This is a genomic window from Actinomadura miaoliensis (genome assembly GCF_039536785.1).
Classification (GTDB): domain Bacteria; phylum Actinomycetota; class Actinomycetes; order Streptosporangiales; family Streptosporangiaceae; genus Spirillospora; species Spirillospora miaoliensis.
On the sequence record NZ_BAAAZG010000042.1, the window covers coordinates 1 to 56,137 of the forward strand.

The 56,137-nt window shown below is 72.2% G+C and carries 54 protein-coding genes and 3 pseudogenes; 33 read left to right on the forward strand and 24 right to left on the reverse strand.

The window, feature by feature from the left end:
- Positions 1 to 365 (reverse strand): annotated as a pseudogene (locus ABD811_RS27005) (hypothetical protein); the annotation flags it as partial.
- A gap of 503 nt (positions 366 to 868) precedes the next feature.
- Between ABD811_RS27005 and ABD811_RS27010 the strand changes: the two are divergent.
- The 8 genes from ABD811_RS27010 to bsaP all read left to right on the forward strand — a co-directional run bounded on the left by ABD811_RS27010 (position 869) and on the right by bsaP (position 7,944).
- The gene (locus ABD811_RS27010) at positions 869 to 1,444 is read left to right on the forward strand and encodes a sigma-70 family RNA polymerase sigma factor (protein ID WP_344953494.1); all 576 of its coding nucleotides are present in this window, start codon (positions 869 to 871) and stop codon (positions 1,442 to 1,444) included.
- Entirely contained in the window at positions 1,441 to 1,791 is a 351-nt protein-coding gene (gene rsrA, locus ABD811_RS27015; protein WP_344953106.1) for a mycothiol system anti-sigma-R factor, read from the forward strand. The genes ABD811_RS27010 and rsrA overlap by 4 nt, the downstream gene beginning before the upstream one ends.
- A gap of 15 nt (positions 1,792 to 1,806) precedes the next feature.
- The gene (locus ABD811_RS27020; RefSeq protein WP_344953108.1) at positions 1,807 to 2,736 is read left to right on the forward strand and encodes an NAD-dependent epimerase/dehydratase family protein; all 930 of its coding nucleotides are present in this window, start codon (positions 1,807 to 1,809) and stop codon (positions 2,734 to 2,736) included.
- A gap of 342 nt (positions 2,737 to 3,078) precedes the next feature.
- Positions 3,079 to 4,425: an HD-GYP domain-containing protein gene (locus tag ABD811_RS27025; protein ID WP_344953110.1), complete on the forward strand. Its 1,347-nt coding sequence runs from the start codon at positions 3,079 to 3,081 to the stop codon at positions 4,423 to 4,425.
- A gap of 6 nt (positions 4,426 to 4,431) precedes the next feature.
- The gene (locus ABD811_RS27030) at positions 4,432 to 5,805 is read left to right on the forward strand and encodes an HD-GYP domain-containing protein (protein WP_344953112.1); all 1,374 of its coding nucleotides are present in this window, start codon (positions 4,432 to 4,434) and stop codon (positions 5,803 to 5,805) included.
- A 262-nt stretch (positions 5,806 to 6,067) separates the two neighbouring features.
- Positions 6,068 to 7,405 carry an acetyl-CoA carboxylase biotin carboxylase subunit gene (locus ABD811_RS27035; RefSeq protein WP_344953114.1) on the forward strand — a complete coding sequence of 446 codons (1,338 nt, stop codon included), beginning with the start codon at positions 6,068 to 6,070 and terminating at the stop codon, positions 7,403 to 7,405.
- Between the two features lie 128 nt (positions 7,406 to 7,533).
- The gene (locus ABD811_RS27040) at positions 7,534 to 7,746 is read left to right on the forward strand and encodes a biotin/lipoyl-binding carrier protein (RefSeq protein ID WP_344953116.1); all 213 of its coding nucleotides are present in this window, start codon (positions 7,534 to 7,536) and stop codon (positions 7,744 to 7,746) included.
- Positions 7,747 to 7,758: 12 nt separating this feature from the next.
- Complete coding sequence (gene bsaP, locus ABD811_RS27045) at positions 7,759 to 7,944, forward strand: biotin synthase auxiliary protein BsaP (protein WP_344953118.1); 186 nt, start codon at positions 7,759 to 7,761, stop codon at positions 7,942 to 7,944.
- 47 nt (positions 7,945 to 7,991) lie between these two features.
- On the opposite strand, the gene ABD811_RS27050 is transcribed toward bsaP, so the two are convergent.
- Together ABD811_RS27050 and ABD811_RS27055 are read right to left on the reverse strand one after the other, a co-directional pair.
- Complete coding sequence (locus ABD811_RS27050) at positions 7,992 to 8,474, reverse strand: GNAT family N-acetyltransferase (RefSeq protein ID WP_344953120.1); 483 nt, start codon at positions 8,472 to 8,474, stop codon at positions 7,992 to 7,994.
- Positions 8,475 to 8,555: 81 nt separating this feature from the next.
- Positions 8,556 to 9,380 carry a hypothetical protein gene (locus ABD811_RS27055; RefSeq protein ID WP_344953122.1) on the reverse strand — a complete coding sequence of 275 codons (825 nt, stop codon included), beginning with the start codon at positions 9,378 to 9,380 and terminating at the stop codon, positions 8,556 to 8,558.
- Positions 9,381 to 9,531: 151 nt separating this feature from the next.
- On the opposite strand from ABD811_RS27055, the gene bioD reads away from it, so the two are divergent.
- Both bioD and bioB read left to right on the forward strand, forming a co-directional pair.
- Positions 9,532 to 10,257 (forward strand): dethiobiotin synthase, encoded by a 726-nt coding sequence (gene bioD, locus ABD811_RS27060; RefSeq protein WP_344953124.1) that lies wholly within the window; start codon positions 9,532 to 9,534, stop codon positions 10,255 to 10,257.
- An 80-nt stretch (positions 10,258 to 10,337) separates the two neighbouring features.
- The gene (gene bioB, locus ABD811_RS27065) at positions 10,338 to 11,333 is read left to right on the forward strand and encodes a biotin synthase BioB (protein WP_344953126.1); all 996 of its coding nucleotides are present in this window, start codon (positions 10,338 to 10,340) and stop codon (positions 11,331 to 11,333) included.
- Positions 11,334 to 11,464: 131 nt separating this feature from the next.
- Here the strand turns inward: bioB and ABD811_RS27070 are convergent, their stop codons facing one another.
- Positions 11,465 to 12,265: a GntR family transcriptional regulator gene (locus ABD811_RS27070; protein ID WP_344953128.1), complete on the reverse strand. Its 801-nt coding sequence runs from the start codon at positions 12,263 to 12,265 to the stop codon at positions 11,465 to 11,467.
- A gap of 36 nt (positions 12,266 to 12,301) precedes the next feature.
- Complete coding sequence (locus ABD811_RS27075) at positions 12,302 to 13,471, reverse strand: 8-amino-7-oxononanoate synthase (RefSeq protein ID WP_344953130.1); 1,170 nt, start codon at positions 13,469 to 13,471, stop codon at positions 12,302 to 12,304.
- Between the two features lie 96 nt (positions 13,472 to 13,567).
- On the opposite strand from ABD811_RS27075, the gene ABD811_RS27080 reads away from it, so the two are divergent.
- Complete coding sequence (locus ABD811_RS27080) at positions 13,568 to 15,190, forward strand: histidine kinase N-terminal domain-containing protein (protein WP_344953132.1); 1,623 nt, start codon at positions 13,568 to 13,570, stop codon at positions 15,188 to 15,190.
- A gap of 137 nt (positions 15,191 to 15,327) precedes the next feature.
- On the opposite strand, the gene ABD811_RS27085 is transcribed toward ABD811_RS27080, so the two are convergent.
- Together ABD811_RS27085 and ABD811_RS27090 are read right to left on the reverse strand one after the other, a co-directional pair.
- A complete protein-coding gene (locus ABD811_RS27085) occupies positions 15,328 to 15,588 on the reverse strand; it encodes a WhiB family transcriptional regulator (RefSeq protein ID WP_344953134.1) in 261 nt (86 codons plus the stop codon).
- A 302-nt stretch (positions 15,589 to 15,890) separates the two neighbouring features.
- Positions 15,891 to 16,823 (reverse strand): diacylglycerol/lipid kinase family protein, encoded by a 933-nt coding sequence (locus ABD811_RS27090; protein ID WP_344953496.1) that lies wholly within the window; start codon positions 16,821 to 16,823, stop codon positions 15,891 to 15,893.
- Positions 16,824 to 16,873: 50 nt separating this feature from the next.
- On the opposite strand from ABD811_RS27090, the gene ABD811_RS27095 reads away from it, so the two are divergent.
- A complete protein-coding gene (locus tag ABD811_RS27095) occupies positions 16,874 to 17,431 on the forward strand; it encodes a hypothetical protein (protein WP_344953136.1) in 558 nt (185 codons plus the stop codon).
- Between the two features lie 61 nt (positions 17,432 to 17,492).
- Here ABD811_RS27095 and ABD811_RS27100 read toward each other — a convergent pair whose 3' ends face one another.
- From ABD811_RS27100 to sodN, 4 genes are all read right to left on the reverse strand, one after another.
- On the reverse strand, positions 17,493 to 18,320 hold the full coding sequence (locus tag ABD811_RS27100) for an RNA polymerase sigma factor SigF (protein ID WP_425549465.1): 828 nt from the start codon (positions 18,318 to 18,320) through the stop codon (positions 17,493 to 17,495).
- Positions 18,317 to 18,745, reverse strand: a complete 429-nt coding sequence (locus tag ABD811_RS27105; protein ID WP_344953138.1) for an ATP-binding protein — start codon at positions 18,743 to 18,745, stop codon at positions 18,317 to 18,319. Before ABD811_RS27105 ends, ABD811_RS27100 begins: the two co-directional genes overlap by 4 nt.
- Before the next feature lie 105 nt (positions 18,746 to 18,850).
- Positions 18,851 to 19,360 (reverse strand): GNAT family N-acetyltransferase, encoded by a 510-nt coding sequence (locus ABD811_RS27110; protein WP_344953140.1) that lies wholly within the window; start codon positions 19,358 to 19,360, stop codon positions 18,851 to 18,853.
- Positions 19,361 to 19,567: 207 nt separating this feature from the next.
- Positions 19,568 to 19,969, reverse strand: coding sequence for a superoxide dismutase, Ni (gene sodN, locus ABD811_RS27115; protein WP_344953142.1), 402 nt, complete (start codon positions 19,967 to 19,969; stop codon positions 19,568 to 19,570).
- A 145-nt stretch (positions 19,970 to 20,114) separates the two neighbouring features.
- Between sodN and sodX the strand changes: the two genes are divergently transcribed.
- Positions 20,115 to 20,480 carry a nickel-type superoxide dismutase maturation protease gene (gene sodX / locus ABD811_RS27120; protein WP_344953144.1) on the forward strand — a complete coding sequence of 122 codons (366 nt, stop codon included), beginning with the start codon at positions 20,115 to 20,117 and terminating at the stop codon, positions 20,478 to 20,480.
- Positions 20,481 to 21,824: 1,344 nt separating this feature from the next.
- Positions 21,825 to 24,200 (forward strand): hypothetical protein, encoded by a 2,376-nt coding sequence (locus tag ABD811_RS27125; protein ID WP_344953146.1) that lies wholly within the window; start codon positions 21,825 to 21,827, stop codon positions 24,198 to 24,200.
- 31 nt (positions 24,201 to 24,231) lie between these two features.
- Here the strand turns inward: ABD811_RS27125 and ABD811_RS27130 are convergent, their stop codons facing one another.
- Positions 24,232 to 25,338, reverse strand: coding sequence for a hypothetical protein (locus ABD811_RS27130; protein WP_344953148.1), 1,107 nt, complete (start codon positions 25,336 to 25,338; stop codon positions 24,232 to 24,234).
- A 139-nt stretch (positions 25,339 to 25,477) separates the two neighbouring features.
- Here ABD811_RS27130 and ABD811_RS44045 point away from each other — a divergent pair.
- Positions 25,478 to 25,634 (forward strand): annotated as a pseudogene (locus ABD811_RS44045) (IS982 family transposase); the annotation flags it as partial.
- A gap of 144 nt (positions 25,635 to 25,778) precedes the next feature.
- Here ABD811_RS44045 and ABD811_RS27135 read toward each other — a convergent pair.
- Complete coding sequence (locus ABD811_RS27135; protein ID WP_344953150.1) at positions 25,779 to 26,336, reverse strand: CGNR zinc finger domain-containing protein; 558 nt, start codon at positions 26,334 to 26,336, stop codon at positions 25,779 to 25,781.
- A gap of 275 nt (positions 26,337 to 26,611) precedes the next feature.
- A complete protein-coding gene (locus ABD811_RS27140) occupies positions 26,612 to 27,718 on the reverse strand; it encodes an NAD(P)-dependent malic enzyme (RefSeq protein ID WP_344953152.1) in 1,107 nt (368 codons plus the stop codon).
- A 498-nt stretch (positions 27,719 to 28,216) separates the two neighbouring features.
- Here ABD811_RS27140 and ABD811_RS27145 point away from each other — a divergent pair, with 498 nt between their 5' ends.
- From ABD811_RS27145 to ABD811_RS27180, 8 genes are all read left to right on the forward strand, one after another.
- Positions 28,217 to 29,065, forward strand: a complete 849-nt coding sequence (locus tag ABD811_RS27145) for an ABC transporter substrate-binding protein (protein WP_344953154.1) — start codon at positions 28,217 to 28,219, stop codon at positions 29,063 to 29,065.
- 15 nt (positions 29,066 to 29,080) lie between these two features.
- Positions 29,081 to 29,920: an amino acid ABC transporter permease gene (locus tag ABD811_RS27150; RefSeq protein ID WP_425549466.1), complete on the forward strand. Its 840-nt coding sequence runs from the start codon at positions 29,081 to 29,083 to the stop codon at positions 29,918 to 29,920.
- Positions 29,921 to 29,934: 14 nt separating this feature from the next.
- Positions 29,935 to 30,756 (forward strand): amino acid ABC transporter ATP-binding protein, encoded by an 822-nt coding sequence (locus ABD811_RS27155; RefSeq protein ID WP_425549469.1) that lies wholly within the window; start codon positions 29,935 to 29,937, stop codon positions 30,754 to 30,756.
- A 512-nt stretch (positions 30,757 to 31,268) separates the two neighbouring features.
- Positions 31,269 to 31,859: a MauE/DoxX family redox-associated membrane protein gene (locus ABD811_RS27160; protein WP_344953158.1), complete on the forward strand. Its 591-nt coding sequence runs from the start codon at positions 31,269 to 31,271 to the stop codon at positions 31,857 to 31,859.
- The gene (locus ABD811_RS27165) at positions 31,856 to 32,434 is read left to right on the forward strand and encodes a hypothetical protein (RefSeq protein ID WP_344953160.1); all 579 of its coding nucleotides are present in this window, start codon (positions 31,856 to 31,858) and stop codon (positions 32,432 to 32,434) included. The genes ABD811_RS27160 and ABD811_RS27165 overlap by 4 nt, the downstream gene beginning before the upstream one ends.
- Before the next feature lie 43 nt (positions 32,435 to 32,477).
- Positions 32,478 to 32,882 (forward strand): hypothetical protein, encoded by a 405-nt coding sequence (locus ABD811_RS27170; protein ID WP_344953162.1) that lies wholly within the window; start codon positions 32,478 to 32,480, stop codon positions 32,880 to 32,882.
- Between the two features lie 94 nt (positions 32,883 to 32,976).
- The gene (locus ABD811_RS27175; RefSeq protein WP_344953164.1) at positions 32,977 to 33,588 is read left to right on the forward strand and encodes a hypothetical protein; all 612 of its coding nucleotides are present in this window, start codon (positions 32,977 to 32,979) and stop codon (positions 33,586 to 33,588) included.
- A gap of 126 nt (positions 33,589 to 33,714) precedes the next feature.
- Complete coding sequence (locus ABD811_RS27180) at positions 33,715 to 34,683, forward strand: zinc-binding dehydrogenase (RefSeq protein WP_344953166.1); 969 nt, start codon at positions 33,715 to 33,717, stop codon at positions 34,681 to 34,683.
- A 69-nt stretch (positions 34,684 to 34,752) separates the two neighbouring features.
- Here ABD811_RS27180 and ABD811_RS27185 read toward each other — a convergent pair whose 3' ends face one another.
- From ABD811_RS27185 to ABD811_RS27210, 6 genes are all read right to left on the reverse strand, one after another.
- Positions 34,753 to 35,463 (reverse strand): helix-turn-helix transcriptional regulator, encoded by a 711-nt coding sequence (locus ABD811_RS27185; RefSeq protein ID WP_344953168.1) that lies wholly within the window; start codon positions 35,461 to 35,463, stop codon positions 34,753 to 34,755.
- A 1-nt stretch (position 35,464) separates the two neighbouring features.
- The gene (locus ABD811_RS27190; protein ID WP_344953170.1) at positions 35,465 to 36,292 is read right to left on the reverse strand and encodes a DUF4097 family beta strand repeat-containing protein; all 828 of its coding nucleotides are present in this window, start codon (positions 36,290 to 36,292) and stop codon (positions 35,465 to 35,467) included.
- 94 nt (positions 36,293 to 36,386) lie between these two features.
- Positions 36,387 to 36,566, reverse strand: coding sequence for a DUF6104 family protein (locus ABD811_RS27195; protein WP_344953172.1), 180 nt, complete (start codon positions 36,564 to 36,566; stop codon positions 36,387 to 36,389).
- 95 nt (positions 36,567 to 36,661) lie between these two features.
- Entirely contained in the window at positions 36,662 to 40,372 is a 3,711-nt protein-coding gene (locus ABD811_RS27200) for a multifunctional oxoglutarate decarboxylase/oxoglutarate dehydrogenase thiamine pyrophosphate-binding subunit/dihydrolipoyllysine-residue succinyltransferase subunit (protein ID WP_344953174.1), read from the reverse strand.
- Positions 40,373 to 40,569: 197 nt separating this feature from the next.
- A complete protein-coding gene (locus ABD811_RS27205; RefSeq protein ID WP_344953176.1) occupies positions 40,570 to 41,241 on the reverse strand; it encodes an AIM24 family protein in 672 nt (223 codons plus the stop codon).
- Positions 41,242 to 41,428: 187 nt separating this feature from the next.
- Positions 41,429 to 42,358 carry a glutathione S-transferase family protein gene (locus ABD811_RS27210; RefSeq protein ID WP_344953178.1) on the reverse strand — a complete coding sequence of 310 codons (930 nt, stop codon included), beginning with the start codon at positions 42,356 to 42,358 and terminating at the stop codon, positions 41,429 to 41,431.
- Positions 42,359 to 42,450: 92 nt separating this feature from the next.
- On the opposite strand from ABD811_RS27210, the gene ABD811_RS27215 reads away from it, so the two are divergent.
- From ABD811_RS27215 to ABD811_RS27225, 3 genes are all read left to right on the forward strand, one after another.
- Positions 42,451 to 43,176, forward strand: a complete 726-nt coding sequence (locus ABD811_RS27215; RefSeq protein ID WP_344953180.1) for a DedA family protein — start codon at positions 42,451 to 42,453, stop codon at positions 43,174 to 43,176.
- A gap of 166 nt (positions 43,177 to 43,342) precedes the next feature.
- A complete protein-coding gene (locus ABD811_RS27220) occupies positions 43,343 to 44,245 on the forward strand; it encodes an SDR family oxidoreductase (protein ID WP_344953182.1) in 903 nt (300 codons plus the stop codon).
- Positions 44,246 to 44,258: 13 nt separating this feature from the next.
- Positions 44,259 to 45,065 (forward strand): enoyl-CoA hydratase/isomerase family protein, encoded by an 807-nt coding sequence (locus ABD811_RS27225; protein WP_344953184.1) that lies wholly within the window; start codon positions 44,259 to 44,261, stop codon positions 45,063 to 45,065.
- A gap of 202 nt (positions 45,066 to 45,267) precedes the next feature.
- Here ABD811_RS27225 and ABD811_RS27230 read toward each other — a convergent pair whose 3' ends face one another.
- On the reverse strand, positions 45,268 to 46,035 hold the full coding sequence (locus ABD811_RS27230) for a sirohydrochlorin chelatase (protein ID WP_344953186.1): 768 nt from the start codon (positions 46,033 to 46,035) through the stop codon (positions 45,268 to 45,270).
- 411 nt (positions 46,036 to 46,446) lie between these two features.
- Between ABD811_RS27230 and ABD811_RS27235 the strand changes: the two genes are divergently transcribed.
- From ABD811_RS27235 to ABD811_RS27255, 5 genes are all read left to right on the forward strand, one after another.
- Positions 46,447 to 46,845, forward strand: a complete 399-nt coding sequence (locus ABD811_RS27235; RefSeq protein WP_344953188.1) for a roadblock/LC7 domain-containing protein — start codon at positions 46,447 to 46,449, stop codon at positions 46,843 to 46,845.
- A 311-nt stretch (positions 46,846 to 47,156) separates the two neighbouring features.
- The gene (locus ABD811_RS27240) at positions 47,157 to 49,880 is read left to right on the forward strand and encodes a sensor histidine kinase (protein WP_344953190.1); all 2,724 of its coding nucleotides are present in this window, start codon (positions 47,157 to 47,159) and stop codon (positions 49,878 to 49,880) included.
- Positions 49,877 to 50,314: a roadblock/LC7 domain-containing protein gene (locus ABD811_RS27245; RefSeq protein ID WP_344953192.1), complete on the forward strand. Its 438-nt coding sequence runs from the start codon at positions 49,877 to 49,879 to the stop codon at positions 50,312 to 50,314. Before ABD811_RS27240 ends, ABD811_RS27245 begins: the two co-directional genes overlap by 4 nt.
- A gap of 1 nt (position 50,315) precedes the next feature.
- Positions 50,316 to 50,783 carry a DUF742 domain-containing protein gene (locus ABD811_RS27250; protein WP_344953194.1) on the forward strand — a complete coding sequence of 156 codons (468 nt, stop codon included), beginning with the start codon at positions 50,316 to 50,318 and terminating at the stop codon, positions 50,781 to 50,783.
- A complete protein-coding gene (locus ABD811_RS27255; protein ID WP_344953196.1) occupies positions 50,764 to 51,378 on the forward strand; it encodes a GTP-binding protein in 615 nt (204 codons plus the stop codon). Before ABD811_RS27250 ends, ABD811_RS27255 begins: the two co-directional genes overlap by 20 nt.
- 46 nt (positions 51,379 to 51,424) lie before the next feature.
- On the opposite strand, the gene ABD811_RS27260 is transcribed toward ABD811_RS27255, so the two are convergent.
- The 3 genes from ABD811_RS27260 to ABD811_RS27270 form a co-directional block, all read right to left on the reverse strand.
- A complete protein-coding gene (locus ABD811_RS27260; RefSeq protein ID WP_344953506.1) occupies positions 51,425 to 52,111 on the reverse strand; it encodes a cupin domain-containing protein in 687 nt (228 codons plus the stop codon).
- A gap of 29 nt (positions 52,112 to 52,140) precedes the next feature.
- On the reverse strand, positions 52,141 to 53,085 hold the full coding sequence (locus ABD811_RS27265) for an NADP-dependent oxidoreductase (protein ID WP_344953197.1): 945 nt from the start codon (positions 53,083 to 53,085) through the stop codon (positions 52,141 to 52,143).
- 178 nt (positions 53,086 to 53,263) lie between these two features.
- Positions 53,264 to 53,866, reverse strand: a complete 603-nt coding sequence (locus tag ABD811_RS27270) for a Uma2 family endonuclease (protein WP_344953199.1) — start codon at positions 53,864 to 53,866, stop codon at positions 53,264 to 53,266.
- Positions 53,867 to 54,149: 283 nt separating this feature from the next.
- On the opposite strand from ABD811_RS27270, the gene ABD811_RS27275 reads away from it, so the two are divergent.
- A complete protein-coding gene (locus ABD811_RS27275) occupies positions 54,150 to 54,770 on the forward strand; it encodes a DUF1707 SHOCT-like domain-containing protein (protein ID WP_344953201.1) in 621 nt (206 codons plus the stop codon).
- A gap of 146 nt (positions 54,771 to 54,916) precedes the next feature.
- A pseudogene (locus ABD811_RS27280) lies at positions 54,917 to 56,137 on the forward strand (hypothetical protein); the annotation flags it as partial.

A 56,137-nucleotide genomic window follows, 5' to 3' on the forward strand; every position in this document is an offset into this window, starting at 1 on the left:
GCGGCGGCCATGGCGGGCGGCGGGCCCGCCAGGTCGGGAGCCGGGGGCGGGCGCAGCCGCGGCGCCGCCGTGCCGTTCGCCCGGCCGTCGGCGGTGTCCCCGCCGTCCCCGCCCGGCGGGGTGACCAGCGGGTCGAGCATCTCCAGGACGGTGTGGCCGGCGGCGGCCGCCTGCGCCGCGCTGCCCGTGCGTCCCCCCGAGATGTCCAGGACCAGCGACGGCCGGCGCGGCAGCCAGCGGGCCAGCTGCGCCGCCGCGACCGCCCAGTAGAACGTCCAGTACAGCGCCAGGGACCGGCCGTCGCCCGGCGCGGCACGCAGATCCGCGACGCTGGGTTCGGGAGGTTGCGCCGGCAGCGGTAGCAACGGTTTGCTCCTGTTCTCGCCCTCTATGTGGACTTCTTCCCCGTGGGTGCCGCGCGTCACCCTCCGTGGTCCCCGGGATTCGTCCTACCCGGGAATCGACGCGCCGGTCCGTGCGTTGCACCGTCTCACAACCGTCCGCGTACGGGCGTCCTCCGACCCGCGAGACGACCGAAACCGTCGCGAAAAGGGCCACTGGGCGTGCCGTACGGGACCGACAACGATCCGTACAGCGGAGGTGCTGCTCGATGACCACGGCCGTTGCCGAGCATCCGGGGGACGCCGCGGTGCAGCCGCCGCGGAACGCCCCCTATGGTCCGGTCCGGCTGCGCGGCCCTATATCGTCTGTGGCGTACGGCGCCGCCAAAGGCGCCATCACGGACGAAGGGGGTGGTCAGGTGGCCGCAGCGGAGCGACAGCGGAGCGAGGAGCGCCTGAGCCGCCCGTCACAGGGGAACGGGGCGCAGGAGACGCAGGCCCCGGCGCGTTCGAACGCCACCGAGACCGTGGAGCAGCGGCAGGAGCGCTTCCAGCGCGACGTGCTCCCGTTCCTGGACCAGCTCTACTCGGCCGCGTTGCGCATGACGCGCAACCCCGCCGACGCGGAGGATCTCGTCCAGGAGACCTTCGCCAAGGCGTTCGCGTCCTTCCACCAGTTCCGGGAGGGCACCAACCTCAAGGCGTGGCTGTACCGGATCCTCACCAATACCTTCATCAACTCCTACCGCAAGCGGCAGCGGCAGCCGCAGCAGTCGGCCACCGAGGAGATCGAGGACTGGCAGCTGGCGCGGGCCGAGTCGCACACCTCCAGCGGCCTGAAGTCGGCCGAGGCCGAGGCGCTGGAGCACCTGCCCGACACCGACGTCAAGCGGGCCCTGCAGGACCTCCCCGAGGAGTTCCGCATCGCGGTGTACCTCGCCGACGTCGAGGGCTTCGCCTACAAGGAGATCGCCGAGATCATGGGCACGCCCATCGGCACGGTGATGTCCCGGTTGCACCGCGGGCGGCGGCAGCTGCGCGGCATGCTGGAGGACTACGCCCGGGAGCGCGGGCTGACCCGGGCGGGGGAGGGATCGTCATGAGCTGTGGCGACCACCACGACACGCCGTGCAGCGAAGTGCTGGCCAGGGTCTACACCTATCTGGACGGCGAGCTCGACCAGAGGGGCTGCGGCGAGGTGCAGCAGCATCTGGACGAGTGCGGGCCGTGCCTGCGCGAGTTCGGCCTGGAGGAGGCCGTCAAGAAGCTGGTCGGCAAGTCGTGCGGGTGCGAGCCGGTGCCCGGCGACCTGCGGGCCAAGGTGATGGGACGCATCGAGCAGCTGTGCGGCGAGCTCAAGGAGGCCGAGGGAGCCGGGGAGGCCGGCGAGGCCCGGGCCGCCGGGGCCGCCGGGGCCGCCGGCAAAGCCGAGAAACAGGCCGCCGACTGATCTAGGGTTTCCGGCGTGCTCGTACTCGTCACCGGCGCTGCCGGATTCATCGGCTCCCACCTGGTCGACCGGCTGCTCGCCGACGGCCACCAGGTCATCGGCGTCGACGACTTCTCCTCGGGCCGCAACGCGCGCCCGGACGTGGAGATCTGGCGCATGGACGTGGCCGACCCGGCGCTCGCCGGCCGGGTCGCCGCCCGCCGGCCCGAGGTGATCTGCCATCTGGCGGCGCAGGTCAGCGTGCGCGCCAGCGTCGCCGACCCGCTGCACGACGCGCGCACCAACGCGCTGGGCACCGCCAACGTGCTGGAGGCCGCGCGCGCGGGCGGCGCCCGCAAGGTGGTGTTCGCCTCCAGCTGCGCGGTGTACGGGGTGCCGGACGCGCTGCCCGTCCCGCCCGACGCCGAGCTGCGGCCCGCCTCGCCGTACGCCGCGTCCAAGGTCTCCGGCGAGGTGTACCTGCGCACGTACCGGGCGCTGCACGACCTGGACTTCACCATCCTGACGCTGGCCAACGTCTACGGGCCGCGGCAGACCCCCGAGGGCGAGGCCGGGGTGGTCTCGATCTTCACCGACGCGCTGCTGGCGGGCCGGCCGACCCGGGTGTTCGGTAACGGCACCCAGACCCGCGACTACGTGTACGTGCTCGACGTGGTCGACGCGTTCGCCCGCGCCACCGGGGACGCGGGCGGCGGCGGCCGGTTCAACGTCGGCACCGGCCTGCAGACCACCGACCGCGAGCTGCACACCCTGGTCGCCGAGGCGGTGGGCGCGCCGGACGACCCCGCGTTCGCGCCGCCGCGGCCGGGCGACCTGCCCGCGATGGCCGTCGACCCGGCGGCGACCGAGCGGGCCCTCGGCTGGCGGCCGCGCGTGCCGCTGCGCGAGGGCCTCGCCGCGACCGCCGCGTGGGCGCGCGAGCGGGTGGCCGCAGGAAGCGCCTGAGGTGCGGATCACCTAAGGTGACGATTAGTTCACGCTTTGCTCACGATTCGCCGCATGCCTGTGTGACCTGCGCCGCTCACGTTAGGCTTGTGCCGGAATCAGCGACGGGAGCACTCGCATGCCCCGGCGGCCGGGTCCTCGCGCTCGCCCGGGCGCTCGGGGCCGGTTCACGGGGGGAGGCGAATGCCATGCTCAAGCGTGTGAGGACGGCCGGGCTCAGTCGAGACCGGGGCGCCTCGGCGTCGTCGCTGAGGATGCCCGAGGGCGTGTCCTGGGTCTAGGTGGGCACCGGCACCACCGGCCCCGGCGGCGGCCCCACGTTCCGTTTCCGAAGGTGCGGCAATGCGTGGACTACCACTGGCTGCCTGGGCGTACGTCTGCGGCGTGGTCGCCCTGGCGGCCGGGCTCATCGCGACGTCGTCGTTCCGCGAGCTGGACTGGTCGAAGCTGGCGGTGCTGGCCGCCCTGTTCCTCATCTGCGACTCGGCGCCGGCGCTGCTCAACGTCGAACGCGCGCGGGTCTCGCTGAGCTTCGCCGCCAGCCTGGCGTCGGTGGTGCTCCTGGGTCCCGCCGGGGCCGCGCTGCTGGGCCTGTCGGCCGTGGTCACCGGACAGCGGCTGTTCGCGCCGGTGAAACGGCTGTTCAACGGGGCCCAGTTCGCGCTGTGCGGGTACGCCGCGGGCACCGTGTTCGAGGCGCTCGGCGGCAGCCCGCCCCGCTTCGGCCAGGCCGACTGGGTCGAGCAGGTCATCGTCCCGTTCCTCGGCGCCCTGGTCACCTTCGTCGGCGTCAACCTGCTGCTCATGGCCGGCATCCTGCTGCTGTCCAAGCAGGCGGCGCCCCGCGAACTGCTGCGCGAGAGCGGCCAGCTGTCGGTGGGCTGCCTGGGCTACGGCATGTTCGGGCTGCTCATCGCGGGCCTGTGGCAGCACGTCGGCACGTTCGCGGCGGTGCTGGTGCTGCTGCCGCTGTTCATCGCCCGGTGGGCGCTGGAGCAGACCCACGCCCAGCAGCAGGCGCACGCCGCGACGCTGGCCGCGCTGTGCCAGGCGGTGGAGACCAAGGACTACTACACCCGCGGCCACTCCGAACGGGTGTCCCGCGGCTCGGTGATGATCGCCCAGGAGATCGGCATGCGCGCCGACCGGGTCGAGGCGATCCGCTACGCGGGCATGCTGCACGACGTCGGCAAGCTCGGCGTCCCCACCAAGGTGCTGCAGAAGAACGGGACGCTGACCGAGGAGGAGTTCGCCGCGATCCAGCTCCACCCGATGCGCGGGCTGGAGATCGTCCGTGAGATCGGCTTCCTTGACGAGGCGCTGGCCGGGATCATGCACCACCACGAGAAGATGAACGGCACCGGCTACCCCATGGGCCTGGCGGGCGACGAGATCCCCGAGTTCGCCCGCGTGATCTCGGTGGCCGACGCGTTCGACTCGATGACGTCCACCCGCTCCTACCGCTCGGCGCTCAGCATCGAGAAGGCGGTGGGCGAACTGCGCAAGTGCGCGGGCGACCACTTCGACCCGGTGATGGTCGACGCGTTCCTGCGCGCGCTGGAACGCGACGGCTGGGACCCGCCCAAGCCCGTGGTGCTGCCCGACGACGACGTGGTGGAGACCACCCAGCAGGACCACGACGATCCCAGCGCCCCGATCCGGGTCGCCGGGGACGGCGCGCGGCGGTAGGGGCCCGTGAGCGCCCACCACCCCCGGAGCGCCTGGCAGAACGTCGACTCCGGGAAGCTGCTGGTCATCGCCGCCGCCGGGCTCTGCGTGGCCGTCGCCGTCACCCGGGTCACCACGGTCGGCCTGCAACAGCCCGACGTGGCGGTGCTCTTCGGGGTGCTGATCGCGCTGGGCGAGCTGTTCCGCATGGTCATGCCCGGCAACCGCGAGGTCGCCCCGGTCGCCACCGCGGGCGCCCTCGGGTACGCCCTGCTCGTCGGCGTCGGTCCCGAGAACGCCCCGCCCGGGGCGCTGCTCGGCGTCCACCCGGCGCTGCACTCGCCGCTGCAGGTGGTGGCGGTGACCGCGGCCGGCATGCTGGTCGGCTCGCTCCCGCACGCCGCGGTCGGCCGGATGCCGCGGCCGGACGCCATGGCGCGGCGGCTGTTCACCGTGGCGGTGGTGGCGCTGTGCTTCCGCCCCCTGCTGTCACTGGACCTGGACTGGCAGTTCCTGCTGGCGGCGATGTGCCTGACCGTGGTGATCTCCTGCTTCACCGACGTGGTGGTCGCGGCGTGGATCCGCGCCGAGACGGTGCGGGCCCGGTTCGGCATCGCGCTGCGCGACGAGATCCGCGCCAAGATGGCGCTGTGCGCGGCCACCAGCGCCACCGCCATGCTCATCGCGGTCGCCACCACCGTGCTCGGGCCGGTGGCGCTGGCGGTGTTCACCGCGCCGATCCTGGTCACCCAGTTCGCCTTCCGCCGCTACTCGGGGGTGCGGGCCACGTACCTGCAGACGGTGCGGGCGCTGTCGCGGGTGACCGAGGTCGGCGGCTACGTCGAGACGGGGCACTCGCGGCGGGTCTCGCGGCTGGCCGTGGGCATGGGCCGTGAGCTGGGCATGTGCGAGGAGGAGCTGCTGGAGCTGGAGTACGCGGCCCTCATGCACGACATCGGCCAGCTGTCGCTCGGCGACCCGATCCCCGGCGGCGCCACCGTGCTGGCCTCGCCCACCGAGCAGCGCCGCATCGCCGAGCTCGGCGCCGAGGTGATCAAGCAGACCGGGGTGCTGGACCGGGTGGCGCACATCGTCCGGCTGTCCTCGCACCCCTACCGCACCGCCGCGTCCCCCGGCGAGGGGACGGCCTCCCACACCTCTCGGCGGAGCAAGGGCGAGCCGGCCGGCGCCGACGACGGCGTGGAGCGGCCGGTGCCGCCGCCGCTGGCCAGCCGCATCATCAAGGTCGCCAACGCCTACGACGACCTGGTCGGCGACTCCTCCGACCGCGACCGGGGCGCCGCCGTGCTGGAACGGCTGCGGCTGGACTCGGCGTCGGAGTACGACCCCGCCGTGGTGGAGGCGCTCAGCCGCGTCGTCGACCGCCGTCTCCGCTCGTAGCGCCTCCCGCCCGCCCGCCGCACGTGTTCGCCGCGCGTGTTCGCCGCGCGTGTTCGCCGCGCGTGTTCGCCGCGCGTGTCGCCGGACGTGTCGCGGCCGGTAGCCGGACGTAGGGGACATAGGGGGCGGCGGACAAAACTACCGGCTGGTATTTGTCGCTCGCGCGCCCGGACGCGTCGCCCGCGCGCGGACTAGGGTCGGCCACGTCCGTTCCGGCGCGCCGTCGCGTGTACAGGTGTACAGGTGGAAGGAGAACCCCCTGGTGTTCGAGTCCGTGCTCGTGGCGAACCGCGGTGAGATCGCCAGCCGGATCATCCACACCGTGCGTGCGATGGGCCTGAAGGCCATCGCGGTGTACTCCGAGGCCGACGCCGACCTGCCGTTCGTCGCCGAGGCCGACGAGGCCATCCTGATCGGGCCGCCGCAGCCCGCGCGCAGCTACCTGGACGCCCCGCGCATCCTGGAGGCCGCGCGCCGCACCAACGCGCAGGCCGTCCACCCCGGGTACGGGTTCCTGTCGGAGAACGCCGCGTTCGCCCGGCAGGTGATCGACGCGGGCCTGGTCTGGATCGGCCCGCCGCCGCTGGCCATCGCCCGCATGGGCGACAAGATCAACGCGCGGAACCTGATGAAGGAGGCGGGCGTCCCGGTGGCGCCCGGCGTGTGGGAGCCGGTGCCGGACGCCGACACCGCCGCCGAGGAGGCCGAGCGCATCGGCTACCCGGTGATGGTCAAGGCCGCGGCGGGCGGGGGCGGCATCGGCATGGCCGCCGTCCGCGACGAGACGGGCCTGCGCGCGGCGTTCGAGACCGCCCGCACCCGCGCCGAACGCTTCTTCGGCAGCGCCGACATCCTGCTGGAACGGTACGTGGAGCGGGCCCGGCACGTGGAGGTGCAGATCCTCGGGCTCGCCGACGGCACCGTGGTGGCGCTGGGCGAGCGGGACTGCTCGGTGCAGCGCCGGCACCAGAAGGTCGCCGAGGAGACCCCGTCGCCGGGCGTCGCCGGCGAGCTGCGCGAGCGGATGCTGGCCGCGGCGGTACGGGCGGGCGAGGCGATCGGGTACCGCGGGGCGGGCACCGTGGAGTGCCTGGTCGACCCGGCCACCAAGGACTTCTTCTTCCTGGAGATGAACACCCGGCTGCAGGTGGAGCATCCGGTCACCGAGCTGGTCACCGGCATCGACCTGGTCGAGCAGCAGCTGCTGGTGGCGGCGGGCGAGCCGGTGTCGTTCACCGCGGTGGAGCCGCGCGGCCACGCGATCGAGCTGCGCGTGTACGCCGAGGACCCGGTGCGGTTCCTGCCCGGCCCCGGCGAGATCAGGGTGTGGGAGGAGCCGGTCGGCGACGGCATCCGCATCGACGCCGGATACGCCGAGGGCAACACCGTCACCCCGCACTACGACCCGCTGCTGGCCAAGCTGTGCGTGCACGCCGACACGCGGGACGACGCGGTCCGGCGGGCGCGGGCGGCGGTCGGGGCGTTCCGCATCGAGGGCCCCAAGACCAACCTGCCGTTCCTGGCCGAGCTGCTCGACCATCCGGAGTTCGCCGACGGGTCCTACGACACCGGGCTCGTCGGCCGGATGCGGGAGCGCTAGCCGCCCACCGCGCCGTACCCCCCGCGCCGCGTCTCGCGGTGCGCAACCCGTCGACCTGCGGCGGCGCCCGCCCGGCTCCGGGCGCGTCCGCCGAACTCATCCCTGGCACATCGAAGGAAGGAACCGTCGTGGCCGACGTGCACGCCGAGATGGTGGCGAACGTGTGGAAGGTGACCGCCGCCGAGGGCGACCAGGTGAACGAGGGCGACACCCTGGTGATCCTGGAATCGATGAAGATGGAGATCCCGGTGCTGGCCGAGGAGCCGGGCACGGTCGCCAAGCTGGCCGTCACCGAGGGCCAGGTCGTCCAGGAGGGCGACCTGATCGCCGTCATCGAGTAATACGCTCGCACCGTGGAGACGTACTGCGACCGTTGCGGCGCCCCGGCGGCGGAGGGCGACCACCGCGACTGCCGGGCCGCCCGGCTGATGGAGCCGCCGCGCTACTGCACCCGGTGCCGTCGCCGGATGGTGGTCCAGGTGACGCCGATGGGCTGGACGGCCCGCTGCGCCGAGCACGGCACGCTCGCCTCGGCCTGACCCCTCGCGGCGCCCGGCGCCCCGGCGGACGCGCGGCGGCATGCGCGTCACAGCGGCATGTGGTAGATGAGCAGCCGTTTCCCGGAGTCCAGGGACCAGTCGCGCTCGGGCGTCCGGCGAAAGCCCATCCGCTCGTACATGCGGTGCGCCACCGGCATGTTGTGCTGCGTGACCAGCCGCAGCCCGCGCAGCCCCGCCGCGCGGGCGCGGTGCAGGCACGCCTCGACCAGGGCGCGGCCCACCCCCAGGCCGCGCGCCCGCTCCACGACGGCCAGCATGCGGAACTCGGCCTCGTCCGCGTCGGCGACCGCCGCGTACCGGCTGCCGGGCGGGCAGTATGCCACCGCGCCCACCACCTCCCCGGCGATCTCGGCCACGAGCAGTTCGGTGTGCGCGGCGCGGGCGCGGGCGTCGCGCAGCTCCGGGACGTACCCGGAGTCGGGCGCGACCAGCCCGCCGCCGACGTAGACCTCGACGGTCAGCTCGCCCACGAGGTCGTGCTCGTCCGGACGGGCGGTCCGGACCGTCACCGGGCCATGCACAACCGACGTTTCTGACACCTATGGTGCTCCCTGGGTAGATCGGATCCGCGCCCCAGGGTATGCGCGGGGTCAGGGGCGGGCGATGTCGGCGCAGGCCGTCTCGTCGGGCAGCAGCGGCCGGAAGCGGACGGAGTACAGGTGCGCGCCGCTGCGCCAGGGGGTGGCGGAGGAGCCGGACGCGGCGAGGCGTTCGGCGGTGGCGGCGTCGCGGCCGGTCAGCACCGTGCACAGCCCTCCGGCGACCCGCTCGCCGCGGTCGAGCGGTGCCAGCGGCCAGGTCTTCACGCCCTGGCCGTCGCCGGATCCGACGTCGGCGCCGACCCGTCCGGCCAGCACCGCCACCCGGGCGGGACGGTACGGGCGGCCCGGCCCCGCCTGGTCGCCTTCCGCCCAGCCCGTCGGATACAGGCGCTTCTGGAACCGCGTCACCGGACCGTCGTGCTCCTCGGGCATGACCACCCGAGTGCGCGCGGCCCCCATGGTGATCTCCAGGACCGGGGCGTCCATGACCTGCTCGTCCGGGGCGATCGTGCGCGACCGGTCGAGCCCGGCCGCGCGGGCCTGGTCGAGCAGCCGCCGCAGCGCGTCCGGTCTCAGCCGGTACTCGGTGGCGCGCCGGTCGCCGCCGTCCGGGACGAAGATCGCGCGCCCGTCGCCGTACAGCGAGAAGTCGGGGAGGGCGCCGGAGCCGCCGAACCCGGCGATGCCTCCGGTCCGCCGCCAGCGCAGGACGAGCCGTTCGCCGGAAGACGGTTCGGCGGTCGCTGCCCCGGTGGAGGACGGCGGGGGTGAGGCCTCGTCCGTCACCTTGTAGGCGTTCGAGCCGCACGCGGCGAGGACGATCGTCCCCGCCAGCGCCGTCGCGGCCCCCGTCGCGCGTGTGAGCCCGGCCATGGGGGTTGGACGCGGTGTGCCACCGCCGGGTTCCGGGGGATTCCAGGGCATTCCGGGGGCATGCGCGCGAACCCGCGTACAAATTCCCCTGGCCAAGACTGTGGAATTCGGCGAGCGCGCCGCCGGAGCGGCCCGCGCTAGGGTGCCGGTCGTGAGTGTGCTCGTGGTGACCGGAACCTGTACGGGCGTCGGCAAGACGATCGTGACCGCGGCGCTGGCCGCGCTGGCCGCCGCCCGCGGGTCGTCGGTCGCCGTGGTCAAGCCCGCGCAGACCGGCGTGTCGCCCGGCGAACCCGGCGACCTGGACGTCGTGCGACGCCTGGCGGGCGTGGACGACCTGCACGAGTTCGCCCGTTTTCCCGACGCGCTGTCCCCGGCCGCGGCCGCCCGCCGCGCCGGGCTGCCGCCGGTGGCCCTGCCCGAGGTCGCGGGCCGCATCCGCGAGCTGGCCGAGACCCGCCGCCTGGTGCTGGTGGAGGGCGCGGGCGGGCTGCTGGTCCGCTACGACGAGGAGGGCACCACCGTCGCCGACCTGGCCCGCTGGCTGGGCGCCCCCGCCGTCGTGGTGACCCGGCCCGACCTCGGCACCCTCAACCACACCGCGCTGACCCTGGAGGCGATGGCGCACCGCGGCGTGCAGCCCGCCGGCGTGGTGATCGGGGAGTGGCCCGAAAAGCCGGACCTGGCGATGCGCAGCAACGTGCCGGACCTGGAGACGATCTCGGCCCGGCCGCTGGCCGGGGCGGTGCCCGCGGGCGCGGGCGCTCTCGACCCGGCCGAGTTCCTGGTGGCCGCGCACCGCGCGCTGGCGCCGGTGTTCGGCGGCTCGTTCGACCCGGCCGCGTTCCGCGACGCCCAGGGCACCGCCGTCCCCTGACCGACCCGACGTCCTCCGAGCCGATGTTCTCCCCAGAGCGCACGAACGCCGCGTCAACCCAGGAAGGAAGGTAGGGGTCCGTGACCGACATCCTTGAGGTCGCCCGCCGCCAGGTGCTGGAGGAGGGCCGGGGGCTGTCCGCCGAGCAGGCCCTGGAGTGCCTGACGCTGCCCGACGAACGGATCGCCGACCTGCTGGCGCTGGCGCACGAGGTGCGGATGCGCTGGTGCGGACCGGAGGTCGAGGTCGAGGGGATCATCTCCCTGAAGACCGGCGGCTGCCCCGAGGACTGCCACTTCTGCTCGCAGTCGGGCAAATTCGAGTCCCCGGTGCGCTCGGTGTGGCTGAACATCCCCGAGCTGGTGGAGGCGGCCAGGGAGACCGCCCGCACCGGCGCCACCGAGTTCTGCATCGTCGCGGCCGTGCGCGGCCCGGACGAGCGGCTGATGGCGCAGGTCCGCGACGGGATCAAGGCCATCAACGACGCCGTCGAGATCAACATCGCCTGCTCGCTGGGCATGCTCACCCAGGCCCAGGTGGACGAGCTGGTCTCGATGGGCGTCCACCGCTACAACCACAACCTGGAGACCGCCCGCTCCCACTTCTCCAACGTGGTCACCACGCACTCCTGGGAGGAGCGCTGGGAGACCTGCCTCATGGTCAAGGAGGCGGGCATGGAGCTGTGCTGCGGCGGCATCATCGGCATGGGCGAGACCGTCGAGCAGCGCGCCGAGTTCGCCGGGCAGCTGGCCGAGCTGGAGCCCGACGAGGTGCCGCTGAACTTCCTGGCGCCGCGTCCGGGCACCCCGTTCGCCGACCGTCCGCTGGTGGAGGGCCCCGAGGCGCTCAAGACGATCGGCACGTTCCGCCTGGCGCTGCCGCGCACCATCCTGCGCTACGCGGGCGGCCGCGAGCTGACCCTGGGCGACCTGGGCACCCGTGACGGCATGCTGGGCGGCATCAACGCCATCATCGTCGGCAACTACCTGACCACCCTCGGCCGCCCCGCCTCCCAGGACCTGGCCCTGCTCACCGAACTCCAGATGCCCATCAAGGCCCTCTCCCAGACCCTCTGACCCCCAACCACACCCCCGACTCCCCCGGTTTTACGCCGTGGGTCTGCGCGGGGGGCGGGAGGTCTTACGCGGTGTGGGCCCGAGCCGTTAGGCGAGGGTCCACACCGCAAGTCGTACGGGGAAAGATCGTTCTAGGTCCGCTTGAGGCGGGTGATGAACTTGTAGCGGTCGCCTCGGTACAGGCTCTGGGCCCATTCGACGGGCTGGCCGCTGGTGTCCACGGCGTGCCGGGACAGCAGCAGCATCGGCAGGCCCACGTCCACGCCGAGCAGCTGGGCGTCGTGCGGGGTCGCCAGCACCGTCTCGATGGTCTCCTCGGCCTCGGCGAGGTGGACGTCGTAGGCGGTGGCCAGCGTCTCGTACAGCGAGCGGTGCCGTGGCAGTTCGCGGCGCAGGCCCGGGAAGCGGCGGGCCGGCAGGTGCGAGGTGTCGACCGACATGGCCTCCCCGTCGGCCAGCCGGAGCCGGTGGATGCGCAGCACCCGGCCTCCCGTCCGGATGCCGAGCAGGCCGGCCATGCGTTCGTCGGCGCTGACGTAACCGATCTCCAGGATGCGGGTCTCGGGCCGCAGGCCCTTGTGCCGCATGTCCTCGGTGTAGCTGACCAGCTGCAGCTCCTGGGCGACCTTCGGCTTGGCGACGAAGGTGCCCTTCCCCTGGATGCGCTGCAGCCGTCCCTCGACGACCAGTTCGGCCAGCGCCTGCCGGACCGTGGTGCGCGAGGTCTCGTACTTCTCGGCGAGCGTCCGCTCCGGCGGCAGCGGGCTACCGGGCGGTAGGGACTGGATCAGCTCGACGAGCAGCTCCTTGAGCTTGTAGTACTTCGGAATGCGCGGTGCGTTGGCCGAGTGGTGCCGGCCGATGTCGCTGAGTGGTGCCCGATCGGCTCTGTAGCCGCCCCCGTGCCGGGGCCCGCCCCTGACCTCCGTCACGGTCTCTCCTCACGTTCATCATCGGTTTCCCCGATGTTATGTGTGAAGGGTACGGGTGGCCGAGACGGCGACATCTTTCAGGGCCCGTTCTAGCGTTGCGAGGTCGTTTTCGTCCAGGGTGGCGCGGGCGGTGACGCGCAGGCACGCGCGTCCCTTCGGTACCGACGGGGGGCGGAAGCAGCCGACGCGGGCGCCGTGCCGCGCGCAGATCTCCTGGGCGCGCACGGCCGCCTGCGGCTCGCCGAGCACCACGGGCACCACGGCGGCGGCGGGTTCGCCGGTGGTCTCCAGGCCGAGCCCGGCGGCCGTGGCGGCGATCCGGCGGGCCAGGCCGCGGGCGCGGGCGGGCAGGTCCGGTTCGTCCGCCAGCACGTCCAGGGCGGCCAGCACGGCCCCCACGGCGGGCGGCGCCAGCCCCGTGTCGAAGATCATCGAACGTCCGGTGTCGACGAGCGTCTCGACGACCTCGGGTGCGCCGAGCACCGCGCCGCCCTGGGCGCCCAGCGACTTGGACAGGGTGAGGGTGAGCACCACGTCCGGCTCCCCGGCCAGGCCCGCGGCGTGCACGGCGCCGCGTCCGCCGTCGCCGACGACGCCCAGGGCGTGCGCCTCGTCCACCACCAGCAGCGCCCCGTGCGCGCGGGCCGCGCGGTGCAGCTCGGGCAGCGGCGCCAGGTCGCCGTCCACGGAGAACACCGCGTCCGTGACGACCAGGGCGTGCTCCTCCTCCCGGTCGGCGAGCGCGGCCTCGACGGCGCCGACGTCGCGGTGCGGGACGACCACCACCCGGGACCGCGACAGCCGGCACGCGTCGATGATCGAGGCGTGGTTGACCTGGTCGGACACCACCAGCACGCCGGGGCCGCCCAGGCCCGCCACCGCGCCGAGGTTGGCCATGAAACCGGAGGAGAACACCAGGCCGGCGGCGCAGCCGGTGAACGCGGCCAGCCGCTCGTCCAGCTCGGCGTGCAGCCGCGTCGTGCCGGTCACCAGCCGGGACCCGGTGGACCCGGTGCCCCACGCGCGCGCCGCGGCGACCGCGCCCTCGACCAGGCGCGGGTCGCGCGACAACCCGAGGTAGTCGTTGGACGCCAGGTCGATGAGCCCGTCGTGGTCGGCGGTCCGGGGCCGCAGGCTCCGCCGCAGCCCCGCCTGCTCGCGGCGGACGGCGGCGGCGCGCAGCCGGTCCAGGGGATCGCGTGTCATGACCAGATTTTGCCAGGTCCCGTGCCCAGGACGCGTCAATGGGGGGCGTGCCCAAGGGTGGACGGGGCGGTGCCCGGCATCGGCGATGATGGAGCCGTGCCCACCTTGACCGACCTGGTACGCGACCACACCGACCTCACCGACACCGACCTGGAGTGGCTGCACGCCCTGGTCTCGGACTGGCAGCTGCTGGCGGACCTGTCGTTCGCCGACCTGCTGCTGTGGGTGCCCCTGCGGTCCGCGGAGGGCCCGGTGCCGACGTCGTGGGTGGCGATCGCGCAGATGCGCCCCACCACCGGACCCACCGCCTACCCCGAGGACCTGGTCGGCCGGATCGTGCGCAGCGGACGGCGCGGCCTGATCGACGTGGCCTGGCGCGAGCGGCGCATCGTCCGCGAGGGCGACCCGGAGTGGGGCAGCGGCATCCCCGTCCGGGAGGAGTCGATCCCGGTGCGGCGCGGCGCGAAGATGCTCGGCGTCATCCAGCGCAGCACCAACCTCAGCTCGGCCCGCACCCCGAGCCGCCTGGAACTGACGTACCTGCAGAGCGCCAGCGACCTGGCCCAGATGATCTCCGAGGGCCGGTTCCCGGTGCCGGGGGAGGAGCCCAACCTGGTGCGCGCGCCGCGCGTCGGCGACGGGCTGATCCGGCTCGACCGGGCCGGGCGCGTCACCTACGCCAGCCCGAACGCGCAGTCGGCCTACCGGCGCCTCGGCTTCCCCACCGACCTGGTCGGCGAGTCGCTCGGCGAGGTCACCACGCAGCTGTGCGACACCGGCGAGCCGCTGGAGGAGGCGCTGACCGCGCTGCTCAGCGGCCGCGCGCCGCGCGAGGTGGAGGTGGAGGCGCACGGGTCGGTGATGCAGCTGCGCACCATCCCGCTGGTGGTGGGCGGCACCCGGATCGGCGCGATCGTGCTGTGCCGCGACGTCACCGAGCTGCGCTGGCGCGACCGCGAGCTGATGACCAAGGACGCCACCATCCGGGAGATCCACCACCGGGTGAAGAACAACCTGCAGACGGTCGCGGCGCTGCTGCGGCTGCAGGCCCGGCGGCTGCGCATCCCCGAGGGACGGGCCGCCCTGGACGAGGCGGTGCGCCGGGTCGGGTCCATAGCGATCGTCCACGAGACCCTGTCGCTCACCCCCGACGAGCTGATCGACTTCGACGACATCGCCGACCGCGTGATCACCATGGCGGGAGAGGTGTCGACGCCGGAGACGCGGGTGGCGCCCAAGCGGACCGGCAGCTTCGGGGTGCTGCCCGCCGAGGTCGCCACGCCGCTGGCGATGGCGCTCACCGAGCTGCTGCAGAACGCCCTGGAGCACGGCCTGTCCAACCGGTTCGGGACGCTGGAGGTCAGCGCGCGGCGGCAGGAGGCGACGGGCGAGGGCGGGCCGCGGCTGGTCGTCACGGTCGCCGACGACGGGGTGGGCCTGCCCGCGGACTTCGACGTGGAGAGCAGCAACAGCCTGGGGCTGCAGATCGTCCGGACCCTGATCGTGGGGGAGCTGGGCGGACGGCTGGAGTTCGGGCGGCGTGCGGGCGGCGGCACCGAGGTGCTGGTGGACATACCGCTCGACCAGGTCGGAGCGCGCGCCCCAGCGCCGCGGGACCGGGGCGTGGCGGCGCGTCCCGCCCTGAAGGACCTCGGCCCCGGACGGCAGCGCGACGGCGGGCGGCCGTCCCTGGGCGGACTGCCCGACCAGGGGATCTAGGCGCTTCCCAGGAAAAAGACCAGCGCCCGTGGCGATGCCACGGGCGCTTGGAGTCTACGGACGCGCAATGCTCTCCGGCTGGGAGGTTCGGAGGCGGCGCGCCGGCGGGGGAGACGGACGGGGGGCCTGGCGCCGGGTCAGACGCGGGCGTTGGCGCGGGCACGCGCGCGGGCGGTGCGCCGCTTGAGCACGCGCCGCTCGTCCTCGCTCATGCCGCCCCACACGCCGGCGTCCTGGCCGGACTCCAGCGCCCAGCGCAGGCAGGCGTCGGTGACGTCGCAGCGGCGGCATACCTGCTTGGCCTCTTCGATCTGCAGGAGCGCGGGCCCGGTGTTGCCGATCGGGAAGAACAGCTCGGGGTCCACGTCACGGCAGGCTGCGCGGTGGCGCCAGTCCATGCGGTCCACTCCTTCGTCAGCGTGGAGGAATCGCCCCCACATTCTTGTGAACTGATTCACATGTCTCGCGAAACACCCCGAGCCGCAGTAGGGGGGTTGGGTTCAGGGGTGGTTGTTCCGTGGCGCTACTCGAACAGGAGGCTGACGACGTTGGGCCCCTGTCGCGGCGCACTTTGAGCGTGTCAGGGCAGCGTAGGGGGACGCAAGACCTTTGAGAAACGTTTCTCAAAGTATGAGTGTCGTATGTGTCACATCCGTGGTTCGGCGGTGTTGCTTTGCCGTTAACTCGTGCGTGACCGGCGTCATATGACCACGCGTATCGCCTTCGGGACGGCACGGAAGGTGATGGCCGGCGTCTCGCCCAGGTAGTCGCCGTCGAGCTGGTAGGCCGCCGGCCGCGGCGACCGCAGCGTGACCTCGGCCGCGTCGTGCACGTTCACCACCTGGCGGCCCTGCACGGGACGGGTCCGGGCCAGCAGCATCTGCGCCACCGTCCCCAACGCCGGAGCCACCTCCAGCGACCGCAGCGCGAACACGTCCAAGCCCTTGTTGAAGTTGGCGCGCGGACTCGGATTCACCGGAAGCGGACCAAGGAAAGTCCACGGCGAGGTGTTGGAGACAAACGCCAGAAACAGCCCCGCTTTCGGTGGGCGGCCCGGCTGTTCCAAGGTCAGTGCCGGACGCCTCCGGTCCGTCCCGGCGAAGAAATGCCGTATCGCCGTGCGCACGTACAGGGACGCGTGCGCCCGGTTGCCCTTCTCGCGCTGCCGCTCGACCTCACGGACGACCTCCGCGTCCAGGCCCACCCCGGCGTTGAAGGTGAAATACCGCTCCGGGCCGTCGGGAAGGCGCGCCGTGCCCAGCCCCACGGTGCGGTGCCGCCCGGCCCGCAGCCCCTGCAGCACCTGGCGGGTCGCCCCGATCGGGTCGCCCGGCAGGCCCAGCGCCCGGGCGAACACGTTCGCGCTGCCGCACGGCACCACGGCCAGCGCGGGCAGCTCCGGGGACGGCCCCTCGGCCAGCAGCCCGTTGACGGCCTCGTTGACCGTGCCGTCGCCGCCGAGGACCACCACCCGGTCGTAGCCCTCGTGCGCGGCCTTGCGGGCCAGCTCCACGGCGTGCCCGCGGTGCGCCGTCTCGGCGAGGTCGACGTTCAGGTCGCCGGTGAAGGCCCGCAACATGATGTCGCGGGCCCGCCGGGTGGTCGAGGTCGCCTTGGGGTTGGCGATGAGCATGGCGCGCACGGCGTTCAGCGTATCCGTGCTCGGGGATAGGGTTGCGGGTTGTGTCGAAGCGTCTGAACACCGTGCACGGCGCCGCCGCCCTCATGGCCGCCGAGGGCCTCACCGCGATCGGGTTCGGCCTGTTCACCGGCTATGAGACGGTGATCGGCGCGGCCGTGGACCCGGTCACCGCGATCGCCGTGACCGTCATCGCGCTCGGCGCCGGCGCGGGCATGCTGGGCTGCGCCCGCGGCCTGCTGCGCGGCGACGGCTGGAGCCGCTCGCCCAGCGTCCTGGTGCAGCTGTTCGCCCTGCCGGTCGCCTGGTCGCTGTGGCAGAGCGAGCAGTACTGGCTGGCCGTCCCGCTGGGCCTGGTGGCCGTGGCCTCGCTGGTGCTCCTGCTCAGCCCGCCCACCACCGCCTGGCTCGTCCACGACCACGAGCCCTCCGACGACGCCGACGACGACACCGACGATGCGGACGCCTCCGGTGAGCAGGCCACGGCGGACAAGAGCGTCAGCGGGCCGTCCAGCCCGCAGGAGAAGGCCAAGGCCGAGACGGCGCCCCGGAAACGCGCGCCGAGCGGCAAGAAGAAGCCTCAGGGCGGTAAAAAACGCTGAAAAACGCGCGTGGGGGCGGCCGCCGGTGAATTCGGCTCCGCCCCCCAACGCTGGCTCCCGCTCACTCGTCGGCGGTGAGGCCCTCGCGGAGCTGGGCCAGGGTGCGGGCCAGCAGACGGGAGACGTGCATCTGGGAGATGCCCAGCTCGGCGGCGATCTGCGACTGGGTCATGTTGCCGAAGAACCGCAGCAGAAGGATCTTCTTCTCGCGGGCGGGCAGCTTCTCCAGCAGCGGCTTGAGGGACTCGCGGTACTCCACGCCCTCCAGCGACTCGTCCACCATGCCGAGCGAGTCGGCCACCGCGGGCGCGTCCTCGTCGCCGGAGTCGGGGGCGTCCAGCGAGACCGTGGAGTAGGCGTTGGCCGACTCCAGTCCCTCCAGCACCTCCTCCTCGCTCATCCCCAGGTGCGCCGCCAGCTCGCTGACGGTGGGGGCGCGTCCCTCGCGCTGGGCCAGGTCGCTGATCGCCTTGGTCAGCGACAGCTTCAGCTCCTGCAGCCGGCGCGGGACCCGCACCGCCCAGCCCTTGTCGCGGAAGTGCCGTTTGATCTCGCCGACGATGGTGGGCGTGGCGTAGGTGGAGAACTCCACGCCGCGGTCCAGGTCGAACCGGTCGATCGACTTGATCAACCCGATCGTGGCGACCTGGATCAGGTCGTCCAGCCACTCGCCGCGGTTGCGGAACCGGCGGGCCAGGTACTCCACCAGCGGCAGGTGCAGCTCCACCAGCTGGTCGCGGATGCGCTGGCGCTCCGGGTCGCCCTCGGGCAGCTCGGCCAGCCGCTCGAACAGGGCCCGGGCCCGTGCGCGGTCGGGCACCGCGGTGTCGGGGCGCTCGCTCGCGCCCGCCGCGCCGCCGCCGTCCGGAAGTGTCGTCTTCTCCGTCACGGGGCCCCCGTCGCGCCGCGGCGCTTCTGCAGCATCACCGTGACCCGGTCGTCGGCGCCGACCTCGGAGTCGACCTCTCCGGCCAGCGACGACAGCACCGTCCAGGCGAAGGTGTCGCGGCTGGGCACGCGGCCGTCCACGGTCAGGACCGACACGTTGATGCGCATCGCGTCCCCGGTCAGTTCGAACTCGCACGTCAGGTCGGTTCCGGGCACCGCCTGGGCGAGCAGCATCGCGCACGCCTCGTCGACGGCGATGCGAAGGTCCTCGATCTCGTCCAGCGTGAAGTCGAGCCGGGCCGCCAGGCCCGCCGTCGCGGTCCGCAGAACCGACAGGTAGGCGCCCGCGGCGGGCAGCTTCACGGTCACCGCGTCACGCGGCGACACCTTCGTACTGGCCGGCATCGCAGCGGTTTCCTCAGTCACGTCACTCCCTTGCGCGGTAGGTCCCGCTGCTTTCGAAACTACCGCCTAACCGGCCCGCTTCGAGACTCCGGCGCGCGTGGCTTTGCCGCATCCGGGGGAAATGGATCACCTGTCCGCGTCTTCGGGACCCGGTTCCCGTCCGGCCCGGCCGCCGCCGAGGTCCTCCAGTGCCCGGCCGGTGAGACGGTAGACCGTCCACTCGTCCTGCGGCTGCGCGCCCAGCGCCTTGTAGAAGCCGATCGCCGGGGTGTTCCAGTTCAGCACCGACCACTCGACCCGGCCGTACCCGCGTTCCACGGCGATGCGCGCCAGTTCCGCCAGCAGCGCCTTGCCGTAGCCCCTGCCGCGCACGGACGGGCTGACGTAGAGATCCTCCAGGTAGATGCCGTGACGGCCGAGCCAGGTGGAGAACGTCAGGAACCACAACGCGAAGCCGACGACCTCGCCCTCGTGCTCGGCCACATGCGCGAACACCCGCGGCTGCGGCCCGAACAGATGCTCGCGCAGATCGTCCTCGGTCGCCTTGACCTCGTGCAGGGCGCGCTCGTAGTCGGCGAGCCTGCGCACCAGCGTCAGGATCGCGGGAACATCCTCGGGAGCAGCGGGGCGGATCACACCGGAAAGGTTACAAGGCCCTGACCACTACAGACACCCATGTCACAGGAACGACCGGACACGAAGAGTAATAAAGCGTTCACATTCGGCCCCGCATGTCGCGGGGATGTTCCGATGGGGATCGGTAGGTGCTCCCCCGCGTCCGCGGGAATGTGCGAGGCCCTGCCCGGGCGGGCAGGGCCTCGTGACGTGCGGCGCGGGCCGTGCTCAGCCCTGCTTGGTCTCCCAGAAGATCTTGTCGATCTCCGCGATGCGGGCGAGCAGGTCCTCGGCGGTCTTGACGTCCATGCCGCCCTTGGTGCCGCCGGCCCCGGCGAGCTTGGTGGCCTCGTTGAACAGCTGGTGGAGCTGCGGGTACTTCTCGAAGTGCGGCGGCTTGAAGTAGTCGGTCCACAGCACCCACAGGTGCTCCTTGACCAGCTGCGAGCGCTGCTCCTTGATGAGGATGGCGCGGGCCCGGAAGACCGGGTCCTCGTTGGCCGCGTACTTCTCGCAGATCGCCTTGACGGACTCGGCCTCGATGCGCGCCTGCGCCGGGTCGTAGACGCCGCACGGCAGGTCGCAGTGCGCGGAGACCGTGGTCCTGGGGCGCAGAAGGTTAGCGAGCACCTGCGTTTCCCTTCCCTCGTATCGGATCATGCTCAGGTCACCGACATTACTCTTGTGGCGGCACCGCCGTCGGGGCGGGGCGCTCGGTATTTGGGCCTAGGACCCCTCGGGGGAGTGCCCGGAGTGACGTTGTCTCCACACAACGGTGACCTATGCGGAGGGCGCGGGAATGGCCGGCCGGTTGTTGGCCGTCGCGGTGACGGGGGAGTCGATGACGCCTGCGTTGCGTCCCGGTGACTGGCTGCTGGTACGCCGGGGGGCGCGGGTCGCCGAGGGGGACGTCGTGGTGGCGCGCCATCCGGGACGTACCGAGCAACTGATCGTCAAACGGGCGACGCGCCGGACCGACGGCGGCTGGTGGCTGGAGAGCGACAACCAGGGCGCCCCCGGCCGCCAGGACAGCTGGGACTTCGACGCCGTCCCCGACCCCCTGCTCGTCGGCCGCGTCGTCGCCCGCTACTGGCCCCCGTCTCGGATAGCCCTCTTCCGCGCCAACCGCACAGACCAATGAGGACCAGCCCCTCCCCGAGGCGAACCCGACGTCCGCTCATCGCTGCTTCATCGCTTCTGTCGCCTTTTATGTGAGGGGCGCCGCGTCTCACCGTCCTGGCCTTCGCAGTGGGTGCATGCTGGCACGGAGGTCCCGGGCGTCCCGGGGCCGCGCCCTGGCGCTGACCGAGACTCGCCCCTTTACCTTCACCACCTGGCACGCCCCCCGTTCCACCAGGCCGGACCGAGCGCCTTGTGCCCGCGGTCGGGCCGTGGTCTTGCCCCACCATGAGCCGCGTTCGGCACAGCCACGGGCGATCAGACTTGGCGGCACAGATAGCGATCACGCGCTGCCTGCGCCATCGATGAGGCTGAGCTTGCATTGAGGCTGTTCGCGCAGGGGACCGAGCCGCTGGGTGAAGCCAGGGACGCTCGACGACGATCGGCAGGCCTTGAGTAGTCCGACGGCTGCGCCGAACTCCCTCGCCCACGAGCGTGGGTCGTCGCGCGGACTCGCCCACGAGCCCTGGTCGCGGCCCAGCGCGTCGAGCTGTGTTTCTCGGGCCTGCGGCGTTCGTTGTCGTGGCGCGCTTGGCTCTCTCCGCGCGCGCGTTCGTTGCGCGGACACCTGTCCACGAGGCCTGGTACGCGGTCCAGCGCGTCGAGCTGTGTTTCTCGGGCCTGTGGCGTTCGTTGTCGTGTCGGGTTTGGCTCCCTCCGTGCGCCGCGTTCGTCGCGGATATCGGCGCGGACGCCCGGCAGCCGGCCATCGTCCGTTGGCCATCTACAAGTGTCTTGGAGTTCACCACGGCACGGGCGCAACAATTCCAACTCACTCGGGCGCCGTGTTCTTCGGTGACCCGCCGCGGGAACGCGTCCTTGTCACGTGTGTGATCCACCTGGCCAGGCTGGGTGGGGCGTCTCTTGACTCGGCCAGTGGCGCGCCGCCTGCGGCCGCGACCGGAGCAGAGCGGGGTCAAGATAGAGAAAGTCGGCCAAGTCACGTTGTGCGCGGGTGGACAGGGCGCGGACCTCGCTCGCCGTCGCTCGCTCAGAGGATGGGGCGACGGCAACGAAATCGTAGTTACTGGTATTTGCTTAGCGTCGGCCCAGCGCCTTATCGATTCGCCGTTCGACGGAGACGACCGTCGCGATCACCATGTCTTGCCGTACGCCCGGTGCCTGTTGCCTTGCCTGAGGGGCGGTTGCTCGCGTCACGGCCGATTCGTAACCCGATTTGACCGGCATAACGCGATTTCTTGCTCTCTTGGACAAAGCAAGCCGTCCCGGCTGTACTTCGCGCGTTGACGCTCTTGACCGGTTGCGCTATCTCTGGCCGGACGGGGCCGGAAGGGGTGTGCCGCGGGTGACCGCTACGAAGATCGACATCGGGGCAGTTCAGGCGGAGTTGCAGGGGATTTCCGCGCTTATGAACGAGATCAACCGGGTGATGGGGCCTGAAACATGGCAGGGCGGGACGGCCGCCGCGTTCACCACGGACCTGGACGGCAACAGCCGGTCGCTCGGCCGGATGATGGTGGAGATCCTGCGTGCGGTCGCCCGTGCCAACGAGGTGCCGATGACCCTGACGCCACCTCACATATCCCGAGTTACGCCCGCGTCGGGCCTTCCAGGGGTGGCATCGGTCTCGATCTCCCGTATGGAGCGCCTGGAGACGGCACTGCGGCGAGCGGCCGACGGCCTGCCCGAGCGGGGCCGCCGTGTCCGTGCTCTGCTGGCGAAAGCCGGACCGGGGATAGCGGGCACGGCCCAGTGCGATCGCACCGCCGCGTGGTGCAGCCAGCAGGCGGGCCGGATGCGCACCCGCCTCCGTTACGCGATCGCGGAGAACCGTGGCCGCACCTCATGGGGCATGACGAGCATCCCCGACAAGGATCGGCTCGGCAGCAAGGAGATGGCCCGCCTCGGCCAGATGCAGGCCGACCTCTACGCCGCCCACATGCGACAACCCAGTGCCGACAGCTCAGAGCTGCTCGCCGACATCGCGCGCTCTCTCCGGGAGAACCGCAAGGACGCGGGCTACCTGGCGGCCTTCTTCTCCCAAGTCCCACCCGGATCGATCGGCAAGCTGGCTTACCACCTCCACCGCCGGCATGACGGGACGGGACTCAACGCAGCCGACAAGCAGATCGTCGCCGACATGGGCACCGCCCTGGCCGCCGCGTCCAGAAAGAAGGACTCGGAGAAGGCGGTGTCCCAAGCGCTCGGCCCCATAGGCTCCGACATGCCCGGACAGGCACTGTTGGTGAAGCTCAGCGCGCCCGAGGTGAAATGGAGTTCCGCCGTCCTGCTCGACATGGCCAAGGCCGCGCTCCGCTGGCGCCAAAGGTATCCGTCTTATGAGTTGACCGACGCCACCGGGCTGCCTGGGTCCCGGCAAGTCTCCATCATCAATCAGCGCCACGGCCGATGGTGGAGGGACTGGGGGATCAACGGAGGCGGTGAAGTTCCGTTCACCGATCCCGACACAAAGCGTTTGCGTGAGTACGATCCGGCCCTGAACATCCTCGGTAGGATCGCCCAGCAGCGCGACACCACCGCCGCGCGAGAGCTTGCCGCCACGAAGCTCGAAGGCTCCTTCACCATCAAGGACGCGGACAAGGCGCTTCCGCTCATGCTGCTCAGCCGGGGTGTGGGCAACACCTACGGTTCGCTGCTGGTCGCGCCGGACTGGATGGACCAGGGAACGGCGGCAGGAGCGGTGATCAAGCTGGCCACAACTCCCGAGAAGGGCCACGAGAAACAGGCCGCGGAGAACGCCGCGAACATCATGAAGACCGTCGCCTGGTGGAACGACGTCGGCAGGGACAAGGTCCACAAGTTCCTGGATCGAGGCAAGGTCGCTGACTACAACCCTCTCGTGCCCGACAGTTCGGCACCCGACTGGATGCCGCACCGCGGCGAGGAGTACTTTGCCGAACTCGGCCCCGGCGTGCGTCAGGGGCTGCTCCAGATGACCCGCATGCATATTTCCGCGCTTGCGACTGCCGAGCGCACAACGAGTGGCACCGGACTGCCCCTCACCGACCCCGTCACCGGGCAGACCTATATTCATCTTGGGCAGGAGGTGCAGTCCTTCCTGCGGACCATCGCCATTGACGACAAAGCTTGGGCGCAGCTCGCGGTGGACACCCAACGGTACCGGCAGCTTCTTTATGCATGGGCGCTTCGGGAGGGTAGTCTCGGAGACGCCACCACGCGAGGCGGCTACCTTGAGGGCAACCTCATTGCCGCGTACGCCAAGGAGCGAGTCACCAACGAGGAGCGCGTCAAGGCCCAGTACGAAGAGGCCAAGAAGCAGCTCAGTCTCCTCCGTGACGTCGCGGCGGCCATCATCGGAGTCACGCCCGCTGGGAACATCGGAGCCGACAGTGGTGTCCAGATGGCCACCGACCCGGCCCTGGATAAGATCAAGTACGCTGACTTCGACAAGAATGTCGAGCAGATCAAAGCCGTTCATGCCAATTATTCAAGTCAGCTCTATGTGGATCTGGCCCGGGGTTATGCCAGCGCCCATGGCGGCAAGGTCGGCGATGCGTTCATTGACGGAGTCCTCTGGAAGTCCGTGCTGAGTGATGCGGAGCGGGATCGCATCGTGGTATGGGCCATGCAGCACGAGTTTCGTGGTGGATCGAGCAGGTCGGCTGATCTGCCGAGGACGGGGTTGGCTCTCGTCCGTGAAACGCAGAACGCGGTGTCGCATAACGCGCCGCCACAATAGCCGTGGCGGTCGCCGGGCGAGTTCGGCCGGGTTAGGGATTTCTCGCCAGATTATCCGGCATACGGAATGAATAGACGCGACCGCACATCTTGTCGCTGATCGCCAAGCTGCCATCCGGTAGGCGCGCGATGCCGCCAGGAATTGCCGAGCCGATCGTGGCGAGCGAGCCGTCGAACTCGTCACACCGCTTCGCTTCGCCCCAGGGCAACAATGTCAACCCTTTGTCTTTGCTGGCCAGTGCTGGACGGGGTGTGCGCTGGGTCGCGTTCACGCCCCCCAAGAGTAGTGTCGACCCATCCTTGAGCTGTGTGGCGACGGTCCAGGGGGGGAGGGATCGCGTAGCTTCGGGGAAGCGAAGTCCCGACGCGGCGCCGGTGCGGGGAATCCAGATGATCCCCTGGCGGCCGAGAATCGCCATCTCGCCGGTGCTGCTGGCGCCGGCCACGTAGGTCGTGTCAAAACTCGTGCCTGCGGAGACTTTGGCCAGTGCCGTATCGTATCCCTCGGGATGCCAGCTTCGAATGGCGCCTTTCCTGGGCACCTCGAACAGTTGACCGTCCTTTCTGGCGATAATTGGCGTGCCGTCGGATCTCAGGTTGAATCGAGCGTCTCGCAGGCTGTCTGCGATCTCTTTTCGCTTCGCCTTCGATACCGGTTGTCCTGAAGGGGTGACCACTGAGAGTGTCTCGCCCAGTGCGCTGTTCCATGCCAGATGGACCTCTTGCCCAAGGGTGGCCAGAGAGGCCTTCGTGAGATCGAAGCCCGAGTATGCGCTCATCAGCCACAGGTCGTTGCCGTGCACGGCGAGTTGGGTCGGCACGTTCCCCAGCTTCATCAGCGTTATCCGCCCGTCGCGCTCGAGGCGGGCTATTCTTCCGTCCCGGCCATAGACCACTTGGAACATTATGCGTCCGTCGCCTGCCGCCGCCAGCCCGCCGTTCGTGTAGGCACTGGTCTGAAGGGCGTACTCACCGTCACGTGGATCGCGGTTGAGATTGTGGTCGCCGGCGATGATGACGGCCTGGCCGGGGCGGGTGGGGCGGGGGGTGGGGTTGAACGACGGTTCGTCCTGGGCCGGAGAGCAGGCGCTCAAGATCATGATGGCGGCGGCGGTGGGGATGAACCTGTTGCGTCGCACAGGGTCGATGATGGCACCAACCCGACTACCGCTGGGAACGAAGTCGGGATGTCTGTCCGGGGACGTCGCCCACAACCGCACGATCGCGCATTGACTTGTGATGTGCTGGGCCGATTCCTGCCCGGTCGTGTGTTATTTCGAGCGCCGGTGGCTGCGCGAAGCACCCGCCAGGATCGGGCATCTGTTCCGGCGGCCCCGGTCAGTCGGAGTGCAACCGGCGTCTGCGCGATGCGGGGCCCATCCTGTTCGCGGCGGCGGCGTGGCTGGTGCGCCAGGTTCCTTCCTGGCGCGACCAGTGGTGGACGGCGCCCGCTGCGCTGCGGCGCCTTGGGCGCCACCTGCTGGGGTGCCGAGCTGATTCTGATCATCGCGAGCGCCATGCCGTGCTGCCGGCCCCGTCCGCCGAGCCGACCAGAGCAGTCGGCAGCCCTATCGACGATCTAGCGGGGGTGTGGGGGGAGGGGGACGGTGACGTGGCGGGGTGGGTGGTGTTGGGCGGCGGCGGTGGCGCGGGGCGTGTGGGCGGGGCAGTGGTGGCGGGAGGGGTCGCCGGTGGTGTCGAGGTAGACCCGGTCGCAGCCCTCGGCGGCGCAGATGCCGAGGCCGGCCATGCCGCGGTCGCTGATGTGGACGGCCAGGCCCATCGCGGCGCGCGCGGCGTACCGGTCGGGGATGGAGCCGCCCTCGTTGAGGTGCAGGTGCCAGCCCTGGGCGTCGTGGCCGGACAGCTGGGGGTGGACGGGGTGCTGGATGAGCAGGGCGTTGAGGCGTTCGGCGGCGTCCTCCTCGTCGCCGCGGTCGGCGGCGGCGAAGACGGCCCGCAGTTCGTCGCGCAGTTCGCGCATCGCGTCCAGGTCGCGGCGCGTGATGCGGCCGCCCAGGTGCGGACGGTGTGCCAGCAGTGCCTGCAGCCCGTCCAGGTCGCCCAGTCCGTCCCCGCTCGGGTGCCGGGTGTTCACCAGGTCGAGCGCCAGGTCTGCGTAGGAGGAGAGGTCCACGAGGGCTCCTGACAGAGTCGGGCCTTCGGGCGGGGGGTCGTACGGATCCATTCCCTTCTGTCGACTATTACACCTTCTGCGACGGCGGCGGCAGAGGTCGTCTGGGGAGAATATGAAATATTCTGCGGGTCGCTCGCCATATTGCCGACAGATTGATCGTCTGATCGGGGGATCGCCGCAGGTTTCCCGGATTCGGCCGGGCCGGAGATGATTACGGCCCGTGTTCCCGGGGACGGGAGCACGGGCCGTGATCGGGCCGGAAGGTCGTTCGCGGCTCAGCTGCGGGCGACGCCCTCGCGGCGGGCCTGGTCGGCCACGGCCGCGCTCACCGCGGGCGCCACGCGCTCGTCGAACGGGCCGGGGATGATGTGGTCGGGGGCGAGGTCGTCGCCCACGATCGCGGCCAGTGCGTCGGCCGCGGCCAGCTTCATGCCCTCGGTGATGGTGCGGGCGCGCACGTCCAGCGCGCCGCGGAAGATGCCGGGGAAGGCCAGCACGTTGTTGATCTGGTTCGGGAAGTCGCTGCGGCCGGTGGCGACCACGCGCGCGTGCCGCCAGGCGACGTCGGGGTGCACCTCGGGCGTCGGGTTGGACAGCGCGAACACGATCGCGTCGTCGGCCATGGTGGCGATGGACGACTCGTGCACGGTGCCGCCGGACAGGCCGATGAACACGTCGGCGCCGCGCAGCGCCTCCTCGGTGGAGCCGCGCAGGCCGGCCCGGTTGGTGTCGGCCGCCAGCGCCTCCTTGACCGGGTTGAGCCCGGCCCGGCCCTGGTGGATCAGGCCGCGGCTGTCGGACACGGCGATGTCGCCGATGCCCGCCTCCAGCAGCATGCGCGTCACGGCCACGCCGGAGGCGCCGGCGCCCGCGACGACGGCGCGCAGGTCCGACAGCGGCCGGCCGACCAGGCGGGCGGCGTTTTTGAGCGCGGCCAGCGTCACGATGGCGGTGCCGTGCTGGTCGTCGTGGAAGACGGGGATGTCCAGGGCCGCGCGCAGGCGGTCCTCGATCTCGAAGCAGCGCGGCGCGCTGATGTCCTCCAGGTTGATCCCGCCGAAGCTGGGCGCCAGCCGCACGACGGTCTCGACGATCTCCTCGACGCCGGTGCAGTCGAGCGCGATCGGCACCGAGTCGACCCCGGCGAACTCCTTGAGCAGCAGCGACTTGCCCTCCATGACGGGCATGGAGGCGGCCGGGCCGATGTCGCCGAGGCCGAGGACGGCCGTGCCGTCGGTCACCACCGCGACGACCTTGGACGTCCAGGTGTAGTCGTTGGCGAGTTCGGGGTTGTCGGCGATGGCGGTGCACACCCGGGCGACGCCGGGGGTGTAGGCCAGGGAGAGGTCTTCCTTGTCGCGCACCGGGATGGTCGAGCGCATCTCGAGCTTGCCACCCCGGTGCAACCGAAATGCCGGATCGTTGTCGAGCGAGGCGGAGTCCGGGGATCCGGATCGGCGCGTTTCGCTGGTGAAGGGCTGAACAGCCACAGCGACCCCTGTCTGTGAGATTCGAGCTTTGAGGCGATGCCGCGCGTGGACGGTGGTGCGGTCTGGTGGCCGGGCACCTGTGGTGATCTCGCGACGTACGGGGGTCACCCGTTGTCCGATTGTGCCACAGGGGCCTCGCCCCGCAGGGCCGGGCCGGGGGTGGCGGACGTCACGGAACGTCCGTCACGGACGTCACGCCACACCCGTCCCTTTCGAGCGTCATGCCCACCGTGTGCAGCCGAAACGTCGCCGCGGGTAGGGTGGAGCCGCCTGCCTTGTTGTGCGATTGTTTCGCACCCTTAATCCAGTTCATGCCTGGTGTGCGCCAGAATGTGCACTCGTCTACGGATCGACCCGATCCGGCCAACGATCGAATTGTGGAGGGGGACCGTGACGACTGGTTCTCTGCGTCGCCGTACCGTCGCGGCCGCCGCGCTCGCCCTGACCGGCCTGCTGGCGTTGAGCGCGTGCGGAGGCGACTCGGGTGACGACTCGGCGACCGGGACCAAGGTCCCCGGGGTCAAGCTGGTGAGCAGCGGCAAGCTGAAGACCTGCACCAACCTGCCGTACCCGCCGTTCCAGTTCGAGGAGGGCGGCAAGACCGTCGGGTTCGACGTCGACATGATCGACCTGGTCGCCAAGAAGCTCGGCGTCACCCAGGAGATCGTCAACATCGACTTCGACGTGATCAAGAGCGGGGCCGCGCTCAACGCCAACCGCTGCGACGTCGCCGCCGCCGGTATGACGATCACCGACGAGCGCAAGCAGAATCTGGGCTTCTCCCGGCCGTACTTCCCCGAGGTGCTCGGCCTGCTGGTCAAGAAGGGCTCGGGCGTCACCTCGGTGGACGACGTCAAGGCCAAGAACGCCAAGCTCGGCGTCCAGGCCGACACCACCAGCCTCGACTACTCCAAGAGCAAGGGCATCGAGGCCCGGCAGTACAAGGACTCGGGCAAGCAGCTGCTGGCCCTGCAGTCGGGGGCGATCGACGTCGCCCTGCAGGACCTGCCCGTGGTGAACGGGTGGCTGAAGAAGCCCGAGGTCTCCGGCAAGTTCGACCTCGTCGCCGAGATCCCGACCGGGGCCCAGTACGGCTTCGCGGTCAAGAAGACCGGCAGCGAGGAACTGCTGAAGATCATCAACGAGACGATCACGTCCTCCATCCAGGACGGCTCCTGGAAGGCGACGTACAAGAAGTGGGTCGGCTCCGACCCCAAGACGATGCCCGCCGAAGGCTGATCCCTCCTCATGACCGTGACCACGCCAGAGGCCGGTCCGGCCGGGGGTCCCCCCGGCCGGACCGGGCTCAGCCCACGCCAGAAGCAGCGAGCCGGCCGCTGGATCCAGTACGCGATCTTCCTGCTGCTCGTGGTGCTCGTCGCCGCGTTCGCCGACTGGGGGAAGATCCACGAGCACTTCCTCGACGGCGACGCGGCACGGGAGACCGTCCCCGACATATTCCGGGCGCTCGGCAACACGGTGATCTACACCGTCCTGGCCTACGCGCTGGGCATCGTGGTCGGCCTGGTGATCGCGCTGATGCGGCTGTCGTCGGTGGGGCCGTACCGCTGGTTCGGGCTGGTCTTCATCGAGATCTTCCGCGGGCTGCCCGCCCTGCTGATCCTGATCCTGGTCGCCTTCGGCCTGCCGATCGCCTTCCCGACGTTCAGCGACCCGCCCGGCGGGATCTACACCCAGATCGCCCTCGGGCTCGGCCTGGTGGGCGCCGCCTACATGGCCGAGACGATCCGGGCCGGCATCCAGGCGGTCCCCAAGGGCCAGATGGAGGCGGCCCGCTCGCTGGGCATGTCCTACGGCCGCGCCATGATCACGATCGTCATCCCGCAGGCGTTCCGCATCGTGATCCCGCCGCTCACCAACGAGCTGGTGCTGCTGTTCAAGGACTCCTCGCTGGTCTTCGTGCTCGGCGTGACCAGCACGCAGGTGGAGCTGACCAAGTTCGGGGAGCAGGTCGCGGTACGGCTGGCGGACGTCACGCCGATCATGGTGGCCGGCATGGCGTACCTGGTCATCACGATTCCGCTGGGTTATCTCGTGCGCAGGCTTGAGGCCCGCCAGGCGAAGGCACGGTGAGCGTTGTGACGCACATGGTGGAGATCCGCGGGCTGCACAAGTCGTTCGGCCCCGTCGAGGTGCTCAAGGGCATCGACCTGTCCGTCGAACGGGGCCAGGTCATCTGCGTCATCGGCCCGTCCGGCTCGGGCAAGTCGACCCTGCTGCGGTGCGTGAACCTGCTGGAGGAGCCGACCGCGGGCAAGGTCGTCGTCGACGGCGTCGAGCTGACCCACCCCGACGTGGACATCAACGCGGCCCGGCGCCGCCTCGGCATGGTCTTCCAGCAGTTCAACCTGTTCACCCACCTGAAGGTGCTGGAGAACCTCACCATCGCCCAGCGGCGGGTGCTCAGGCGCTCCAAGGGCGAGGCCGAGCGGGTGGCCCGCGAGAACCTCGCCAAGGTGGGCCTGGAGGGCAAGGCCGACAGCTACCCCTCCCAGCTGTCCGGCGGGCAGCAGCAGCGCGTCGCCATCGCGCGGGCGCTGTCGATGGAGCCGAGCCTGATGCTCTTCGACGAGCCCACCTCGGCGCTCGACCCGGAGCTGGTCGGCGACGTGCTCACCGTCATGCGCCAGCTCGCGCAGGAGGGCATGACCATGCTCGTGGTCACCCACGAGATGGCCTTCGCGCGGGACGTGGCCGACCACGTGGTGTTCATGGACGGCGGTGTGATCGTCGAGCAGGGGCCGCCGGAGCAGGTCATCGGCGATCCGCAGCACGAACGCACCAAGCGCTTCCTGCGCCGGGTCCTCGACCCCACCCACGTGGACGTCGGCGAGGCGGCCGACCTGGAGGGCCCGGAGGGCCTGACGCCCGGCGAGGCCCCCGAAGAGGTGCCGAGGCCGCGCTCGTAGCGGTCCTGAACGACGTCCGGCCCCGGCCTCCCCTCGCACCACGGAGGCCGGGGCCGTCGAAACACCGAGCCCGTCTCGCCTTACTTTGTTCAGGCGGCCGGTTTCTTAGCGCCTGCCGCCCATGTAGAGGGCGCCCTTGTAGCAGGCGGGGTGGCTCTCGCCTTCCGGCACATTGCCGCCGTTGCATTTCCAGGACGTTCGCCGGGATCGTGTAGCAGAGCTGCCCGACGCGGGTCCGGCCCCTGTTCCTGGTGACGCCGGACGTCGCCCATCACGCCCCATCCGCCGCCTTTGCGGCCGTCGTCGGGGCGCTGTCGTCGGTGCGCCGCCGTCGCCCCGAGCGGCCCGTGTGCCCGGGCTCCCGCGATTCGCCGTGGCCACTTGAGGCCACATCTGTGATCTTCCCCACGATCGATTGGCGGGCGATCATCGGCTGAGCCCGCCTCCGATTGCGGACCAATCGGCTTTCCGCGCCAAAGAGGTCGGGTCCTGATGAAACGGCGGGTGTCGTATTGCTGGACTGGACCGTTCCGGGTTCGACGGCGCAGGTGTGCCTGGCCGCCGTCCTCACCTACTCCTCGCTGGCGAAGATGTCCGGCCTCGGCGCGTTCCGGGAGGTGCTGCTGCGGCTCGGAGCGGGCGGCCTGGCCCGTCCGCTGGCCGTCGCCGTCATCACCGCCGAGCTGTGCGCCGGCGTCATGCTGCTCGCGGTCCCGGAAGCCTGGTGGCCCCGGGCCCTGGTGGTCCTGCTCGCCCTGGGCTTCGCGGGCGCCGGTGTGCGCGCCCTCGCGCTGCGCGAGCAGGTCCACTGCAACTGCTTCGGCACCGGCGGCGGCGGTTCCGCGCCGCTGGGACGCCGCCAGCTCGCCCTGCTCCCCGCCTGGCTGGCGGCCGCCGGACTCGCCCAGGCGGGCGCTCCCGGCTGGGACGCCGAGCGGGGTCTGGCGGTACTGGCGGTCCTGCTGATCGCCTGCACCGGACTGCGGCTCGTGCCCGCGGTCCGGGCGTTGCGGACGCTGCGCGCCGAGCGGGCGGCGTTCGCCGAGTCCACCGGCATCGGTGCCGAAGATCCGACCCGAGCGAAGGAGATGGCCCTGCGATGACCCTGGCGCTGCTCATCGTCGTGTGCGTCCTGGCGGCGCTGCTGTTCGTCGCCTTCGGCGCGCTGGTGGAGATGTTCCACCAGCTCAAGCAGATCCGCGAGTACCTGGAGATCGAGGACAGCCCGATCCTGATGGACCTCGGCGCCGCCCAGGGACAGGCGCCCAGCGCCGTGGGGCTGCCCGCCGAGCTGGACGGCTCCGACCGTGCCCTCGTGCTGCTCCTGTCCAACAAGTGCCGGACCTGTTTCACGCTGGCCGCCGCCCTGCAGGGCCGCGTACGCCCGCCCCGCCTGTGGATCGTCGTCGTCCCCGTCCTGGGCGACGCCGCCGAGTTCATCGACATGTTCGACCTGCGGGGCGAGCGCGTCGTGGTGGACGAGGGCGAGCACATCGTGAACCGGCTCGGCATCGACGCCACACCCGCCGCCGTGCTCGTGGAGAACGGGCGGATGGTCAAGGCGCACAGCGTCCCCTCGTCCCGGCAGATGTTCGCCGCCCTGCCCGTGGGCGGGCCGGCCGACGGGCCTGCCGGAGAGGGCGACACCCGTCCGGTCGCGCACGCCGCTCACGGCTGACCGGCGGGAACCCCGTCCCCCACCGCAAGGAGAGGTGAGCACGATGCGCAGACGCAAGCACACGCGCGACCCGAAGGCGCCCGGGAAGGCCACGGCGAAGGCCGCCGGACAGGACACGCCCGGCGGGCAGGAATCCGACCGCCGGGGATTCCTCGGCTGGATGGGCCGGGTCGGCGTCGGCGCCGTGGGCGCCGTCGCCGGTGTCACGGCGTTGCAGCGGCCCGCCGCCGCGGCGACGTGGCGATGCTGCAGCCTGGCCTTCGGGCAGCCCAACTGTCCGATCAACTCCCAGGGGCAGGCGTACTGCAACCGCGGCACGATGAAGGTCTGGAACTGCTGCAGCGGCTCGCGCCTGTACGCCTGCGGCGAGTGCACCAGCGGTTCCAACTGCTACTCCGGCACCTTCTACTGCTCGGCGGGCTGGACCGTCCGCGCCAACTCCTGCTGACGAACGGAATCTCCACGTGCAGTCCGTGCTGCTGTCGGCGCTGATGCTGCTCATCGCGTGCGCCGGCTTCGCCCAGGTGTTCAGCCTTTGAGGCATGTCGTTCATCGGGTACCTCCGTCCCCTGGTCCAGGGGAGAGCCTCTGACGAGCCCGCCCAGCGCCGAGCGTTCGCCTCGCTCGCCCTCGGGTTCACCACCTCGGCGGTCGCCTTCTACGGGGCGGTCCACCTGGTGGGCGCGACGACGCTGGGATCGCGACCGGGTACGGTCGCGCAGCTCGTGGCGGTCGGCGTCCTGGCCGTCTGCCTGATCATCGATACGGGGATCTTCGGACTGCGCACGCCCATGCTGCGGAGGCAGACCCCGCAGCAGTACTTCTACCGGTACGGGGCCGCCCGGGGCGCGCTGCTGTGGGGACTGGACACCGGCCTGGTGGTGACCACCTTCCGGGTCACCTCGCTGACCTGGGCCTCCCTCACCGTGACGCTGCTCGGGCTGGTGCCCTGGTGGGCCGGGATCGCCTACGCGGCGGGCTTCGTGCTGCCCAGCGCGGTGTTCGTCCTGGTCGTCCCGCGCAGCTCGGATCCCGAGAACGCGCCCGAGCCGGTCTGGCTGATGGACCGGATCAGGGACTGGGAACCGTGGGTGCGGCGGTCGGCGCCGGTCCTGCTCGGCCTCACGGCCGGGGCGCTGCTGCTGTCCGTCTGATCCCCGGCCGTGACCGGCGTCCGTGAGGCCGCCGGTCACGGCCGGAACCATGCGCAGGGCCGGGACCGCGCCCGCGGCCGGGCCCCGGCTGGGGGCCGCGGCGCCCGCGCGGACTAGGGTGCGGTCATGTTCGCTGTGACGGCTACGCGATTCGACGCAGACAATCCCGTGAACGGGCTGACGCTGGGCGAGCGGCCCGACCCGCAGGTCCCCGACGGGTGGACCACGGTGACGGTCAAGGCCACCGCCCTCAACCACCACGACCTGTGGTCGCTGCGCGGCGTGGGGCTGCGCGCCGAGCAGCTGCCGATGATCCTGGGCTGCGACGCGGCCGGGGTGGACGAGGACGGCAACGAGGTCATCGTGCACTCGGTCATCGGCGACCCCGAGCGCGGCGGCGGGGACGAGACCCTCGACCCCAAGCGGTCGCTGCTGTCGGAACTGCACGACGGCACGTTCGCCGAGAAGGTCGCGGTGCCGCGCCGCAACCTGGTGCCCAAGCCGGCGGAGCTGTCGTTCGAGGAGGCGGCCTGCCTGCCGACCGCCTGGCTGACCGCCTACCGGATGCTGTTCGACAAGTCCGGCCTGCAGCCCGGCTCGACCGTCCTGGTGCAGGGCGCGGGCGGCGGCGTCGCCACCGCGCTGATCGCGCTCGGCTCGGCCGCGGGCTACCGGGTGTGGGCCACCAGCCGCAGTGAGGCCAAGCGCGAGCGGGCCCTGGAACTGGGCGCGGACGCGGCGTTCGAGCCCGGCGCCCGGCTGCCCGAGCGGGTCGACGCGGTCATGGAGACCGTGGGCGAGGCCACCTGGTCGCACTCCCTGAAGTCGCTGCGGCCGGGCGGGCGGATCGTGGTGTCGGGGGCGACCAGCGGCCAGGTGCCGCCCGCCGAGCTGAACCGGGTGTTCTTCCTGCAGCTGTCGGTGGTCGGCTCCACCATGGGCACCCGCGACCAGCTCACGCGGCTGGCGCGCTTCCTGGTCACGACGGGCGTCCGGCCGAAGATCGACCGCGTGCTGCCGCTGGATCGGGCCGCCGAGGGCTTCACCGCCATGGCCGAGGGCGACCTCTTCGGCAAGATCGTCTTCACTCCGTAGCCGTCCCGCCGCCGGACCGAGCGACGCGGTCAGGCGTGGCGGCCGGGGCGGCGATCAGGACAGGGGCGATCAGGACAGCAGGTCGCGGAGGCGGGCGCGGGCGTCGTCGAGAAGGCCCCGCACCGCCTCCAGGTCGTGCTCGCTCAGGTGCGCGTCGCGGGCGTCGCGGCGGACGTCCTCGACGAAGCGGCCGAGCAGGCGCTCCAGCTTGAGGCGGGCGAAGTCGTCCTGGGTGCCGGTCGCGGTCTTCCAGACGTCCTCCCAGTTGCGCTGCCACTCCTCCTTCCAGGTCTGCGTCTGCTCGCGCCAGAAGTCCTTCTGGCGGCGCCACTCCTCCTTCTGGCGTTCGGCGGTCTCCCGCCACGCCTCCTTGGAGGTGGCCCGGCCCTGGTCGCGCATGCTGCGGGCGGCCTGGGTGAGCTCCTCGCGCAGCGTGCGCACCGTCTGCCGGACGTCCTGCTGCACCTCGCGGGCGAACTGCTGCGCCGAGGCGGAGATCTCCTCCTCCAGCTCGGCCAGCTCGTCCATGCGGCGTTCCAGCTCGGCCCGGCCCTTGTCGGTGAGCGAGTAGACCTTCTTGCCCTTGACGACCTCGTGGCTGACCAGGCCCTCGGACTCCAGCCGGGCCAGGCGCGGGTAGATCGTGCCGGGGGAGGGGGAGTAGACCCCGAGGAAGCGGTCCTGCAGCAGCCGGATCACCTCGTAGCCGTGCCGGGGGCTCTCCTCCAGGAGCTTGAGCAGGTACAGCCGCAGGCGGCCGTGGCCGAAGACGGGGCTCAACTCACTTCTCCATTCCGGATGCGGGGAAGCCGCCGGCGTCGCCGGGGGCACGGCCGAGCAGGGTGACGCCGCCGGACACGGTGTTCACCGACAGACGGCCGGAGCCGTCCCCCAGCTTGCCCGCGACGGTCCGGCCGAAGGGGCGGTCCTGCCGCTCCAGCTCGGGGAAGGAGGAGTCGAGCCGCCCGGCCGCCGAGTTCAGCGTCACCTCGGCCGAGGCGGTCTCCGGGACGCGCAGCGCCACCTCGCCGGACACGGTGTTCACCTCCACCGCGCCGGCCCCCGCCAGGTCGACGTCCACGGCGATACGGCCGCTGACGGTGCGGGCGGTCAGCGCGTCGACCGAGCCGCCCGCCAGCGCCAGGTCGCCGGACACGGAGGTGAACGCCACCCGCCCGTCCAGCCCCTGGGCCTCGATCGCGCCGGACACGGTGCCCACGTCGATCTCGCCGGTGACGCCGTCCAGCGTGACGTCGCCCGAGGCGGTCTTGAGGGACGTGCGGGCCGACAGCCCGGTGATGACGGCGTCCGCGGACACCAGGTTGACGGTGACCGGGCAGTCGTGCGGCACGGTGACGGTGACCACGGCGCGGCAGCGCTGGGAGCGCAGCCAGGTCAGCACGCCCTCCCAGAGCCGCTCGTGGCTGACGTTCAGCATGCCGGCCTCGTGGCTGACCACCAGCGGCGGCCCCTCGATCTCGTCCACCAGGACGGAGGGCCGCTCGCCCCCGGCCAGCACGCAGACGCTCCCGGCGATCAACGTGGTCCTCAGCGCCACCACGCCGTCGAAGTCCAGGGAGGTGGGTTCCTCGATCGTCCAGCGCGACATCGCGATATCGCCCTTCGTCCGGCTCCTTTCAGTAAACACGATATGTCGCGTCATCGGTACGTGGACATATCGCGTTCGGCGGAGCCGGGACGGGCTACTCCTCGTCGTCCTCGTCCAGCCGGGCCAGCCAGGTGGCCAGGCGCTCGACGGGCGTCTCGAAGTCGGGGTTCAGGTCCACGAACTCGCGCAGCCGCTCGGCCAGCCAGCCCAGGCTGACCTCCTCCTCGCCGCGCCGCTCGGCCAGCTCCTCGATTCCCCGGTCGGTGAAGTACATCGCCTCTCTCCAGCAATGCGGCAAAGGCGAGGGCTCCGGGCGCGGCCGCGCCCGGAGCCCTCGACCCTCAGCCGGTCGTTACCCGTTTCGGTCGGTCACTGCTCGGTGCCGAAGATCCGGGCCAGCAGCGCCTCCTGCTCGGCCTGGTGCAGCTTGGCCGAGCCGACCGCCGGCGACGAGGCCGCCCGGCGCGACACCCGGTTGAGCTGCCGCCCCTCCAGGTGCAGTGGCAGCTTGAGCGCGATGAACGGCCAGGCGCCCATGTTGGCCGGCTCCTCCTGCAGCCACACCAGCTCGGCGTCGGCCGGGTACTTGGCCAGCTCCGCCTTGATCTCGTCGACCGGCAGCGGGTAGAGCCGCTCCACCCGCACCAGCGCCACGTCGTCGGCGCCCGCCGCCTTCCGCGCCGCCAGGGCCTCGTAGTAGACCTTGCCGGACGTCAGCACGACCTTGCGCACCCGCGACGGGTCGACGTCCGCGGACGTCTCGCCGATCACCGGCTGGAACGCGCCCTGGGTGATCTGGTCGACCGCCGAGGTCGCCGCCTTCAGCCGCAGCAGCGACTTGGGCGTGAACACCACCAGCGGCTTGCCCCGCTGCGACAGCACCTGCCAGCGCAGCAGGTGGAAGTAGTTCGCGGGGGTCGTCGGGTAGACCACGGTCATGTTGTCCTGGGCGCACAGCTGCAGGTAACGCTCGATGCGCGCCGAGGAGTGGTCGGGCCCCTGGCCCTCGTAGCCGTGCGGCAGCAGCAGCACCACGCCCGAGCGCTGGCCCCACTTCTGCTCGCCGGACGAGATGTACTCGTCGACGATCGACTGCGCGCCGTTGGCGAAGTCGCCGAACTGGGCCTCCCACGCCACCAGCGCGTCCGGCCGGGTCATCGAGTACCCGTACTCGAAGCCCATCGCCGCGTACTCGCTGAGCAGCGAGTCGTGCACGTAGAACTTCGACACGCCCTGCCCGAACTGCTTGAGCGGGGTGTACTCCTCGCCGGTCTTGCGGTCCACCAGCACCGCGTGCCGCTGGCCGAAGGTGCCGCGCCGCGAGTCCTGGCCGACCAGCCGCACCGGGTGCCCGTCGATCAGCAGCGACCCGAACGCCAGCAGCTCGCCGGTGGCCCAGTCGATCGCGTCGTCCTCGATCATCTGCGCCCGGCGCTGCAGGATCGGCTGCAGCCGCGGGTGCACGTTGAAGCCCTCCGGCAGCGCGACCTGCGACTCGATGATCCGCTTGACCGTCTCCGGCGGGATCGCGGTGCCCGCGCCCGCGTGGTCGATCGGGATGCGCTCCTCGACGTCCGGCTTGACCACCGACCCCGGCTCCAGCGGCCGCTTGACCGCCTCCCGGGTCTCGGTGAACGCCCGCTCGAGCTGCTCCTGGTAGTCGCGCAGCGCCGCCTCGGCCTCCTCGACCGTGATGTCGCCGCGGCCGATCAGCGCCTCGGTGTACAGCTTGCGGACCGAGCGCTTGGCGTCGATCAGGTCGTACATCAGCGGCTGGGTGAACGAGGGGTTGTCGGACTCGTTGTGCCCGCGCCGCCGGTAGCAGACCATGTCGATGACGACGTCCTTCTTGAACGTCTGCCGGTACTCGAAGGCCAGCCGCGCCACCCGCGCGCACGCCTCGGGGTCGTCCCCGTTGACGTGGAAGATCGGCGCCTGGATCATCCGGGCCACGTCGGTGGAGTAGACGCTGGAGCGCGAGTACTCCGGCGCGGTGGTGAAGCCGACCTGGTTGTTGACCACCACGTGCACGGTGCCGCCGGTGCGGTAGCCGCGCAGCTGCGACAGGTTCAGCGTCTCGGCCACCACGCCCTGCCCGGCGAACGCCGCGTCCCCGTGGATGAGGATCGGCAGCACGGTGAAGCCCGCCTCGCCGACGTCCAGGACGTCCTGCTTGGCGCGGACCACGCCCTCCAGCACCGGGTCGACGCACTCCAGGTGGGACGGGTTGGCCACCAGCGACGTGCGGATCTTCGAGCCGTCGGGGGCCACGAAGTCGCCCTCGGCGCCCAGGTGGTACTTCACGTCGCCCGAGCCCTGGGCGCTGCGCGGGTCGAGGTTGCCCTCGAACTCGCCGAAGATCTGCCCGTAGGACTTGCCGACGATGTTGGCCAGCACGTTGAGGCGGCCGCGGTGCGCCATGCCGATGACGACCTCGTCCAGGTGCGACTGCGCCGCCGCCGAGATCACCGAGTCCAGCAGCGGGATCAGCGACTCGCCGCCCTCCAGCGAGAACCGCTTCTGCCCGACGAACTTGGTCTGCAGGAACGTCTCGAACGCCTCGGCGCTGTTGAGGCGCCGCAGCACGTGCAGCTGCTCCTCGCGCGACGGCTTGTCGTGCGGGATCTCCACCCGCTCCTGGATCCAGGCCCGCTCCTCGGGGTCCTGGATGTGCATGTACTCGATGCCGACCGTGCGGCAGTAGGCCATGCGCAGCACGCCCAGGATGTCGCGCAGCTTCATGGTCGGCTTGCCGCCGAACCCGCCGGTGGCGAACTCGCGCTCCAGGTCCCACAGGGTGAGGCCGTGCTCGAGGATGTCCAGGTCGGGGTGGCGGCGCTGCTTGTACTCCAGCGGGTCGGTGTCGGCCATCAGGTGGCCGCGCACCCGGTAGGCGTGGATCAGCTCGTGGACGCGGGCGACCTTGGCCACGTCGTCCTCGTGGGTGGCCGAGATGTCCTGCACCCAGCGGACCGGCTCGTACGGGATCCGCAGCGCCTCGAAGATCTCGTCGTAGAAGCCGTTCTCGCCCAGCAGCAGCTGGTGGATGCGGCGCAGGAAGTCGCCCGACTGCGCACCCTGGATGATGCGGTGGTCGTAGGTCGACGTCAGCGTCATGACCTTGCTGATGCCGTTGCGCGCCAGCGTCTCGGCGGACGCCCCGGCGAACTCGGCCGGGTACTCCATGGCGCCCACGCCGATGATGCAGCCCTGGCCGGGCATCAGCCGCGGCACCGAGTGCACGGTGCCGATCGTGCCGGGGTTGGTCAGGCTGATCGTGGTGCCCTGGAAGTCCTCCAGCGTCAGCTTGCCGCCGCGCGCCTTGCGGACGATCTCCTCGTAGGCCGCCCAGAACTGGCGGAAGTCCAGCGTCTCGGCGGCCTTGATGCTGGGCACCACCAGCTGCCGGGTGCCGTCGTCCTTCTGCAGGTCGATGGCCAGGCCGAAGTTGACGTGCGCCGGCTTGATGAGCGTCGGCTTGCCGTCGATCTCGGCGTAGCCGTTGTTCATCTCCGGCATCGCCTGCAGCGCGCGGACGATGGCGAAGCCGATCAGGTGGGTGAAGGAGACCTTGCCCCCGCGGCCCCGCGCGAGGTGGTTGTTGATGACGATGCGGTTGTCGATCAACAGCTTGGCCGGGACCGCCCGCACGCTGGTGGCCGTCGGCACCGCCAGGCTGGCGTCCATGTTGGTGGCGGTGCGGGCGGCCACGCCGCGCAGCCGGACCTCCTCGGCGCCCGCGGGCACCGGGACGGCCGGGGCCTTCTTGGCCTCGGCCTTCGGTGCCGCCTTGGGGGCGGCCTTGGGCGGCGTCACCGGGGCGGTCGGCTGCTGTGTCGGCGGGGCGGCCGCGGTGCCGTTGGCGGCCGTCACGACCGCTCCGTCGGTGGTCGGGGACGCGCTCGGGGGAGTCGCGGACGGCCGGGAGTCCGGCTGGTAGTCCGCAAAGAAGCTCCACCAGGCTTCGTCCACGGAGTTCGGGTCTTCGAGGTACTTGTGGTACAGCTCGTCGACCAGCCACTCGTTGGCACCGAAATCTGTGTGCTTGGGGTCGGCACTTGTGTGCGACTCTGTCGACACGGCGGAGATCGCCCTCTTCCGCAGCTCGCAGGTGTGGTCTGAGACGACTCAAGGCTACTCGCACTCGCCTGCCGGGGACGCCGCGACGGTGGGACCCCGCCCCCGCCGGCCCCCGTTACGGTGGATCTCGCCCAATCCGGCACCCCGGATTCGTCAAGATCTCCGAAAACCTTCGGCGGCCCTGAGCCGTCCCCAGGTCAGTGGGTGTGCGGCGCGACCGTCGGGCCCTCGCTGGCCTGGACGAGCACGAAGCCCTGCCCCTGGAACGCCAGCTGCATGGCCTCGCCGCTGCCCCGGCCGATCAGCGCCCCCACCTTGAAGGTGCGGTTGACGCCGACCTGCAGGTGGCTGCTCCACGCCACCGCCGACTGGCCGTCGACGAACGTGGGCGCCCGGCCGCAGTCGAGCATGACCGGGGTGCCGTGTGTGGTGAGCGCCACCCAGCCGGTGCCGGTGAGGGTGGTGTTGAACAGCCCGCCCGCGGCGATGCCCGCGCCCTGCACGCGCTGGATGTCGGACTGCAGGTGCGCGTCGTAGGCCAGGATGTTGGAGCCGTTGACGGTGATGCCCTCGTTCTCCAGGTAGAACAGGTGGATGTCGTCGGCGTCGTGGGCCAGGAACAGCAGGCCCTGCCCCTTGACCCGCATCGTGGGGACGCCCTCGCCGGTGAGCGCCTTCTTCATGAACTTGCCGATGCCCCCGCTGCCCTCGTAGTCGAAGTCCATCTGCCCCTGGAAGGCGACCATGGACCCCTGCCGGGCCAGGACGTCCCCGTTGAGGTGGACCCGGAGCATCTTGGAGTTCTGCAGGGCGAAGTGGCCGGGGAGTTGCTGCCCCTGCTCCATGTTGCCGAAGAACGCGCTGCGCATTGGCTGACCCTTTCGTGGAGGATTCGCAGGACCTTGGACGCCCCCGCCGGCCCTGGGGGTTCCGCGGGCGGTGTCCCGTGGCAGGGATGTGGGGCGTCAGCATAACGAGGGCGGCTGACGCCCCGGGGGCTCACTGCGCGAAGCGGGGCGTCTGGCGCGTACCGGCCACGACGGCTCAGCCGGCGGCTCAGCCGGCGGCGAGGCGTCCGCGGTCGTGCGGCTCGGTCCAGTCGATGATCGGCCCCTTGGGCACCACGCCGGAGGGGTTGATGTCGCCGTGCGTGACGTAGTAGTGCCGCTTGATGTGGTCGAAGTTCGTGGTGTCGCGGAAGGCGGGCATCGAGTACAGGTCGCGGACGTAGCCCCACAGGTTCGGGTAGTCGACCAGCCGCCGCAGGTTGCACTTGAAGTGCCCGTGGTAGACGACGTCGAAGCGGGCCAGCGTGGGGTAGAGCCGCACGTCGGCCTCGGTGAGCCGGTCGCCCATCAGGTAGCGCCGCGTCGCCAGGCGCTCCTCCAGCAGGTCGAGCGTGTCGAACAGCGCGTCGACGGCCTCCTCGTACGGCTCCTGCGAGGTGGCGAACCCGGCCTTGTAGACGCCGTTGTTGACGGTCGTGTAGACCAGCTCGTTCAGCTCGTCGATCTCGGCGCGCAGCTCCTCGGGGTACAGGTCGGGGGCGCCGGGGGCGTGGTGGGCGGTGAACTCCAGCTCCATCGTCGTGGTGATCGCCGGGAAGTCGTTGGTGACCATCCGCTCCGCGCGGGTGTCCCACACGCACGGGACGGTGACGCGGCCCTCGTACGACGGGTCGGTGGCCTGGTACAGCTCGGCCAGGAACGTCGCGCCGGTCACCGGGTCGGGCTCGGGGAAGCGCCAGCCGCGGTCGTCGCGGATCGGGTCGACCACGCCGAGGCCGATCACGTTCTCCAGGCCCAGCAGCCGCCGGACGATCAGCGAGCGGTGCGCCCACGGGCAGGCGTAGGAGACGAACAGCCGGTAGCGGCCGGGCTCGGCGGGGTACCCGCTGGAGCCGTCCGCGGTGATCCGGTCGGTGAACCGGTTCGGCTGCCGCTCGAACCGGCCGCCCTTGATCTCCCTGGTGATGATTCCCGTCATCTCACGCCCCTGACGTCCGTCGCGTGCTCGCCTGTCCCCACCAGCGTGCCGCCGCCTCCCCCGGGACCGCTAGCCTGAGCGACGGGGTATCCATGTTGCAGCACTTCAACGCCCTGGTGGACGGGCTTCCGCCGCTGCTGGTCTATCTGCTGATAGCCGGGCTGGTGTTCGCCGAGGCCGCGCTGTTCTTCGGCTTCGTCTTCCCGGGCGAGACCGCGATCGTGGTCGGCGGCGTGCTGGCCTCCCAGGGGCGGCTGTCGCTGGTCGTCCTGCTGCCGATGGCGATCGGCGCCGCGATCGTGGGCGACTCGGTGGGCTACGAGATCGGCCACCGCTACGGCGCCCGGCTGCTCGACACCCGGGCGATGAGGCGGCACCGGGCCGCGGTGCGCCGCGCCCAGAATCTCATCCGGCGGCGCGGCGCGTCCGCCGTGTTCATCGGCCGCTTCACCGCGCTGCTGCGCGCCCTGATGCCCGCCCTGGCGGGCAGCGCCCGCATGCCCTATTCCCGCTTCCTGGTGTTCAACGCGCTCGGCGGGATCTGCTGGGTGGTCGTCTTCACCTTCGGCGGCTTCTTCGCCGGGGCCGCGTTCGAGCACGTGGCCAAGCTCGCCGGGCGCGGACTGTCGATCGGCCTGGCCGCGGTCGCGCTCGTCGCGCTGGCCGTCTGGGCGTGGCGCCGGCACAGAAGCGAGGCGCGAGCCGAGAAGGAGGCCGAGGCCGAGGCCGAAGGGGAGACCGAGGAGGCCGAGGCCGGCGACCGGTCCGAGGGCGCCGCCCGGGACGGCGCGTCTGACGGCTCCTGGTACGGGCGGTAACGCCGCTCATGAGCACCCGGACGAGTACGCGCGGCGCCGCCGGGGGAGAAGTCCAGGGGGCAAAGCCGAGTCAGATTCGGTTGGGTGGTACCACTGGGTAACCCTCGGGTGATTACCTGGGGCGTACACACCCGTCGACGTGTCGGTGCGATGTGAGGAGAGCGGGATGTCGGAACTGCGCTACGACGGCCGGGTCGCGGTCGTCACCGGAGCGGGGCACGGTCTCGGCCGTCAGCACGCGCTGGAGCTGGCCGCGCGCGGCGCCAAGGTGGTCGTCAACGACCTGGGCGGGGACCGCTCCGGCGTCGGCGCCTCCGCCGGTCCGGCCCAGGAGGTCGTCGAGGAGATCAGGAAGAACGGCGGCGAGGCCGTGGCCAGTCCCGACAACGTGGCCACGCCCGAGGGCGCCGAGGCCATCGTGGGCGCGGCGCTGGAGGCGTTCGGCAAGGTCGACATCGTCGTCAACAACGCGGGCATCCTGCGCGACCGGTCGTTCAAGAACATGACCGCCGAGGAGTTCGACGCGGTGATCGCCGTGCACCTGCGCGGCTCGTTCCTCGTCACCAAGGCGGCCTGGCCGCACCTGCGGGACAACGGCTACGGCCGCATCGTCAACACCTCCTCGCCCGCCGGGCTGTTCGGCAACTTCGGGCAGGCCAACTACGCCACCGCCAAGATGGGCCTGGTCGGGTTCACCCGGACGCTGGCCCACGAGGGCGCCAAGTACGACATTAAGGCCAACGCGATCGCCCCCGTCGCGTGGACCCGGATGACCGAGGACCTGCTGCCCGCCGACGCCGCCGACAGGCTCGGCGTCGACAAGGTCACCCCGCTGGTGGCCTACCTGGTGCACGAGAGCGTCCCGGTCAGCGGCGAGGTCTACACGGTCGGCGGCGGCCGGGTGGCCCGGGTGTTCGTGGCCGAGGGGCCGGGCTGGGGCACCAAGGACGCCCTGTCGGTGGAGGCGATCCGCGACAACTGGGAGGCGATCAACGCCCAGGAGCCGTACATCGTGCCGAAGAACCCCGGCGAGCAGATGGGCCCGCTGATCCAGCACCTGGGCTCCTGACCGCGCGCCGACCATGGGCGATCTGAGGCTCGACCGGCGGGACGGGGTGCTGCTGATCACCCTGTCCCGCCCGGAGCGGCTCAACGCGGTCACCGCCGCGCTCACCGAGGAGATGATCGACGTCCTCAACGAGCTGATGCGCGACACCGAGACCCGGGTGGTGGTGCTCACCGGCGAGGGACGCGGCTTCTCGGCGGGCATGGACCTGCGCGGCGGCGGCGCCGGCGACCCCGGCGGCGCCCCGGGCGAGGGACGTCCGCAGAAGATCTACCGGGGCATCGCCCGGGGCGGCGAGGTGACCGCGCGGCTGCGGGAGATCCCGCAGCCGGTGATCGCGGCGCTGCACGGGCCGGTGGCGGGCATGGCGGTGTCCTGGGCGCTGGCCTGCGACCTGCGGGTGGCCGACCCGACCACCTCGTTCGTCGTGCCGTTCGTGGACCTCGGCCTGTCGGCGGGCGACTGCGGGCTGTCGTGGCTGCTGCCGCGGCTGGTCGGCCCGGCCCGCGCGGCCGAGATCTTCTACCGGGCGCGGCGGCTGGACGTGGCGGAGGCGGCCGCGCTGGGCCTGGTCACCGAGGTGACCGAGCAGGGCGGGGACGTGGAGGGCGCGCTGGCGCTGGCCGGCGAGCTGCTCGCCAAGTCGCCCTACGGGCTGCGCCGCACCAAGGAACTGCTCAACATGTCCCTGGACGCCCCCGGGCTGCGCGCCCAGCTGGCGGCCGAGACCGGCGTCCAGACGCTGGCGTTCTTCACCGAGGACCTGGCCGAGGGCATGACCGCCACCATGGAGAAGCGCCCTCCCGACTTCAAGAACCGCTGACCGCGTCGTGTGACCGCGTCCTGGGCGTGCCGTCCCCCACGGGACGGCACGCCGCGCGCTGTCCATTGCCGGGGCCATCTCCGGCGGACGGTGGCGGCGGCGGGTTCGATGCGGGCGTGGGCCGGGGTGCTCGGGGCACGACGGCATGGCGGGGTGGCGCGGACCCCGGGGCCGGATCGCCGCGAGTGGGCGGGACGTGCCGTCAGCGGTGCTCGAGGGCGGTGAGGGCCCGCTCCATGGCCTCGGTGTAGCGCAGGGCGGCCAGCTCGGCCAGGGCCGGGTGGGCGCCGATCGGGGCGGCGTACTCGGCCTGGGCGCGGGCGGCCGCGGCCGCGATGGCCTCCCGGTAGGGCTCGCCGTTGATGATGTACGGGGCCAGCGCCAGCCGGTTGGCGCCCGCCTCGCGCAGCTGCCGGACGGCGGCGTCGATGCCCGCGGGGTCGTCCAGCAGGGCGGTGAACACCGGCGCGGCCAGCCGGGAGGCCAGCAGCACGCTGGTCACCTCCGCCTGCCGGAGCGCGGGCTGCTCGCCGGGCGTGACGACGAGGAAGCCGCTGGCGGCCGTCACCATGCTCATCATGCGGATGCGGTCGGCGCGGGCCAGCCCGGCCTCGGCCAGCCGTTCGTGCAGCGCCGCGGCGATCTGCGGGTGCGGGCCGAGCGGGTCGGCGAGCAGGACGGGGGCGGGCGCGGACGCCACCGCCTCGCGCAGCATGGGGTCGATGCGGGGGTGCGGGCCGGCCAGCAGCGGCACCACCACCGCGGCGGGCTCCTCGGGACGCTGCTGGCGCACGCCCGCGAGGACCGAGCGCAGCGACGCCTCCTCGCCCTCCAGGTGGCCGACCAGGGCGGGCTGCCCGGTCTGCTCGGTCTCCACCAGCACGGCCAGCTCGGCCGCGATCGTGCCGCCTCCGCCCGTGGCGGAACCCGGGACGGCCAGGACGAGCGGGGGCGCGCCCGGGGGGAGCACGAAGGATTCGGTACCCCGGTGGCGGCCGCCGCGGGGGGTGCGGCGGCGTCTCGACGGAAGTGCCTCGGATGCCTGGGTTTCGGGACTCACGGCGGGAATCGTAACGCCGTCGGCCGTCGTCCGAGGACAGCTCGGCGTTTCGGGGCATCATCCCACAGGCCCGGACCCGGCCGCACGGACGCCCGCGACCTGCGCAACGACCGGACGACACCGAGTGTCAATTCGGATGAATTACGCAAATAAGACATCCATGTCGGGAGGTAGGGTGGGCGTTCGTCGCCGTGCCAAATGGCGAATCCGTGGAAATGCCGCATAGCGGCTGGTAATGTCTGCGGCGCTTTCAGGGGCCGGGGACGCGTCCGAAAATCGGCCGACGCGGACGCCGGGGGCCTGCCGACCGACGAGGGAAAGATGACGCACAACACCGCGACCGGTGAGCTGAACTGGCTGGTCAACGACTTCGCCGAGCGCGTGCCGGCGGTCCGGCAGGCGGTGCTGCTGTCGAGGGACGGCCTCGCTGTCGCCGCCTCCCGCGAGCTGGCTCGCGAGGACGCCGAGCACCTGGCGGCGCTCGCCGCCGGCGTACAGAGCCTGGCCCGGGGCGCCGGACGGCACTTCGGCGGCGGCAACGTTCGCCAGACCATCATCGAGATGGACACCGTCCTGCTGTTCGTGACCGCCGCGGGCGACGGCTCCTGCCTGGCCGTCCTCGCCGAGGCCGAGGCCGACGCGGGCCTGATCGCCTACGAGATGGCCGTGCTGATCCAGCGGGTGGGCACGCACCTGCAGGTCGATCCGAGATTCGCCTGAGGGGGATGCCCGGTGGCCCGCGGGCGGGCCGTCCCGCCGCCCCGAACGCGCTGGCCCGGTCGCCGGCGCGGCGCGGTGCGGCGCCGCCCGTCCACCGGGCCTGACGTTCGGCGTTCGGCCCGTCACGGCGCGCCGCATCGAAGATCGGCAACGCCGGGCCGCCATAGTAGGCTCCGGCAGACCCCCGTAGATCCCGCATTCGGGAGGTTCACCAGCATGTCGTCCCCTCGGCTGCCCTCGACCGCCCACGTGCGCTGGGTGCGCCAGCCGTGACGGCCCGGCGCCTGACCTCCATCCGGTCGAGGATCGCGATGATGCTCCTCGTACCGCTGCTGTCGCTGGTCGCGCTGTGGACCTACCTCACCGCCATCAGCTTCGGCGACGCCAAGGCCCTGCTGGACAGCGAGCGGTTCCAGGAGCAGACGCTGCTGCCCACCCAGCGGCTGGTCGACGCGCTGCAGAAGGAGCGCCGCCTGTCGCTGGCCGCCCTCGGCGCCCGCTCCGCGACCCGGCATCCCGAACTGACCGCCCAGCGCCGCGCCACCGACGGGGTCCGCGCGAGCGTGGAGCGTTACAGCAAGGACCCCGACACCCGCGGGACGATCGAACCCGCCGTCCGCGCACGCCTGGACGGGCTGCTGCGGCGGCTGGGCGAGCTGGACGGCATGCGCCGCCAGGTCGACGAGCGCGGCGCCGACCGCGCCGGGGTCCTGAACGACTACTCGGCCGTCATCGACGCCGCGTTCGGCGTCTACGGGGCCGTCACCCCCGAGGACCCGCGCATCGCCGCCGAAGCCCGCACGCTGCTGCAGCTCACCCGCGCCCGCGAGTACCTGGCCCGCGAGGACGCCCTGGTCACCGGCGTGCTGGCGGCCGGCCGCCTGACCGGCGCCGAACGCGCCCAGTTCGCCCAGTTCACCGGCGTCCAGCGGTACACCTACGCCGACGCGGTGCCGGGCCTGCCCGCCGCCGACCGCGTCCGCTACGACCGGCTGGTCACCATGCCGCAGTTCGCCCGGCTGCACGCCCTGGAGGAGCGGATCCTGCACGCGGCCGAGCGCAACGCCGCGCGCACCGGCCGGACCGACCGCGCCGAGGGCACGAGCGCCACGGCGCGCGGCGGCACCGGCGTCGCCGACCCCGCCGTGCCCATGACGCCGCCCGTCGGCGCGGCGGACTGGAACGCGGCCGCCGTCCCCGTCCTCGACCGTCTCTACGGCTTCGAGAACCAGGTGCTGGACGGCGTCACCGAGCGGGCCCGCGGCATCGCCATCGGCGTGTTCGCCCGGCTCGCCATCGCCGGCGGCCTCGGCCTGGTCGCGCTGGTGCTGTCCGTGGTGGTCGCGGCGCGCGTCTCGCGGCGGCTGCTGCGCGAGTGCCGCACGCTCACCGCCCGCGTCGTCGACTTCACCAGGCGGCGCCTGCCCCAGCTCGCCGAGGACGCGCGCGCCGGACGGCCCATCCGCACGGCCGACGAGGAACCCGACGACGACTACCAGATCGACGAGATCCGGCAGATCTCCCAGTCGTTCGCGCGCGCCCGGGAGGCGGTCCTGCTGGCCGCCGCCGCCGAGGTCGACGCCCGGCGCGGCATCAACGAGGTGTTCGTCAACCTGGCCCGCCGCAACCAGGCGCTGCTGCACCGCCAGCTCAGCCTGCTGGACGTCATGGAGCACCGCACCGAGGACCCCGGCGAGCTGGCCGACCTGTTCCGCCTGGACCACCTGGCCACCCGCATGCGGCGGCACGCCGAGGGCCTGGTCATCCTGGCCGGCCGCCCGTCCGGCCGCGGCTGGCGCCGGCCGGTGCCGCTGGTGGACGTGGTGCGCGGCGCGGTCGCCGAGGTGGAGGACTACCCGCGGGTCCGGGTGCAGCCGCTGCCCCGGCTGGCGCTGGCCGGATCCGCCGTGGCCGACGTGGTGCACCTGCTGGCCGAGATCGTGGAGAACGCCACCACGTTCTCCCCGCCGCAGTCGCCCGTGCAGGTCAGCGGGCACGCGGTGGCCAGCGGCTTCGCCATCGAGGTCGAGGACCGGGGCCTCGGCATGTCGGCCGAGGCGGTGCGGCTGGCCAACGAGCGGCTGGCCGACCCGCCGGAGTTCGACCCCGCCGACAGCGCCCGCCTCGGCCTGTTCGTGGTGGCGCGGCTGGCCCACCGCCACGACATCCAGGTCACGCTGCGCCCCTCCCCGTACGGCGGGACCACGGCGATCGTGCTGCTGCCGTCGTCGCTGATCGTCGAGCCCGAGGCGGACGCGCCCGCCCGGCACGCCGTCGGCGAGCAGGACCAGCAGTCGCTGCCGCAGCCCGTGGTCGTCGCGGCGCCCGCCTCGGCGTCGGCCGCCGCGCCCGGGCAGCCGGGCGTCATGCGGCTGGTCGCCGAGCCCTCCGCGCCGCCCGAGCCGCCCACGCCGCCCGTGCTACGGCCCGCGCCGGTCGCGCCGGTGCCGCCGATCCCGCCGAGCGCGCCGCGGGCCGTCCCGCCGCCGGTTCCGCCGCCCGGTGACACGGCGTCGGACGATCTGCCGCGGCGGCGCCGCACGGGACGTCCGCCCGCCGGAGGACCGCCCGCCGCAGGAGCGTCGCTCGCCGGAGGGGCGCCGGCCGGGGAGCAGCAGCCGTCCGCCCCGGACCCGGAGCCGCCCGTGACCGAGGACGGGCTGCCGCGCCGCAGGCGCCAGACGCACCTGGCGCCCCAGCTGCGCGAACGGGTGGACGCCGACCTGGCCGCCGCCGGAATCCGTCCCCCGGACGAAGACGTCCCGCCCACCGGCACCGGTCCCCTGTCGCCCCTCGACACCGGCCCCCTGCCCTCACCGCCCGCTCCGCCCGCGCCGTCGCCGGACGCCCCGGCCGCAGACCCCTCCGCCGCCGGCCCGGCCGCCGCGGACCCGCAGCGCTCGCCCGACAGCCTGCGCACGATGCTGTCCGCGATGCAGCGCGGATGGGAACGCGGCCGCCAGGAGGCGGAGCAGGACGGCGCCCCGCCGCCCCCAGCCCAATCCCCCCGAGCCCAGGAGGACGACAGCCGATGACAGAACCCCAGCAGGCCGGAACGGACGGCGGACCCGGCGGCGAGCTGAGCTGGCTGCTCGACAACCTGGTCCAGCGGGTGGCGCAGGTGCAGAACGCGGTCGTGCTGTCCAGCGACGGCCTGCGCATCGCCTCCTCCAGCGGGCTCGAGCGCGAGCAGTCCGACCACCTGTCCGCGGTGGCGGCCAGCTTCCAGAGCCTCGCGCGCGGCGCGGGGGAGAGCTTCGGCGGCGGCCCGGTGCGGCAGACGATCGTGGAGATGGAGTCGGCGTTCCTGTTCGTCACCGCGGCCGGGCAGGGCGCCTGCCTGGCGGTGCTGGCCGACGCGGGCGCCGACCTCGGCGTCATCGCCTACGAGATGGCGATGCTGGTCACGCGGGTCGGGCAGCACCTGTCGGCCGACCCGCGGGTGGGCGCCGAGCCGGGCGGCGCGTGAGATGGCCGGCCCGCACCCCACCGGCTCCGGCGCCGCGGGGCGCCGGTCGCCGGCCTGGCACGACGAGTCGGCCGGGCCCGTGGTGCGTCCGTACGCGCTCACCGGGGGCCGCACGGACCACCAGCGCGCCGAGCAGTTCGACCTGGTCGCGCTGATCGTCACCGACGACGAGGCGGTGGCCGGGCTCGCCCCGGGCGGCGACGCCGGAGCGCAGGTCCCGGCCGGGCCGGGGGCGGCGCCGCAGTGGGCACCGGAGCCGGAACATGAGATGATCTTGGCGCTTTGCCGTACCCCGCTGTCGGTCGTCGAGATAGCGTCGGAACTTGAACTCCCCCTCGGGGTCGTCCGGGTCCTGCTCGGCGACCTGCTCGACCGCTCGCTGATCCAGGTCCGCCGACCCGCGCCGGTGGCCCAGTTCCCCAGCGAGCGCGTACTCAAGGAAGTGATCGATGGAATCCGTGCGCTCTGACGCGGGCCCGCAGCCGGGCGATTCCGCGCTGACCGTCAAGATCCTGGTGGCCGGCGGGTTCGGAGTCGGCAAGACCACGCTGGTGAGCGCGGTGAGCGAGATCCGGCCGCTGCGCACCGAGGAGGCGCTCACCGAGAAGAGCATCGGGATCGACGACACCACCGCCGTCCAGGACAAGACCACCACGACGGTGGCCATGGACTTCGGGCGCATCACGCTGCCCAACGGCCTGGTGCTGTTCGTGTTCGGCACGCCGGGCCAGGACCGTTTCTGGTTCATGTGGGACGAGCTGGCCAAGGGGGCGCTGGGCGCGGTGGTGCTCGTCGACACCCGGCGGCTGGCCGACTGCTTCGCCTCGGTGGACTACTTCGAACGCCGCGGGGTCCCGTTCATCATCGGGGTCAACCGCTTCGAGGGCGCGACGCGGCACTCGCCCGACCAGGTGCGCGACGCCCTGGACCTGCCGTCGTACGTGCCGGTCATCGACTGCGACGTGCGCGACCGCGAGTCGGCCAAGCAGGTGCTGATCACGCTGGTGGAGCACATCATGCGGTCGATGAGCAGCCGCCGCGACCCGGGCGCGCTCACCCACTGAGCCGCCGCCGGGCCGGCCGCCGCCCCGGACGCCGCCCCGGTCGCCGCTACAGGGCGGTGAAGTCGGCGAAGTCGAAGCCGGGGGACACCACGCAGCTCACCAGCGCCTCCTCGGCCCCGGCGGGACGGGCGGCCTGCCACGTCCCGGCCGGGACCAGCGCCTGCGGCCGCTGGCCGCCGAGCACGTCCGGGCCGAGGGCGACCGCCTCCGGCGTCTCGCCGGGGCGGTCGCCGTCGCCCCCCAGCAGCAGCGTCAGCGGCCCGCCCCGGTGCCACAGCCACAGCTCGTCCGAGCGGACGGTGTGCCAGACCGACTCCTCGCCCGGCGGCAGCAGGAAGTAGATGCCGGTGGCCGCCGCCCGCTCGCCCGGGTAGCCGTCCGGGGTGAACCGGGCCGCCGCGCGCCACGTCTCGCGGAACCAGCCGCCCTCGGGATGCGGCAGCAGGTCCAGCGCCTCGGCGGTGGCGGGACGGTCCAGCAGCGCCACGTGCCGCCCGTGCGGTCCGCGCCGCGCGTACCGCACCCGCGTCACCCGCGTGCGGTCGATCACGGCGCGGGGCGGTGTCAGGCCCGGTTCCGGGTCCAGGTCGACGGCCAGCACCTGCCCGTCGGGGAACATCTCGTCGGCGATCGCCAGGGCCTCGTCCTCGGGCGCCCAGGCAGCCGCCTGGGACGGCAGGACGAACCGCGGCCCGTCCTGCGCCAGCCAGGTCTCGCGCGTCGTCAGCAGCAGCACGCGACGAGCCTAACCGCCGCCGCCGATCACCCGACCGTCAGGACGATCTTGCCGGTGGCGCGGCCGGTCTCGCCGCGGGCGTGCGCCTCGGCGACCCGCTCCAGCGGCAGCACGGTGTCGATCTCGACGCGCAGCCGGCCGGCGGCGGCCAGCGCGGCGATCTCCCCGAGGGCGGCGTGGTCCGGCTCGACGACCACGCCCCGGTGCCGGACGCCCGCCTTGTCGGCCTGGGCGGGCAGGTCGTCGGCCAGTTCGTGCAGCACCAGCGACACCAGCGTGCCGCCGGGCCGCATGGTGCGCAGCGAGCGCGGGCCGTAGTCGCCGCCGATGGTGTCCAGCACCACGTCGACGTCCTTCACCGCGTCGGCGAAGTCGACCTCGGTGTAGTCGACCACCTCGTCGGCGCCCAGCCCGCGCACGAAGTCGTGCTTGGCGGCGCGGGCGGTGCCGATCACATGGGCGCCGCGCGCCTTGGCGATCTGGACGGCCAGGTGACCGACGCCCCCGGCGGCGGCGTGTACGAGCACCCGCTGCCCCGGCCGGACGCCGGCGGTGTCCACCAGCGCCTGCCAGGCGGTGAGCGCGGCCAGCGGCATCGCCGCGGCGTGCACGTGGTCGAGCTCGGCGGGCTTGCGGACGAACGTGCGCGCCGGCGCGGCGACGTACTCGGCGTAGGCGCCGTTCGCGAACGGGTAGCGCAGCATGCCGAACACCTCGTCGCCGGGCTCGAACAGCGTCACGCCGAGCCCCACCTCCTCGACCACGCCCGACACGTCCCAGCCGAGCGTGAACGGCGGGGTGAGGAAGACGCCGGCCCGCCGGTGCTTCCAGTCGGTCGGGTTGACGCCCGCGGCGCGCACCCGCACCAGCACCTCGGTGATGCGGGGCTCGGGCCGGTCCACCTCGATGATCTTCAGTACCTCGGGACCGCCGAGAACGTCCTGACTGGCGGCGCGCATGCGTACGGACATGGTTTCTCTCCGTTCTCATAGGACCAACGGCACGGGATCTCTCCCGCACGCCGGCCAGCTTGCTACGGACGGGACGATCCGAAAAGCGGCACGTTCGCCGGCATGCGAAAAACCGGGCGGGGACGCGCCGCACCGGCTTATCGTCCGCGTCCCGGACGGCGCCGTTCGTTCGACCGGCTCACTCCATCTCGGACAGGCGGGCCGGGTCGAAGCCGATGGGGAAGGGGCGGTCGACCGTCAGCTCCTCGCCCGCCCTGGCGCGGGCGAGCGTGCGGTACGCGGCGCCGTCCCGCGCCGGGCCGGTCAGCTCCAGCAGCGTCACCGCGGGCCGCGGCTCCAGGTCGATGATCCAGTAGTGCGGGATGCCGGTGGCGGCGTACTCGGCGACCTTCGCGCACCGGTCGATCCGCTCGCTGCCGGTGCGGGGCGTGACGACCTCGGCGACCAGGAGCAGGTCGGGGCCGTAGTAGGCGCGGCTGCGCCGTTCCAGCGCGGCCCGGGCCACCTCCCGGCCGACCACGAACACGTCGGGCTTGCGGACGCCGCGCGGCGTGATGACGTCCTGTGGCGCGCCCGCCACGTGCACGTCCGCGTCGGCCCGTCCGGCGGCGTCCTTGAGGATGTCGCGCAGCCGGGCGGCGGCGTGGTCGTGCCACAGGTCGCCGGGCAGCTCGGTCAGCCAGCCGTCGGCCAGCTCGTAGCGGCGCCCGTCGTCCTCGGGCATGGCGTCCAGGTCGTAGAGGGTGTACGGGCCGAACGCGTGGCCGACGGAGTTCACCACTGGACACGTCCCTTCCCGAGCACCCGGGCTCCTTGATCACCTGGCGTATCGCGAATGTAACGGACCGTCCGCGCGGACGGGCGTAAGGCGCGCGTCCACTCCGATATCTCTCGCCTGGCGAGCGAGGTCGAGTTACGATGTATCTCGTTTGTCCGTCCAAGGTCGATCCGCCTTGACCCTCCCGTGGCGAGAGGGTGCAGGCTCGGTGGCGGCGCCGTCCCTCCGGGCGCCGTGAAACGGCGTCCCGCGAGGCGCCGCGCACAGGACGCGAAGGGGAGATGCCATGAACGTCGAGCAGCGGCCGAGGCCCGCGCAACCGTCCGGGTCCTCCCAGCGCGCCTCCGACCGCGACCGCGACGAACGCCTCGTCCGCCTGCACACCGCCTTCGCCGAGGGACGGCTGACCGAGGCCGAGCTCGACGAGCGCATCGACCTGGTGCTGGCCGCCCGCACCTACGCCGACCTCGACCGCCTCACCGCCGACCTGCCCGGCACCGACGGGGCCGCGCCCGGCGGTCCGGTTCCGGCCGCCCCGCGGGCCCGCGTCGTCCCGGGGCGCACGGGCCTGGCCGGCCGCTGGCAGATGGCCTACAAGAGCAGCGTGCGCCGCACCGGCCGCTGGCGCCTGCCCGAGCGGTACACCGCCGTCGTCTACAAGGGCGAATGCCTGCTCGACCTGCGGTCGGCCGAACTGTCCTCACCGGTCACCGTCGTGCGGGTGGTGGCCTACAAGTCGCACGTCGACATCGTCGTCCCGCCGAACGTGCGGCTGGAGATCGGCGGGCTGGGCGTGTCCACCGAAGTGCACGGAGCCGCCGCCGACCACGACGCTCCCGTGGTGCAGGTGCACGGCATCGCCTACAAGGGCACGATCGAGGCAAAAGATCAACTTCGCCTGGCCTGAGGCGATATAAACGCTCCGCGACACCTTTGACCGACGATCGGGCGGTTGTCGGTACAGACGCTGATGTGAAGCGGTTTGATGGTGTCCCATCGCCGAGTCGGCACCGACGGGTCCTGCGGGACCGCTGCGCGCGTGGAGGAGCGGGAGTGACGGCACAGACCCCTGAGCAGGACAGTGCCCGGCCATCGGCGGGGACGGATCCTTCCCCGGGGCCCGATCTGTCCGGCCCGCAGGCCTCCCGCCGGATCCGGCGGCGGCTGGCCTTCAGCGCCCCCGACACGCTCGACGAGACGCCCGCGCCCGGCGGCCGCTCGTCCCGGGGCAGGGGCGGGCGCGGCAGGAACGTCCCGTCCCCCTGGCAGCGCGCCCAGGACGCCTGGCGCCGCGCGGGCGTGCCCTGGCAGCCGGACGACGACGCCGCCGAGCCTTCCGCCGTCCCGCAGCCGAGGAAGCCGGCCAAGCCCACGCCCGCTGCCTCCAAGCCCGCCGCCCCGAAGGCCAAGCCCAAGCCAGAGCCGAAGTCAGGGGCGAAGTCAGGGGCGAAGGGGAAGACCGAGCCGAAACCGCAGGCGAAGGCCGAACCCAAGGCCGCGCCCAAGGCGAAGCCGAAGGCCGAACCCAAGGCCGCCGCCAAGCCCAAGCCTGAGCCCAAGGCCCAGTCCAAGTCCAAGACGGAGCCCAAGGCCCAGTCCAAGTCCAAGACGGAGCCCAAGCCCAAGACGGCCGCCAAGCCGAAGGCCAAGCCGCAAGCGCAGGCGAAGCCGAGGACCGAACCCAAGCCGAAGGCTGGGCAGAAGGCGAACACGACTCCCAACCCGAAGACCGCGGCCAAGCCCCAAAAGACGGCGGCACCGCAGGCGAAGGCGCAGGCGCAGAGCACGGCCGAGGTCGCGGCGGCGCGCGGGCGCAGGCGGCTTGTGGCCGCCGGGTCCGCGGTCGTCGTCGTGGTCGTCGTGGCGGCGGGCGCGTACGCGGCCGGGAGCGGCGAGGACGAGGCGGGGTCGGCGGTGCCCGCGGCCATCGCGGCCGACCGCCTGTTCGGCACCGATCCGGCGGCCGGAACGGACGGCCTGGTGCAGGGGCTGTCGGCCGTGGCGGCGTCCGGCGGCACCGTCGTGGCGGTGGGGGACGAGAAGGCCGGCGACGGCGCCGAGGGCCGGGAACGCGCGCAGTTCCTGGTGTCCGGCGACGCGGGGCGAAGCTGGCGGCTGGCGCGGGTGAAGGCCGCGGGCGGGGGCGAGCCGTCGCCCGGCGACCAGCCCCGGCACGTCGCGGGCGGCTCGGGACGGTGGGCGGCGCTGGGGCAGGCCGCCCCGCCGCCCGGCGCGGCGGCGGCGGCCGCCGGCGTGGCCGTGTGGACCAGCCCC

Excerpts from the sequence above, each read along its gene's own strand:
- rsrA (WP_344953106.1), top strand. The coding sequence starts at position 1,441 with ATGAGCTGTGGCGACCACCACGACACGCCGTGCAGCGAAGTGCTGGCC.
- ABD811_RS27025 (WP_344953110.1), top strand. The coding sequence starts at position 3,079 with ATGCGTGGACTACCACTGGCTGCCTGGGCGTACGTCTGCGGCGTGGTC.
- ABD811_RS27055 (WP_344953122.1), bottom strand. The coding sequence starts at position 9,380 with ATGGCCGGGCTCACACGCGCGACGGGGGCCGCGACGGCGCTGGCGGGG.
- ABD811_RS27075 (WP_344953130.1), bottom strand. The coding sequence starts at position 13,471 with ATGACACGCGATCCCCTGGACCGGCTGCGCGCCGCCGCCGTCCGCCGC.
- ABD811_RS27085 (WP_344953134.1), bottom strand. The coding sequence starts at position 15,588 with ATGGACTGGCGCCACCGCGCAGCCTGCCGTGACGTGGACCCCGAGCTG.
- ABD811_RS27090 (WP_344953496.1), bottom strand. The coding sequence starts at position 16,823 with ATGCTCATCGCCAACCCCAAGGCGACCTCGACCACCCGGCGGGCCCGC.
- ABD811_RS27140 (WP_344953152.1), bottom strand. The coding sequence starts at position 27,718 with ATGCGCTCGACCATCCCGGTGCGCGACAAGGAAGACCTCTCCCTGGCC.
- ABD811_RS27155 (WP_425549469.1), top strand. The coding sequence starts at position 29,935 with ATGGTGGAGATCCGCGGGCTGCACAAGTCGTTCGGCCCCGTCGAGGTG.
- ABD811_RS27165 (WP_344953160.1), top strand. The coding sequence starts at position 31,856 with ATGACCCTGGCGCTGCTCATCGTCGTGTGCGTCCTGGCGGCGCTGCTG.
- ABD811_RS27170 (WP_344953162.1), top strand. The coding sequence starts at position 32,478 with ATGCGCAGACGCAAGCACACGCGCGACCCGAAGGCGCCCGGGAAGGCC.
- ABD811_RS27175 (WP_344953164.1), top strand. The coding sequence starts at position 32,977 with ATGTCGTTCATCGGGTACCTCCGTCCCCTGGTCCAGGGGAGAGCCTCT.
- ABD811_RS27180 (WP_344953166.1), top strand. The coding sequence starts at position 33,715 with ATGTTCGCTGTGACGGCTACGCGATTCGACGCAGACAATCCCGTGAAC.
- ABD811_RS27190 (WP_344953170.1), bottom strand. The coding sequence starts at position 36,292 with ATGTCGCGCTGGACGATCGAGGAACCCACCTCCCTGGACTTCGACGGC.
- ABD811_RS27195 (WP_344953172.1), bottom strand. The coding sequence starts at position 36,566 with ATGTACTTCACCGACCGGGGAATCGAGGAGCTGGCCGAGCGGCGCGGC.
- ABD811_RS27205 (WP_344953176.1), bottom strand. The coding sequence starts at position 41,241 with ATGCGCAGCGCGTTCTTCGGCAACATGGAGCAGGGGCAGCAACTCCCC.
- ABD811_RS27210 (WP_344953178.1), bottom strand. The coding sequence starts at position 42,358 with ATGACGGGAATCATCACCAGGGAGATCAAGGGCGGCCGGTTCGAGCGG.
- ABD811_RS27215 (WP_344953180.1), top strand. The coding sequence starts at position 42,451 with ATGTTGCAGCACTTCAACGCCCTGGTGGACGGGCTTCCGCCGCTGCTG.
- ABD811_RS27220 (WP_344953182.1), top strand. The coding sequence starts at position 43,343 with ATGTCGGAACTGCGCTACGACGGCCGGGTCGCGGTCGTCACCGGAGCG.
- ABD811_RS27225 (WP_344953184.1), top strand. The coding sequence starts at position 44,259 with ATGGGCGATCTGAGGCTCGACCGGCGGGACGGGGTGCTGCTGATCACC.
- ABD811_RS27235 (WP_344953188.1), top strand. The coding sequence starts at position 46,447 with ATGACGCACAACACCGCGACCGGTGAGCTGAACTGGCTGGTCAACGAC.
- ABD811_RS27240 (WP_344953190.1), top strand. The coding sequence starts at position 47,157 with ATGATGCTCCTCGTACCGCTGCTGTCGCTGGTCGCGCTGTGGACCTAC.
- ABD811_RS27245 (WP_344953192.1), top strand. The coding sequence starts at position 49,877 with ATGACAGAACCCCAGCAGGCCGGAACGGACGGCGGACCCGGCGGCGAG.
- ABD811_RS27250 (WP_344953194.1), top strand. The coding sequence starts at position 50,316 with ATGGCCGGCCCGCACCCCACCGGCTCCGGCGCCGCGGGGCGCCGGTCG.
- ABD811_RS27255 (WP_344953196.1), top strand. The coding sequence starts at position 50,764 with ATGGAATCCGTGCGCTCTGACGCGGGCCCGCAGCCGGGCGATTCCGCG.
- ABD811_RS27265 (WP_344953197.1), bottom strand. The coding sequence starts at position 53,085 with ATGTCCGTACGCATGCGCGCCGCCAGTCAGGACGTTCTCGGCGGTCCC.
- ABD811_RS27275 (WP_344953201.1), top strand. The coding sequence starts at position 54,150 with ATGAACGTCGAGCAGCGGCCGAGGCCCGCGCAACCGTCCGGGTCCTCC.